This is a genomic window from Arthrobacter oryzae (assembly GCF_031454875.1).
Lineage (GTDB): Bacteria > Actinomycetota > Actinomycetes > Actinomycetales > Micrococcaceae > Arthrobacter > Arthrobacter oryzae_D.
In genome coordinates this window covers 225,755-283,425 of sequence record NZ_JAVDRQ010000007.1, presented here as the reverse complement: position 1 = coordinate 283,425, position 57,671 = coordinate 225,755, and the positions used below count along the sequence as shown (strand labels likewise).

At 63.3% G+C, this 57,671-nt stretch carries 48 protein-coding genes and 2 pseudogenes (2 of these 50 running past the window's edge); 30 read left to right on the top strand and 20 right to left on the bottom strand.

Features of this window, described 5'->3' with window-relative positions; translation table 11 throughout:
- The 5 genes in view from J2805_RS14875 to J2805_RS14855 are tightly spaced (at most 53 nt apart) and all read left to right on the top strand, a layout consistent with a single transcriptional unit that may run on beyond the window.
- On the top strand, positions 1 to 421 hold the final stretch of the coding sequence (locus tag J2805_RS14875) for a LacI family DNA-binding transcriptional regulator (RefSeq protein WP_309977511.1). 575 nt of this gene lie to the left of the window's left edge; 421 of the gene's 996 nt are visible here — the last part of the coding sequence; the start codon falls outside the window, past its left edge; it ends in the stop codon at positions 419 to 421.
- A gap of 42 nt (positions 422 to 463) precedes the next feature.
- Positions 464 to 1,840, top strand: a complete 1,377-nt coding sequence (locus J2805_RS14870) for an ABC transporter substrate-binding protein (RefSeq protein ID WP_309977509.1) — start codon at positions 464 to 466, stop codon at positions 1,838 to 1,840.
- A complete protein-coding gene (locus J2805_RS14865; protein WP_309977507.1) occupies positions 1,837 to 2,760 on the top strand; it encodes a carbohydrate ABC transporter permease in 924 nt (307 codons plus the stop codon). The genes J2805_RS14870 and J2805_RS14865 overlap by 4 nt, the downstream gene beginning before the upstream one ends.
- Before the next feature lie 42 nt (positions 2,761 to 2,802).
- Complete coding sequence (locus J2805_RS14860; protein WP_309977505.1) at positions 2,803 to 3,720, top strand: carbohydrate ABC transporter permease; 918 nt, start codon at positions 2,803 to 2,805, stop codon at positions 3,718 to 3,720.
- Between the two features lie 53 nt (positions 3,721 to 3,773).
- Positions 3,774 to 6,107, top strand: coding sequence for a beta-L-arabinofuranosidase domain-containing protein (locus J2805_RS14855; protein ID WP_309977504.1), 2,334 nt, complete (start codon positions 3,774 to 3,776; stop codon positions 6,105 to 6,107).
- 259 nt (positions 6,108 to 6,366) lie between these two features.
- Here J2805_RS14855 and J2805_RS14850 read toward each other — a convergent pair whose 3' ends face one another.
- On the bottom strand, positions 6,367 to 6,915 hold the full coding sequence (locus J2805_RS14850) for a TetR/AcrR family transcriptional regulator (protein WP_309977502.1): 549 nt from the start codon (positions 6,913 to 6,915) through the stop codon (positions 6,367 to 6,369).
- 113 nt (positions 6,916 to 7,028) lie between these two features.
- Between J2805_RS14850 and J2805_RS14845 the strand changes: the two genes are divergently transcribed.
- Positions 7,029 to 8,450, top strand: coding sequence for an MFS transporter (locus J2805_RS14845; protein ID WP_309977500.1), 1,422 nt, complete (start codon positions 7,029 to 7,031; stop codon positions 8,448 to 8,450).
- Between the two features lie 58 nt (positions 8,451 to 8,508).
- Positions 8,509 to 9,294, top strand: coding sequence for an alpha/beta fold hydrolase (locus tag J2805_RS14840; protein ID WP_309977498.1), 786 nt, complete (start codon positions 8,509 to 8,511; stop codon positions 9,292 to 9,294).
- A gap of 12 nt (positions 9,295 to 9,306) precedes the next feature.
- Here the strand turns inward: J2805_RS14840 and J2805_RS14835 are convergent, their stop codons facing one another.
- The gene (locus J2805_RS14835) at positions 9,307 to 9,918 is read right to left on the bottom strand and encodes a TetR/AcrR family transcriptional regulator (protein ID WP_309977496.1); all 612 of its coding nucleotides are present in this window, start codon (positions 9,916 to 9,918) and stop codon (positions 9,307 to 9,309) included.
- 32 nt (positions 9,919 to 9,950) lie between these two features.
- Here J2805_RS14835 and J2805_RS14830 point away from each other — a divergent pair, with 32 nt between their 5' ends.
- Positions 9,951 to 11,015 carry a DMT family transporter gene (locus J2805_RS14830; protein ID WP_309977493.1) on the top strand — a complete coding sequence of 355 codons (1,065 nt, stop codon included), beginning with the start codon at positions 9,951 to 9,953 and terminating at the stop codon, positions 11,013 to 11,015.
- A gap of 108 nt (positions 11,016 to 11,123) precedes the next feature.
- Positions 11,124 to 11,285, top strand: a complete 162-nt coding sequence (locus J2805_RS14825) for a hypothetical protein (protein ID WP_309977491.1) — start codon at positions 11,124 to 11,126, stop codon at positions 11,283 to 11,285.
- 19 nt (positions 11,286 to 11,304) lie between these two features.
- Here the strand turns inward: J2805_RS14825 and J2805_RS14820 are convergent, their stop codons facing one another.
- Positions 11,305 to 11,526 carry a hypothetical protein gene (locus J2805_RS14820; protein WP_309977489.1) on the bottom strand — a complete coding sequence of 74 codons (222 nt, stop codon included), beginning with the start codon at positions 11,524 to 11,526 and terminating at the stop codon, positions 11,305 to 11,307.
- A gap of 482 nt (positions 11,527 to 12,008) precedes the next feature.
- On the opposite strand from J2805_RS14820, the gene J2805_RS14815 reads away from it, so the two are divergent.
- Positions 12,009 to 12,167: a hypothetical protein gene (locus J2805_RS14815; RefSeq protein WP_309977488.1), complete on the top strand. Its 159-nt coding sequence runs from the start codon at positions 12,009 to 12,011 to the stop codon at positions 12,165 to 12,167.
- A gap of 37 nt (positions 12,168 to 12,204) precedes the next feature.
- Here the strand turns inward: J2805_RS14815 and J2805_RS14810 are convergent.
- Together J2805_RS14810 and J2805_RS14805 are read right to left on the bottom strand one after the other, a co-directional pair.
- A pseudogene (locus J2805_RS14810) lies at positions 12,205 to 12,480 on the bottom strand (lipase); the annotation flags it as partial.
- A gap of 39 nt (positions 12,481 to 12,519) precedes the next feature.
- On the bottom strand, positions 12,520 to 13,554 hold the full coding sequence (locus J2805_RS14805; protein WP_309977486.1) for a Gfo/Idh/MocA family protein: 1,035 nt from the start codon (positions 13,552 to 13,554) through the stop codon (positions 12,520 to 12,522).
- Positions 13,555 to 13,777: 223 nt separating this feature from the next.
- On the opposite strand from J2805_RS14805, the gene J2805_RS14800 reads away from it, so the two are divergent.
- Together J2805_RS14800 and J2805_RS14795 are read left to right on the top strand one after the other, a co-directional pair.
- On the top strand, positions 13,778 to 15,475 hold the full coding sequence (locus J2805_RS14800) for an amidohydrolase (protein WP_309977484.1): 1,698 nt from the start codon (positions 13,778 to 13,780) through the stop codon (positions 15,473 to 15,475).
- Between the two features lie 104 nt (positions 15,476 to 15,579).
- Complete coding sequence (locus J2805_RS14795) at positions 15,580 to 16,740, top strand: MFS transporter (RefSeq protein ID WP_309977482.1); 1,161 nt, start codon at positions 15,580 to 15,582, stop codon at positions 16,738 to 16,740.
- 107 nt (positions 16,741 to 16,847) lie between these two features.
- Here J2805_RS14795 and J2805_RS14790 read toward each other — a convergent pair whose 3' ends face one another.
- The gene (locus J2805_RS14790) at positions 16,848 to 17,858 is read right to left on the bottom strand and encodes a nucleoside hydrolase (RefSeq protein ID WP_309977481.1); all 1,011 of its coding nucleotides are present in this window, start codon (positions 17,856 to 17,858) and stop codon (positions 16,848 to 16,850) included.
- Between the two features lie 52 nt (positions 17,859 to 17,910).
- Complete coding sequence (locus tag J2805_RS14785) at positions 17,911 to 19,332, bottom strand: MFS transporter (protein WP_309977479.1); 1,422 nt, start codon at positions 19,330 to 19,332, stop codon at positions 17,911 to 17,913.
- A 141-nt stretch (positions 19,333 to 19,473) separates the two neighbouring features.
- Between J2805_RS14785 and J2805_RS14780 the strand changes: the two genes are divergently transcribed.
- From J2805_RS14780 to J2805_RS14770, 3 genes are all read left to right on the top strand, one after another.
- Positions 19,474 to 20,346, top strand: coding sequence for a ribokinase (locus J2805_RS14780; RefSeq protein WP_309977477.1), 873 nt, complete (start codon positions 19,474 to 19,476; stop codon positions 20,344 to 20,346).
- Positions 20,343 to 20,837: a GNAT family N-acetyltransferase gene (locus J2805_RS14775; protein ID WP_309977476.1), complete on the top strand. Its 495-nt coding sequence runs from the start codon at positions 20,343 to 20,345 to the stop codon at positions 20,835 to 20,837. The genes J2805_RS14780 and J2805_RS14775 overlap by 4 nt, the downstream gene beginning before the upstream one ends.
- A 107-nt stretch (positions 20,838 to 20,944) precedes the next feature.
- The gene (locus J2805_RS14770; protein ID WP_309977474.1) at positions 20,945 to 21,235 is read left to right on the top strand and encodes an NAD(P)-binding protein; all 291 of its coding nucleotides are present in this window, start codon (positions 20,945 to 20,947) and stop codon (positions 21,233 to 21,235) included.
- A 92-nt stretch (positions 21,236 to 21,327) separates the two neighbouring features.
- On the opposite strand, the gene J2805_RS14765 is transcribed toward J2805_RS14770, so the two are convergent.
- Both J2805_RS14765 and J2805_RS14760 read right to left on the bottom strand, forming a co-directional pair.
- Positions 21,328 to 21,531 (bottom strand): VOC family protein, encoded by a 204-nt coding sequence (locus tag J2805_RS14765; protein WP_309977472.1) that lies wholly within the window; start codon positions 21,529 to 21,531, stop codon positions 21,328 to 21,330.
- Between the two features lie 201 nt (positions 21,532 to 21,732).
- The gene (locus J2805_RS14760) at positions 21,733 to 23,019 is read right to left on the bottom strand and encodes a hypothetical protein (protein ID WP_309977470.1); all 1,287 of its coding nucleotides are present in this window, start codon (positions 23,017 to 23,019) and stop codon (positions 21,733 to 21,735) included.
- 226 nt (positions 23,020 to 23,245) lie between these two features.
- Between J2805_RS14760 and J2805_RS14755 the strand changes: the two genes are divergently transcribed.
- From J2805_RS14755 to J2805_RS14720, 8 genes are all read left to right on the top strand, one after another.
- Entirely contained in the window at positions 23,246 to 23,485 is a 240-nt protein-coding gene (locus tag J2805_RS14755; protein WP_309977468.1) for a hypothetical protein, read from the top strand.
- Between the two features lie 183 nt (positions 23,486 to 23,668).
- Positions 23,669 to 25,639: a type I restriction-modification system subunit M gene (locus J2805_RS14750; RefSeq protein ID WP_309977466.1), complete on the top strand. Its 1,971-nt coding sequence runs from the start codon at positions 23,669 to 23,671 to the stop codon at positions 25,637 to 25,639.
- On the top strand, positions 25,636 to 26,991 hold the full coding sequence (locus J2805_RS14745) for a restriction endonuclease subunit S (RefSeq protein ID WP_309977464.1): 1,356 nt from the start codon (positions 25,636 to 25,638) through the stop codon (positions 26,989 to 26,991). Before J2805_RS14750 ends, J2805_RS14745 begins: the two co-directional genes overlap by 4 nt.
- Positions 26,988 to 29,090, top strand: coding sequence for a GmrSD restriction endonuclease domain-containing protein (locus J2805_RS14740; RefSeq protein ID WP_309977462.1), 2,103 nt, complete (start codon positions 26,988 to 26,990; stop codon positions 29,088 to 29,090). Before J2805_RS14745 ends, J2805_RS14740 begins: the two co-directional genes overlap by 4 nt.
- Entirely contained in the window at positions 29,087 to 29,434 is a 348-nt protein-coding gene (locus tag J2805_RS14735) for a DUF4357 domain-containing protein (RefSeq protein ID WP_309977460.1), read from the top strand. The genes J2805_RS14740 and J2805_RS14735 overlap by 4 nt, the downstream gene beginning before the upstream one ends.
- A gap of 28 nt (positions 29,435 to 29,462) precedes the next feature.
- Positions 29,463 to 32,522, top strand: a complete 3,060-nt coding sequence (locus tag J2805_RS14730; RefSeq protein ID WP_309977459.1) for a type I restriction endonuclease subunit R — start codon at positions 29,463 to 29,465, stop codon at positions 32,520 to 32,522.
- 95 nt (positions 32,523 to 32,617) lie between these two features.
- The gene (locus J2805_RS14725) at positions 32,618 to 34,708 is read left to right on the top strand and encodes a KAP family P-loop NTPase fold protein (protein WP_309977457.1); all 2,091 of its coding nucleotides are present in this window, start codon (positions 32,618 to 32,620) and stop codon (positions 34,706 to 34,708) included.
- Between the two features lie 213 nt (positions 34,709 to 34,921).
- Positions 34,922 to 36,280 carry a pentapeptide repeat-containing protein gene (locus tag J2805_RS14720; RefSeq protein WP_309977456.1) on the top strand — a complete coding sequence of 453 codons (1,359 nt, stop codon included), beginning with the start codon at positions 34,922 to 34,924 and terminating at the stop codon, positions 36,278 to 36,280.
- A 74-nt stretch (positions 36,281 to 36,354) separates the two neighbouring features.
- Here the strand turns inward: J2805_RS14720 and J2805_RS14715 are convergent, their stop codons facing one another.
- Positions 36,355 to 39,510: a DEAD/DEAH box helicase gene (locus J2805_RS14715; protein ID WP_309977454.1), complete on the bottom strand. Its 3,156-nt coding sequence runs from the start codon at positions 39,508 to 39,510 to the stop codon at positions 36,355 to 36,357.
- 295 nt (positions 39,511 to 39,805) lie between these two features.
- On the opposite strand from J2805_RS14715, the gene J2805_RS14710 reads away from it, so the two are divergent.
- Positions 39,806 to 41,491: a hypothetical protein gene (locus J2805_RS14710; protein ID WP_309977452.1), complete on the top strand. Its 1,686-nt coding sequence runs from the start codon at positions 39,806 to 39,808 to the stop codon at positions 41,489 to 41,491.
- A 352-nt stretch (positions 41,492 to 41,843) separates the two neighbouring features.
- Here J2805_RS14710 and J2805_RS14705 read toward each other — a convergent pair whose 3' ends face one another.
- From J2805_RS14705 to J2805_RS14690, 4 genes are all read right to left on the bottom strand, one after another.
- Positions 41,844 to 42,182, bottom strand: coding sequence for a nitrilase-related carbon-nitrogen hydrolase (locus J2805_RS14705; RefSeq protein ID WP_309977450.1), 339 nt, complete (start codon positions 42,180 to 42,182; stop codon positions 41,844 to 41,846).
- Positions 42,182 to 42,625 carry a nitrilase-related carbon-nitrogen hydrolase gene (locus J2805_RS14700; protein ID WP_309977448.1) on the bottom strand — a complete coding sequence of 148 codons (444 nt, stop codon included), beginning with the start codon at positions 42,623 to 42,625 and terminating at the stop codon, positions 42,182 to 42,184. The genes J2805_RS14705 and J2805_RS14700 overlap by 1 nt, the downstream gene beginning before the upstream one ends.
- A gap of 137 nt (positions 42,626 to 42,762) precedes the next feature.
- The gene (locus tag J2805_RS14695; protein WP_309977446.1) at positions 42,763 to 44,043 is read right to left on the bottom strand and encodes an APC family permease; all 1,281 of its coding nucleotides are present in this window, start codon (positions 44,041 to 44,043) and stop codon (positions 42,763 to 42,765) included.
- Between the two features lie 10 nt (positions 44,044 to 44,053).
- Positions 44,054 to 44,932 (bottom strand): carbon-nitrogen hydrolase family protein, encoded by an 879-nt coding sequence (locus J2805_RS14690; protein ID WP_309977444.1) that lies wholly within the window; start codon positions 44,930 to 44,932, stop codon positions 44,054 to 44,056.
- A 94-nt stretch (positions 44,933 to 45,026) separates the two neighbouring features.
- Between J2805_RS14690 and J2805_RS14685 the strand changes: the two genes are divergently transcribed.
- Positions 45,027 to 45,794 carry a FadR/GntR family transcriptional regulator gene (locus tag J2805_RS14685; RefSeq protein ID WP_309977443.1) on the top strand — a complete coding sequence of 256 codons (768 nt, stop codon included), beginning with the start codon at positions 45,027 to 45,029 and terminating at the stop codon, positions 45,792 to 45,794.
- Positions 45,795 to 45,853: 59 nt separating this feature from the next.
- On the opposite strand, the gene J2805_RS14680 is transcribed toward J2805_RS14685, so the two are convergent.
- The 3 genes from J2805_RS14680 to hisC form a co-directional block, all read right to left on the bottom strand.
- Positions 45,854 to 47,641: a serine/threonine-protein kinase gene (locus tag J2805_RS14680; protein WP_309977441.1), complete on the bottom strand. Its 1,788-nt coding sequence runs from the start codon at positions 47,639 to 47,641 to the stop codon at positions 45,854 to 45,856.
- A gap of 256 nt (positions 47,642 to 47,897) precedes the next feature.
- Positions 47,898 to 49,310, bottom strand: coding sequence for an amino acid permease (locus tag J2805_RS14675; RefSeq protein WP_309977439.1), 1,413 nt, complete (start codon positions 49,308 to 49,310; stop codon positions 47,898 to 47,900).
- Between the two features lie 40 nt (positions 49,311 to 49,350).
- Positions 49,351 to 50,460, bottom strand: a complete 1,110-nt coding sequence (hisC, locus tag J2805_RS14670; protein WP_309977438.1) for a histidinol-phosphate transaminase — start codon at positions 50,458 to 50,460, stop codon at positions 49,351 to 49,353.
- A gap of 93 nt (positions 50,461 to 50,553) precedes the next feature.
- Here hisC and J2805_RS14665 point away from each other — a divergent pair, with 93 nt between their 5' ends.
- Positions 50,554 to 51,057 (top strand): Lrp/AsnC family transcriptional regulator, encoded by a 504-nt coding sequence (locus J2805_RS14665; protein WP_309977436.1) that lies wholly within the window; start codon positions 50,554 to 50,556, stop codon positions 51,055 to 51,057.
- A gap of 120 nt (positions 51,058 to 51,177) precedes the next feature.
- Positions 51,178 to 52,866: a thiamine pyrophosphate-binding protein gene (locus J2805_RS14660; protein ID WP_309977434.1), complete on the top strand. Its 1,689-nt coding sequence runs from the start codon at positions 51,178 to 51,180 to the stop codon at positions 52,864 to 52,866.
- A gap of 94 nt (positions 52,867 to 52,960) precedes the next feature.
- On the opposite strand, the gene J2805_RS14655 is transcribed toward J2805_RS14660, so the two are convergent.
- Together J2805_RS14655 and J2805_RS14650 are read right to left on the bottom strand one after the other, a co-directional pair.
- Entirely contained in the window at positions 52,961 to 53,248 is a 288-nt protein-coding gene (locus tag J2805_RS14655; protein ID WP_309977431.1) for a hypothetical protein, read from the bottom strand.
- A 199-nt stretch (positions 53,249 to 53,447) separates the two neighbouring features.
- Positions 53,448 to 53,552 (bottom strand): annotated as a pseudogene (locus tag J2805_RS14650) (diacylglycerol kinase); the annotation flags it as partial.
- A gap of 171 nt (positions 53,553 to 53,723) precedes the next feature.
- On the opposite strand from J2805_RS14650, the gene J2805_RS14645 reads away from it, so the two are divergent.
- The 3 genes from J2805_RS14645 to J2805_RS14635 all read left to right on the top strand — a co-directional run bounded on the left by J2805_RS14645 (position 53,724) and on the right by J2805_RS14635 (position 56,726).
- Entirely contained in the window at positions 53,724 to 54,749 is a 1,026-nt protein-coding gene (locus J2805_RS14645; RefSeq protein WP_309977430.1) for a DUF808 domain-containing protein, read from the top strand.
- Between the two features lie 265 nt (positions 54,750 to 55,014).
- The gene (locus J2805_RS14640; protein WP_309977428.1) at positions 55,015 to 55,377 is read left to right on the top strand and encodes a PadR family transcriptional regulator; all 363 of its coding nucleotides are present in this window, start codon (positions 55,015 to 55,017) and stop codon (positions 55,375 to 55,377) included.
- Positions 55,374 to 56,726 (top strand): permease prefix domain 1-containing protein, encoded by a 1,353-nt coding sequence (locus tag J2805_RS14635; protein WP_309977426.1) that lies wholly within the window; start codon positions 55,374 to 55,376, stop codon positions 56,724 to 56,726. Before J2805_RS14640 ends, J2805_RS14635 begins: the two co-directional genes overlap by 4 nt.
- Before the next feature lie 21 nt (positions 56,727 to 56,747).
- On the opposite strand, the gene J2805_RS14630 is transcribed toward J2805_RS14635, so the two are convergent.
- Positions 56,748 to 57,671: the 3' portion of a class I SAM-dependent methyltransferase gene (locus J2805_RS14630; RefSeq protein ID WP_309977586.1), read on the bottom strand. The gene runs 153 nt beyond the window's last position; only the last 924 of its 1,077 coding nucleotides appear in the window; the start codon falls outside the window, past its right edge; its stop codon occupies positions 56,748 to 56,750.

The window sequence follows — 57,671 nt, the reverse complement described above, 5'->3', positions numbered from 1 at the left end:
GGCCCGCATCCGCGCCGAGGCCGTACAGGAACATGCCGGAGCCTTCGGGCTCACCCTGGCGGGCGACCGTCCGCTCTACGGAAACTGGTCCGAGGCCTGGGGCAGGCAAGCCGCCCAGATGCTGCGCCAGCGGGTGGAACCTGCGGACATCGTTCTCTGCGGCAGTGACGAGATCGCCCGCGGTGTGGCTGACGGACTCCGCGAGGCAAACATTGTGGTGCCCCATGACGTCGCGATCATCGGCTTCGACAACTGGGCAGCAGCGGCCATGAACTGCAGGCCATCCCTGACAACCGTCGACATGAACCTTGAAGAACTGGGCCGCGCCGCAGGAGCACGTGTCCTTGAAGCCATCGGCGGAAACAGCAGGCCCGGCGTCGACGCACAGCCCTGCCAGCTCATCGTCCGCGATTCCACCTAACAACCATCCCGCTCCACCAACGTCAACGACCACGAGGGACCAATGATGCACTCCCCACCGGCCGGCCTTCGCCGCGCCCAAAATTCCCCCACCGGCGGCAGCCGGGACTTTAGCCGCCGCTCTGTACTGACGCTTGGAGCCGCAGCCGTGGCAGCGACGTTCGGCCTGTCAGGATGCTCGGCTGTCCTGCCGGAAACAGATGTGGCTGCAGCGAACTTCGGGAGAAACCCGTCCGGCTCCATCCGCTTCTGGTGCCGAGCCACGGCCTTCAAGCCCGCCCAGCTCATCGTGGACAAATACCACCGGGCCCAGCAGGCAGTGAGGATTGAGCTCACCGTCCTGCCGGAGGGCCAGATGACAACCAAGCTCGCCACCGCGATCCGGGGCGGTTCCGTGCCGGACGTCGTTGCCCCTGACTCCGTCACGACGCCCGTTTTCAGCACCCGGGACGCATTAACGGACCTCACCCCGCTGATCAACGAGCTCCCCTACGCGGAGTACCTGAACAAGCCGCTCCTTGACGTGGCCTCCTTCAACGGGAAAATCTACGGGCTCCCGGCGCTTTCCAACGTCTCGCAACTGTTCTGGAACAAAGAGCTCTACGAGAAGGCAGGGCTGAACCCGGATAAGGGCCCCAGCAACTACGCGGAATACCTGGAGCACGCCGCGGCGGTTCAGTCCATCAACGGGGTTTCCGGAGTGACCTTCACCGGCAACTCCGCGGGCATCCTTGGCTACGTGATCCAACCGCATTTCTGGGCCGACCAGAGCCCGTTCTACAAGGGGCCGCTGGGCCGCCAGCAGGCGGCGGTGCTGGGCAACGAGCCGCTCCGCAGGACGCTGGAGCTTTACCGCAGCTTCTACACTGAAGGGCTCGCCCAGCCAGGGGCCGAGGCGGACTCCGGTGCGGCGTGGGGGCAAGACTTCCTCAAAGGAACTGTGGGGCTTTTCCCGGGGTCCTACGACCTGGTGGTAGGGGGCGCCACACCGGATTTCCTGGACAAGCTTGGCGTCAGCGCCTTCCCTGGCCCCGACGGAAACGTTTCGCAATTTTCCGGCGGAGCGGTTTTGTCCATTCCCCGGGGCGCCTCGAATCCTGGGGCCGCCTGGGATTTCATCCGCTTCGTGGGCGAGCTTGAACAGCAGTCCGAACTGGCCGCATTGGGCTGGTATCCGGTGCGCAGCGACATCCTCAAAACAGGCTTCGCAGAGAAATTCCCCCTTATGGTCCCGGGCATGGAGCGCATGAACGAAGGCTTCGCCGCTCCCACCACGCTCTACACACAGCTCACCAACACCGTGCAGTCGCCCTGGCTTGCGATGTTCCGCGAAGCAGTCTTCAGCCAGGACGCCCTCGACGACGTTCTTCACCGGGCGCATGAAGAGACTGCCCGAGTTCTGAAGGTGAATCAGGCATGACAACCGCAACCCCGTTCCAGACCCAACCCCGAACCGGGACCAAGGCACCGCGGCGCGCATCGCGCCGCGATTCCTACACCGGCGTGCTGATGCTCGCCCCGGCCGTGCTCCTCGTAGCTGTTTTCGTCATCGTTCCGCTGGTGTTTGCCGTGGTCATCTCCCTGACCAACTGGCCGCTGGTGGGCGAAGTGGAGTTCAACGGGATCGAAAACTACATCACCGCCTTCGCCGACACCGTGTTCTGGGGATCCATCCTCTACACGCTGGGTTTCGCCGTCATCTCCACAGCCTTAGGAATCACCGTCGGTTACTTGCTCGCCATGCTTGTCCGCTCCAACCGCCGGGGCGCCGGGCTCATCCGCACTGCAGTGTTCCTGCCCTACGTCATCGGCATCACCTCCTTAAGCTTCGTGGCCATCCTGGAGTTCCGGCCGGACAGCGGCGCGCTCGACCAGCTGCTCCTTAACCTCGGCATCACCTCGGCGCCCACGGCCTGGCTCCTGGACGGTACGAGCGCCACCGTGCTGATAGTCCTCCTGGGCACCTACGTGGGCGCCGGCTTTACCATGATCATCCTGATGTCCGGCATGCAGAGCATCCCGGACGAACTCTACGAATCCGCCCAGATAGACGGCGCCGGACGGTGGAAGCAGGAATTCCTGGTCACTGTTCCGCTGCTCAAGCGGTACCTCGGGCTGCTGACCGTGATGGGCTTCATCGGCGCCATCCTCGCCTTCACCCAGTTCTTCATCATCACCGGCGGAGGCCCGGGAACAGGCACCCTCACCACCATGCTCTACGTCTACAACAAGGCCTTCGGCGACCTGCAGGTGGGTTACGCAACCGCCCTGTCGTTTGTCGTCGTCGTCATTGCAGCAGGCCTGACCCTCATTCAGTTCCGCGTCATGCGCGAAGACTGAGAAGCACAAACTCTTCGTCCGAGTCCGATCAAAGGAGATTTCGTGACAACTTCCACCCAGGCGCCGCCGGTTACTTCGCGGCCGCCCCGCACTCCCCCCAGCGCCCCACACGCCAAGAAAGCAACTGCATCGGCACGGCTCAGGACGGTACTGTACGCGGTGATCGGCACCGTCGTATCCATACTCTTCGTTGCCCCGGTGCTCTGGTCCGTCCTCCGTTCCCTTCAGCCCGGGGCCCAGATTGCAGGCCCGGCGGCCGGGCAATCGTTCACTGACCTGTCCCTCGAGAACTACGTCGGCCTGATTAACAACATCGGCGCCGGCTCCTACATCTGGAACAGCCTGACCATTGCGCTGGGCTCCGCGGTGCTGAGCGTCGTCATCACCACCCTTGCCGCCTACGCCCTGGTCAACTACCCGTTCCGAGGATCGAACGTGGCGTTCGCGCTCATCCTGCTGACCATGATGGTCCCCTTCCAGGCCATCCTGACGCCGCTCTTCCTCGAGATGAACGCCCTGGGCCTGACAGACTCCCTGGCCGGCATCATCGTCTTCCACCTCACCTTCAACCTCCCCTTCGGCGTCTTCCTGATGAGAAACTCCTTCGCCCAGATCCCGGCGGAGGTTGTGGAAGCGGCACGGATCGACGGCGCGGGTCCCCTCAGGATTCTGTTCTCCGTGCTGAGGCCCATGATTGTCCCCGGGGCCGTGACCGTATTCCTCTTCGCGTTCCTCGGCGCTTGGGGAGACTTCCTGGGCGCGCTGACTTTCCTGACCAGGCAGGAGCTCTTCACCCTGCCCGTCGCGGTGGAGAATGTCGCCTCCGGCGCGTTCGGAACGGTGAATTACGGTTACGTCATCGCAGGCGCCGTGTTGCTCATGCTCCCCTGCCTCATCCTCTACGCAGCCGTCCAGCGCTACTACGTGCGGGGCCTGGTCGCGGGGGCCGTCAAGGGCTAAGAACCACGCCGACCCGTTCCCCACAGACCCAAGCCAAGAAAGCCGCACTTCCCATGCACCCCACCACCGCCTTCGCGGAAACCACCGCGCCGCCGTCGTCCTTTCCCTTGAACAGCGTCCGGCTGCTGGCCGGCGACTTCAAGAACGCGCAGGACACCAGCATCCGTTATGTCCTGGCACTGGACGCTGACCGCCTCTGTGCGCCCTACCGCAGGGAAGCAGGACTTACGACGACGACGGCGGCGGCGTACGGCGGATGGGAATCCGACGGCATGGGAGGACACATCGGCGGGCACTACCTCTCGGCCTGTGCGCAGTTGTTTGCGGCAACGGGCGATGCCCGCTTGCTCGAGCGGCTGCAGTACGTCCTGGACGTGTTCGAAGAGTGCCAGAACGCGGCGGGCACCGGGTACCTGGGCGGGGTTCCCGGCGGCCGCCGCCTCGGCGAAGAACTCCGGGCAGGAGAAATTGATGCTGACGTGTTCACGCTCAACGGACGCTGGGTCCCGCTTTACAGCCTCCACAAGACCTTCGCCGGACTCCTGGATGCCTACACGTATGCCGGGGCGGAATCGGCCCTGCGAATGCTCACCCTCCTGGCGGACTGGTGGCTCACGGTTTCCGCCGGCCTGGACGATGACTCGTTCGAGGAAGTCCTGGTCACCGAGTTCGGCGGAATGAACGACACCCTCACATCCCTGGCCGAGCTGACCGGGCGGGATGACTACCTGCGCGAGGCCGGCCGTTTTTCGCACCGCGCCATCCTGGAACCCCTTGCTGCAGGCCTTGACCGGCTGGACGGGCTCCACGCCAACACGCAGATACCCAAGGTGGTGGGGTACGAACGGTACGCGCAGGCCACGGGCAGCGAGGAGCATTTCAAGGCGTCCGACTGCTTCTGGCACACCGTCACGGGTGAGCGCACGGTGTCGATCGGGGGCAACAGCGTCCGGGAGCATTTCCACCCGTCCCGCGATTTCACACCCATGATCCTTGATGTCCAAGGGCCGGAGACCTGCAACACCTACAACATGCTCAAGCTCGCCAAGCTGCGCTTCGAGCGGGCCGGCGACCCCGCAGCGGTGGCGTTCTACGAGCGCGCCACCTTCAACCACATCCTCTCCTCGCAGCACCCCGTCCGCGGCGGGTTGGTGTACTTCACTCCGATGCGTCCCTCCCATTACCGCGTGTACTCCACCGTCCATGAATCCATGTGGTGCTGTGTGGGCTCCGGTCTGGAAAACCACGCCCGCTATGGCGAACTGATCTACAGCCACAGCGGCGGCAACCTGGCAGTGAACCTTTACATCGCCTCGGAGCTCAACTGGGTCGAACGCGGAGTGAAGGTCCGGATGGAGACAGATTTCCCGTACTCGGACACCGTCCAGCTGACCGTCACAACTGTCAGCCCCACAGCCTTAACCCTGCAGCTCCGCCGCCCGGAATGGGCCACGGCCATGGAGATCAGTGTCCATGAAACGGACGCGACCGGCGGACGGCCGGAGTCGCTGGCAGTGGAGGGGGACGCCGGCTTCGTCCATCGCGTGTGGGAGGGAACCACCACTGTCTTCGTCCGTCTTCAGGCCGACATCCTGGCCGAGGCCCTGCCTGACGGTTCTCCCTGGGTTTCCTTCCTCTATGGACCCGTGGTCCTCGCCGCGCGGGAGGGAACCGCCGGTGTGGCAGCCCTGGAGGCGCCGGACGAGCGCATGGGCCATGTTGCCTCCGGCCCCCAGGATCCCTTGGCCGGCACACCGGTGGTAGTTTCAGCGGAGCCGGCAGCCGCCGTCGAACTGTCCAACCGGGCTGCCATCACGGCGGAACTGGCTGCCGTCCGGAACGGCGCACCCGTTCAGCTCAGGCTCGAGCCGTTTGCCGGGATCCACGACGAGCGCTACACCGTGTACTGGCCCACGGGTGCCTCCGCCGATGTGCGGACGGCGGAGCTTGCCGCCATTGATGCGGCAGCGGGCAACAGGGGCGATGTCATCGACGCCGTGGCCGCAGGTGAGCAGCAGCCGGAGTCCGACCACTTCTTCGCCGGCGTTGCCACCCGGGCCGGAGGTCAGGACGGAGTGCACTGGCGCAACGCGACGGGCTGGTTCTCCTATGTGCTCAAGGATTCCGGCGGGAGCGCCGGGTCCGTACGGGTAAGGATGCGGCCGGATACAGGTGGCGGACAGCTGATCAGCCTCAACGGCGTGCCGCTGACCGAGGCTTTGTTCTCCCACGTCGAGCAGGGCGCCGACGTTACCGAGTACGCCATTCCCGCAGAGGTAAGGACTGAAGCGTCCGCGGCGCTCGTGTTCGCCGTCCATGCCCTCCCCGGCACCACCACCGGCGACCTGCTCTCCGTCGAGTTGCTCGACGGCGCCCGCCTTGCCTGACGGGGTGTCTTGGTTTTCGGCCTCTTTCGCGATCCAGGACGGAGTGCCGGCGCGGCAGAGGCGGTAATAAGCAGCCGACGACGGCGCGGCGGCCGGCTCGTCCGCTGACCGCCCCGGCCGCTGTTGTTAGGCCAGCCGTGCTGGCTTCAGCCGCAAGATAGGCGAAGCGGCCATCCGACTGGCCCGTGGCTACCGGACGGCGTCGTATGCCTTGCCGCGGCATCGGTGATGCCGCCCACGGCGCAGCTCCCGTCCGCCGTCAGGGAGCGAGCAGCCCGTCAGCGACAATCGCAAGCATCGGCGCCATTGAGTCGGCGGGAAGCTCGCTGTTGTCCACCACTGCAGCCACGCCGCCGACGAGCCGGCTGATTTGGATTGCCTCGACCCCGGGGCGCAGGGCCGAGTCCAACCCGTCAATCAGGCGCTGATTCGCATTGATGTACGTGGTGCATTTTGCTGCAAACGGAGACCCTGGATCACCCAGCGCAGCGGTGATCCGCGCGGCTGCACCCTTGTGTTCCGTCAGCATCGCCGCATAGTCGGTCAGCCAGGTCAACAGCTGCTCCCGCGCGGGGGCATCGAGTGCCAGCGCGCTGTCAACGGCGGCGTTGACCTTCCCGGCCCAGGCCTCAAGGACTGCGTCATACAGCGACTCTTTGGTCGGGAAGTGCCGGTACAGCGTGCCGGGGCCCACCTCGGCCCCTTTCGCGATCTCGTCCATCGACACGGCGTCGAAGCCCTTGGCGCGGACCAGCGCACGTGCCACCTCCACGATCCGATCGCGGTTGCGTTGAGCGTCAGCGCGCACAGGAACACCTCTCAAATCATGGTTGCCAAACGGAGAGTGTCTCCGTATAGTTCTAAACGGAGCATCTCTCCTCTTAGTGTACGTCAGCCCCTCGGCTAGAACAGGACACCTCCATGACAACCACAACCGCCACACGCGGGCCCGCCGGGATCGCCCGGAGAAGCGGCAATCCGCGCGGCCGCGCCGGCAGCATTGGCCTCTGGCTGGTCATGCTCGCCCAACTCATGCTTGTCCTCGACGCGACGGTCGTGAACGTCGCACTCCCCCACATCGCCACCGACCTCGATTTCACCCCGGCCCAGCTCAGCTGGGTCCTGAACGGCTACGCCGTTGCCTTCGGCGGCCTCCTGCTGCTCGGCGGACGGATCGGAGACGTCTTCGGCCGTCGCCGCACGTTCCTGGTGGGCGTGGCAGTCTTCACGGTCTTCTCGCTGCTCGGCGGCCTAGCCACCTCACCCCTCCTCCTCGTCATCGCACGCGCACTCCAAGGCCTCGGTGCCGCGTTCGCCGCCCCGAGCGTGCTCGCGCTCATCACCACGAGCGCGCGGGACGACGGCGCGCGGAACCGGGCGCTTGCATTGTTCTCCGCCGTCGCCTCGATGGGCGGCGCGCTCGGGCTCATTCTTGGCGGCCTGCTCACCGACATCGCCAACTGGCGGTGGACCCTCTTCATCAACGTGCCGATCGGCGTCGTCGTACTCCTTGCCGTGCCGCGCCTCGTCGCCGAAACTCCCCGGAGACCCGGGCGCTTCGACATTCTCGGAGCGGTGACCGCAACGGGCGGCGCCGTCGCCATCGTGTGGGCCCTCCTACAAGCGGGCGACGACGGCTGGTCCAGTCGACGCACGATCGGCGGACTCGTGGTCGGCGCAGCGCTGCTCACCGTACTCGCCTTCACCGAGCGGAGAGTGGCCCACCCCCTGCTCCGCCCGCAACTGCTCCGCAGCCCGAGCCGGGTCGCGGCGCTGGCCGCGATGGCGGCCACCTATGGCGGGATGCTGGCGATGTTCTTCCTCATGGTCCAGTACCTCGAAAGCGATCTGCACCTCACGCCACTGCTGACGGGGCTGGCGTTCCTGCCGATGCCCCTGAGCATCTTCGCGATGTCACGGATCGTCCCGCGGCTGGTCGAGCGCTTCGGGGCCGTCCGCCTCGTCATCCTCGGCACCGCACTTCGCGTGGCCGCCTTCCTGCCGCTCACGCAACTGAGTCCGGACACGCCCTTCGCCATCGTCATGGTTGCCCTGCTCCTGACGGGAATCTCAGCCGGCATGACGTTCATGCCGCTCACGACGCTCGCGCTTCGCGACGTCGAACCCGAGCACGCAGGGTCCGCCTCCGGGCTGTTCCAGACAATGCAGCAACTTGGCGGTGCCGTTGGACTGGCCATCGTGGCTTCGACCTACGCGGCCTTCGCTGTCCCCGGAGACTTCCTGGCCGGCGGACGGGCCGGGTTCTGGTCGGCGACCATCCTCTCCGCCCTCGCGCTGGCAGCCGTCATCGGGCTGGTCATCAAACCTCGGAAGGCGGCATGAGGGCACCCGCTCGTAGCGGCCGGTAGCCGGTAGGCCACCTCGGGCGTATGGTTCGTTCATGGATCGGATTCGGGCCATCCTTCTCCCCGGGAGCGTGCTTCCCGCGCAGCAGGCGTACGAAGCTCTGATTGACGCCCTGGGCCGGGATGTAGAGGCCGTCGCCAAAGACTTGGAGCTCTACGCAGGCGATGAGCCGCCGCCTGGCTGGAGCCTGGACACAGAGATCGACGGCGTGCTCCGCGAAGCTGACGCCCGGGGATGGGAGAGGTTCCACCTTGTGGGCTATTCGGGCGGCGGCGCGGCTGCGCTGGCGTTCGCTGCCAGGCATCCGGACCGGCTGCTGAGCCTGACGCTGCTGGAGCCGGCCTGGGCCGGGAACTGGGACTGGAGCCCGGCGCACGCGGAGCTCTGGAAGAAGTACGAGCAGCTGGAAGCCCTTCCCCCGGAGCAGTTCATGCCCGCCTTCACGCGGCTGGGAGTTAAGCCCGACGTCGTGCTTCCATCACCGCCGCCAGGTCCCCCGCCGCCGTGGATGGCAAAGCGGCCCGCGGGTATCAGGGCGTTCCTGCGGAACTTCAAGAGCTATGACCTGGACAGGGCACGTTTGGCCACGTTTCCCCAGCCGGTGTTCTTTGCCCTCGGTGGCCTGAGCAACCCGGACGACTACGGCGAGATCGCCGGCCGGCTGGCAAGGGTCTTCTTCCCGGACTTCCATCTGGAGGTGTTCTCCAAGCGCCACCACTTCGACCCGCCACACCGGATCGAGCCGGAGCGCCTGGCCGAGTTGCTCCGGAAGCACTGGGAGCGGGCGGAAGGCAGGAGTGAGGCGTCAACTGGCTCCTGAGACGCCAAGTGACTAGCTGGTGGCGAGCAATCGCGCTGCTGCGTCTCGCCCCACCGCGAAGGGCTGCGGGAAGGTGCCCATTCCCATTGTCACGAGCCCGCCCTCGTACAGAAGCATAAACGAGTCCGCTGTCTGGGCAGGATCAGCAACGGACGCTTCCCTGCACAGTTGCTCGAGTAGGTCTCTCAACCATTTCTTTTGGCGGATAGCTTCCGCCGCGATGGGGCTCTCCGGGTCATCCATCTCGGCCCGCGCGTTGATCGCGCAACACCCTTTGTCGCTGTTGTCGATGGCCCACCGCCCGGAGATGTCGAAGACCGCGAGGATCCGCTCGGTGCCGCCTGCGGGTACCTGCGCGAGTCCATTTTCGAGGTACTCACGCCACCGGGCGTCCCGCCGTCGGAGGTAGGCCACCGCCAGCGCCTCTTTCGAACCGAACTGGTCGTACAGGGTTTTCTTGGTTACGCCGGCCGCCGCGGCGATCGTATCCACCCCCACCGCGTGGATTCCTTCCCGATAGAACAGCTCGGACGCGGCGCGCAGAACCCGTTCCGCTCCCTTCGTGTATTTGGGCAGCTCATTCGTATCTCGGGGCATCTCCTCACGGCGATCTTCGGTCATCATGCATCCACTATACCGTTCTGTATACTAATTAGATGAGTAAACAGAACGGTATACCTCAGCGCATTGTCCTGATCGGAGCTTCCGTCGCGTTTGTTCTCAGTTGGAGTTCCGGTTTTCTCGTAGCCAAGATCGGCACCGCCGGCGCCCCGGCGCTCACGATCGTCTTCTGGCGATTCCTCATTGTCGTGGTGATCCTGGCACTCGCCCTCGCCGGAACCGCCCTCCGAGTCAACATCACCCATCGCCGGCCGGACGGCATCGGTTCGAAGAACCGTCCGGGGAGACCTTCCCGCGGCTCAGTCCTTCCCCGCGCAGACCTGCCGGCCTGGCGCGACATCCGCCCCCATCTCGTCATCGGCTTCTTCGCCCAATTCGGCTACGTCGTGCCTATCTACCTGGCCATCGCCGCCGGCGTCTCGTCAGGGACCACCGCGCTCATCGATGCCATCCAGCCCCTTGTCATCGCCACCCTCGTCGGCCCGCTCCTCGGGCTGCGCGTGCGTGCCCTCCAATGGCTCGGCCTGGTGTTCGGCGCCAGTGGCGTCGCCCTGATCGTAGCTTCGGACGCATCCGCAGTCGCGTCTCCAGGCCCCGCCTATCTGCTCCCGCTCGTCGCCCTCGCGAGCCTCGTCACGGCCACATTCCTGGAGCGCCGCACCTCGGCACGCCTCGGCGTCTTTGCCACCCTGTCCACGCATGCCGCCGTCACTCTCGTGGCGGTTGCCCTGCTCGCGTCCTTCACCGGAACCCTAGCCCCACCGGCCACCCCTGACTTCTGGATCTCCACCCTGGTGATCGCGATCGTCCCCACCCTCATCGCCTACTCCCTGTACTGGTTCCTCCTCCGCCGGATCGGCATCACTACGCTCAATGCCCTCCTTTTCCTGGTCGCCCCGACCACAGCCGTAGCCGGGGCTTTCCTGTTCGCGGAACCGTTCACTCCCGCCACCCTCGCCGGCCTGATCCTCGGGTCCGCCGCCATCGCCCTGGTCCTGTGGCCCGAGCGTTCCTCGGCGCATTCCCCCTGCGCTTCTTCCGCCGATTCGGTCGACGGCGATGTCCAGACAGGCGAAGCGGCCCGTTCACCAGCCCGGTGAGGCGGTTCACGCGTCAACAGCGGCGCCAGGTATGGCTCGGGCGGATGGCGCCAGTGTGAGATGGAGGCGGGGTTCCGGCGACGTTATTGCCAGATCAGCCTGAGCCGGGTGGGGCCCAGCCGCGCCAAGCTGCTGGACCTGAGGGCCCCGGATCCGGTCCTCGTGCTGACGCAGTATGTCAGGCACGCGAACCGGCCCTTCTATCTGGCCAAGTGCCTGATCGCGGCACGCGCCGGGCACCTGTCAGTGATGCGGTCCATCCAGTCCTGATCCGCCCGGCCACGCCCGCTTAAGCGACCGCCGCACCCACGGCCGCTGCCGCCGTCGTACTTTCCGCACCGATAAACGACAGCAGCACCTCCACCAGGTGCGGCGCGAAGTCGCCGTCGAGCTCCAGCACCACGCGGCAGCGGGCGCCGGGCTGCTCCGGGTAGTCCATGTACCGTCCGCGGAGGTCGCAGTCGGTCTGTCCGCGGCCGGGTCCGTCGCCTGTGTCGACGGCGGCACGCACCGCCGGGGGCCACCGCGGCTTGACATGAAGGTCCGCACCGTGGTCCGAGAAGCCCTGATGCTGCTCGAGGAGGACGGCCTCATCCGAGCCCGCCGCGGCGTCGGACGGTTCGTCTCCGATACTCTCCCCCGCATCGGCATCGAACGCTCCGTCCCTTCGAGGAAGTCCTCGGCGGCCGCGGCCAACAAGGTCGAGATCAAGCGCGTCCAGGTGGAGCGGCAGCCGGCCTCCGAATTCGCCGGACCCGGGGTCGGTGTCGAACCCGGCAGCGAGGTCTGGCTCTGGGAGTCCGTCCTGATCCGACGGCGAGCCCGTCGCGCACCTGCAGGAAAAACATCTCCGCCCAGCCGGTCAGCTTCGGCGCCGGCGCCGCCCCGCCCCTGGACATCAACGACGACGGCGGCACCACCCTGCTTGCCGCGCTCAACAGAGCGGGCGGCCGGGTCCCGGGGCCTGGCGAGTGCCAGATCAGCCTCAGCCAGGTGGGGCGGAGTCGCGCCAAGCTGCTGGACCTGCGCGCCCCGGACCCGGTCCTCGTGCTGACGCGGTACGTGCGCCACGCGAACCGGCCCTTCTACCTGGCCAAGTGCCTCATCGCCAACCGTGCCGGGCACCTCTCGGTGCAGTCCCTCCAGTCCTAGCCGGCGAGGGCAAGGTGGCTTCTGCCGTCATCCACCGCTAAAGGCACCGGGGCTGGTAGGCCGGGTCAGCGGGACCGCTCTCCTTACCCAGTGCATGGGCCACGATCTGGTGCACCACGGGGTCGTTGGGGGTCTGGTCATGTTCGAAGACGTCGGCCGGGCACTTGTCCTGGACAGTGATGTTGGTAACCTGCCGCGCGGGGCCATCAAGGAACTGGCTGTTGTACGGAATGACCACTTCGTCATAGACGGTGGAGATGACCGTGTAAGAGGGTCCCGCAACGGTGTCGCCGATGGAGTTGAGCTTCTGCATGAGCCAGAGCAGCCTCACCCAGGTGGGGCCCAGCCGTGGTCAGCGAGCGCCTGCACCGGCGCTGGAATGTGGCGTCAGGTGAGACGCACCCGCATGTTTCCGCGCTGCCGCATCAAGGGCTTCCAGCACCCGCGCGTTGTTTGCAGCGTCGGTGAGATCATAGCGGAGCGGCGTGCCATTCAGCACGCTGTCGGCAAAGTGTTCGCCCATCCGCACGAAGTGGTTCTCACCCTTGATCCCGTGAAAGACGGTGTCCTGCCCAAAGTGGTGCTCCTCCAGGACCGAGTCCTCCTCCAGGAGCCCGAACGGATTGTCAAGGTAGAGCCGCCCCTCGGTGCCGGTGATTTCCAGAAAGTTGCGCCGCTCGAGGTTCACTCCGGTATCAAACAGCACCGTGGCACTGCTGGGAAAACGGAGCATGCCGGCGATGCTGGTGTCGATCTGGCCTCCGTCGTTGGCGTCGCGGTAGTTGCCGAAAGCCACGACGTCAGTTGGCTCCTGCGCCGTGACCATCCGGCTCACGTTGACGCAGTAGCACCCCGTGTCGAACAGCGCCCCGCCGCCGAGCCCGCTGTACCAGCGGATGTTGTCATCACCGCCCGCGTCGAAGGAGTGGCCGACGTGGACAAACGTCAGCGCGCCCACCACGTCGGCCGCGAGCAGCTCCTGCAGCTTCTCGAACCGCGGGTGAAAACGGTACATGAAGCCTTCCAGGACCCTGAGCCCGGTTTCCTCGGCCCTGCGCGCAATCTCCTCGCACTCGGCGGCGCTCATGGCCAGGGGCTTTTCGCATAGGACGTGTTTGCCGGCGTCCAGGGCTCTCAGGATCCACTCGAGGTGCAGTGCGTTGGGCAGCGGAATGTATACGGCGTCGATGTCCGGTGAAGCGAGCAGCGCCTCGTAGGAGCCGAACCCCTGCGGGATGCCGTGCTTGTCGGCGTACTCCCTGGCTTTGTCCTCGGTGCGGGATGCGATACCAACCACCTCACCGTTTTGGGTTGCCGGCAACGCCGGAATGGTCTTGCGGACGATGCGGGCAGTGCCCAGGACGCCCCAACGCAATTTCTCGCTCACTGAACTCTCCTTCTGCCCGATGTACCCCTAATCTAGGCGCCCTCAGCCCTTATCCCTAGCAGTGATGGTCCCCCCGCGGCCGACGTTCTAAATGTCGGGAACAGGACTGCAAAGACGGCTCCCAGTGCTGCCTGAATTTCCAAGACCAGTGCGCGGAAAGTCAACTCTTCGGAAGACTCCCACTCTATTGTTGTGATCCAACACACTTACAGGGACTGAGGTCATGGACAACAAAGCCGATCTACTTCTGATCAACGGTGTAATCGACACACTGCACCAGGAACATCCGCGCGTCACGTCACTCGCCGTCAAGGCCGGGAAAGTACATTCGCTCGGTTCGTCTGCTGAGGCTGCAGCTGGACCGGGCACAGACGTCATTGACCTCGAAGGCGCCTATGTAATGCCAGGACTGCTGGACGTCCACAACCACCACATGCTGGCAGGGCAAATGGACTTGTTCGAGCTCAACGAGGCGCCCAACAAATCGCTCGATGATCTCCTCAGCGCCGTCGAGGAGTACGCAAAGAGGCTGGCCCCGGACGAGTGGGTGATCGGCGGAAGCTGGGGTTCCGGTCTCCTCGCCGAACTCAACTCCATGGAAACGCTGGCCCGCTTTGATGCAGCGACCGGCGGACGGCCCGCCATCCTGAAAGACGACAGCAAGCACAACAGGTGGGTAAATTCCCGAGGCCTGGCACTGGCCGGAATCGACGAGCGCACGCCGGATCCGGAGGGCGGCCAGATCATGCGGGACGCTTCGGGGCGTGCCACTGGTGTCCTCATCGAGGCCGGCGGCGTCCTGGTTGAACAGAGGGTGGCGCGGCTGCAGCCCCGGTCCACGCAGGACCTTGCCCGGGCCGCAGCGCGCGGTACCGAAATTCTGCATTCCTACGGCGTCACGGGGTTCCAGGATGCGGCCTCGTCCCTCCAACTACTGCAGGCACTGAAAGAGCTCGACGACGCCGGTGAACTCTCTGCATGGGTGGTGACCTCCATGCAGGCCAATGACTTTATTTTCGGCACCACTCCCCTTGGAGAGGGCATCATCGCCCACCGTGAGGACACACGGTCCGAACACCACAGACCGGACTTCATCAAGATCTTCCTTGACGGAGTTCCGCCGGCGGGGACCGCAGCATTTATTGAACCGTACCTGTCCGGCGTCGGCTTTCCGGAGTGCCACTGCGGAGGCACCACCATGCCTCCAGCGGAACTTGAGCGCTGGCTTATGAGCACAGCCGAACGAGGTATTTCCGCAAAGATCCACTGCACAGGCGACGCGTCGGTCCGGCTGGTGCTGGACACCGTGGCCAAGGTCCGTTCGGCGGGACACATAAAAACGAAGTACCACATCGCCCACGGTCAGTTCGTCCAGGAACAGGACATCCCCCGGTTTGCAGAACTCGATGTCACCGCCGACATCTCCCCCTCGTTGTGGTTCCCCGGCGTCATCTCCGAGGCCATCGCCACCGTACTGCCAGCGGAAAGGGCGTCAAAAATGCAGCCCAACCGCTCACTGCTGGACGCCGGCGCCCGCATCGCCGGCGGCTCCGACTGGCCGGTCAGCGTGTCGCCCAACGCCTGGGAGGGGATTTACGGCCTGGTCACCCGGCAGGATCCAACGGGACAATTCCCGGGCGCACTCTGGCCCGAACAGGCCATTACCCTCCCGGAAGCCATCAGGGTCTACACCACGAACTCCGCCGAGGCGATGGGCCTGGATGATGTCACCGGCTCCCTGGCCCCGGGAAAATCAGCAGATTTCATCATCCTGACTGACAATCCGTACGAGATCGGCACCGAACAGATTCCGCACATCAAAACCCGACAGACCTGGTTCGCCGGCCGCAAGGTCTTCGATGCCGAGTCAACGGATCCCTCAGCAACCCCGGCCGAAGGACGCGCAGCGCAGCGCGCCTGACGGTTCCGCATTACCCCTGCTCCTTACCGCCCGCAGGGACCACTTCCCCAATTTCCCGCCGACGGCGGCCTTCGCCGCTTCGTCCTGCCCGAAAGACAGTGACCATGACCACTACCGCACAAGCCGCTCCGGCTACCACCTCCTCGGACAAGGGGACGTACGCCTATATCGCTGTATTCAGTGCTGTCCTGTACACCGTTTTGCTGATTGCCCCTGTCATCGCAGGCAAGCTGATTGAGCAGTTCGGTCTGACCCCGGTCCAGGTGGGGACGCTCTTCTCGCTGGAGCTTGGGGCTTTCAGCCTGGCGACGGTACCTGCCTATCTATGGCTCCGCCGCATGAACCTGAGAACGGCAAGCTACATCTTCACGGTCATCGTCATTGCAGGCAACGTGGTCTCGGGCTTTGTGGATGACTTTGGCCTGTTGATGATCGCCAGGGTGGTGACCAGCCTCGCGGCCGGCTCCATCACGGTGATCATCCTGACACTCAGCGGTAAAACCGCCAACCCCAGCCGGGCCTTCGGAATGTTCGTCGTTTTCCAACTCGCCATGGGAGCACTCATTCTTGCGGTCTTCCCATCACTGTTCGCGGGAGCGGGAGTTTCTGCCATCTACTGGACACTTGCCGGGCTCGCGGTGCTGTGCCTCCTGGCGGTCAACCGTATCGACGGCGAAGTGCTGCGGACCACGGCCCCCGTTGCTACTGAGGCATCGAAGCGGGTCCCGGTCCTCAAGGCAGCCGCGGGGATGGCCGCGGTGCTGCTCTTCTACATTGCGCTCAGCGGGGTGTGGTCATTCATCGCCCAGATCTCGGCAGGCTCCGGGATCGACCTTTCCGCCAGCAGCCTTGTTCTCTCCCTGGCCACTGTGGCCGGAATACTGTCGGCCCTCGTTGCAACTGCCCTTGGTGAGTCGCCGCACCGAAAGCTTTACCTGGCGGGAGGTTACGCAGGCATGGCGGCCAGCATCGCGTTGCTCTTCGGCTCACCGGCCCTGATCCAATTCGCCATCGCCGCCGTGATCTTCAAGTTCGCCTGGACCTTCATCCTGCCCTACCTGCTGTCCACGTTGTCCTCACTTTCCAACGGCGGCCACCTGATGAACACAACCAACCTGATGATCGGCACCGGCTTCTCTATTGGTCCGATTGTCAGCGGAGCATTGATTCAGTCGGGCGGGGGCTCATTCACGGGCATGCTGATCTTCGCCCTCGCCGGTGTGCTGGCGTCATGCGCCCTCGTCCTCATCGCACAGCGCCGTTAGCGACGGCCAAGCGTTGGCCCCACCCCCGGAGTTGTTGTCCGTCTATGCTGGCTTGAATCGATCGTAGGCCTGCATATCGGGAAAAAACTCCAAGGGTGGGGTGGACGTTAGGTGAGTGAGCCCGCCCCGGCGAGGCCCGCCGTCGCACGTTCAGAAGCAAACGCCAGCAGCGTCTTCACCAGGTGCGGCGCGAAGTCACCGTCGAGCGAGAGCACCACGCGGCACCTCGCCCCCGGCATCTCCGGGTACCCGGCATACAGCCCGCGAAGGTCGCAGATGGTCTGGCCGCGGCCCGGACCGTCGGTGGTGTCGACGTCGACCGTCACTAGCGGGGCCACCGCCGCGCTGACGCCGCCCACCGCGAGGGCCGCGGCGAGGGGGTCGTGCATCGCCGAGCAGGTCCGGCCGAACTGGCTCTCGTAGAAGCGGAAGTAATAGCCCAGCATGTCGCCGAGGGCCTGCGGGACCGGATGGCCCGCGGCGAGCAGTTCCTGCCGGTGGCTCTCCTCGAGCACGTTGGCCATGGTGACGTCCAGCGGCACCAGGGTCACGTCCCAGTCGGCGGCGAGCACCTCCGCCGCGGCTTCGGGGTCGTTGGCGATGTTGGCCTCGGCCACGGCGGTGATGTTCCCGGGCGCGAACGCGGCGCCGCCCATAATGGTGATGTCCTGCACCAGCCGGGGCAGCTCCGGGTCCAGGCGCAGCGCTTCGGCGATGTTGGTGAGCGGTCCGACGGCCAGGATCCGCAGCCGGCCGACGTGCTCGTGGGCGAGCCGGACCAGCAGCTCGGCAGCGGTTCCGGGCACCAGATCGGCGTCGGCGGCCACCAGCGAGACTTCGCCGATGCCGTTGGCGCCGTGCACGTGCGGCGCACCGCCGTGGAAGGTGCCTGCCTGGGGGTCGTGGGCGCCGAGTGCGACGGGGATGTGGTCGTGCCCGGCGAGCTGGAGCAGGTCCAGGGTGTTCCGGGCGCCGACGGCGGCACTGACATTGCCGCTCACGGTACCGATCCCCCGCACGTCAGCCTGCGGCGAGGCGAGCAGGTAGGCAAGGGCGAGGGCGTCGTCGATCCCGGTGTCGCAGTCGAGGTAGAACGGGTGGCTGATGGGCGTGGTCATGCTGAGTTTCTCGTTTCGTTGGTGCTGGACGTGCTGATGGACGTTGTTGGGGTTAGAGCTTTTCGCCCTTGGGTGCCGCGACGAAGAGGCTGACCAGGAAGGCCGCCGCGGTGATGGCAACCGAGATCCAGAGGGCGGTGGTGTAGCCGGCGGAGGTGGCCTGGGCGGCAAACGGCGCCACGAGCACGACGCCGAGGCTCGCCCCGATGCCGAAGGAGGCGCCGTTGATGCCGGGCAGGGCCGCGGGTGCTTCTTTGGGTGAGAGCAGGACGGAGAGTCCGTTGATGGCGGTGAGGAAGAAGCCGTTGTAGAAGATGCCGAGGGCGGCGACGGCGATCAGGACGGCCACCTGGTTGTCGGAGAAGGTGGCCGCGGCGATGGCGCAGGCAAGGCTGAGCCCGGTGCCGGCGCGGAGGGTCTTGATCCAGCCGCGGCGGTCGGCCAGCCAGCCGGCGAGGGGTGCGGCGAAGACGCCGATCAGCGCGGCGGGGGTCAGGAACAGCAGCGCCGAAAGGGAGGCACTGAGCCCGAAGCCGTGGTGCGTGTCCTGGCTGAGCAGCACCACGGTGAAGTTGATGATGGCGAAGATGCCGGCGAGGGTCAGGACGGTGGTGGCGATGACCGGCCAGACCTGGCGGGAGCGCAGGTGGTGGACGGCGATGAGCGGGTTGGTGCGCTTCTTCTCGATCATCCAGAAGGCGGCGAAGGATGCGACGGTGCCGGCCAGGAGGGCCAGGGTGCTGGGTGCGGTCCAGCCGGCGGCCGAGCCGCCGGAGACGAAGTAGGTGATGAAGACCAGGAACACGGACAGGGATCCGGCGCCCCACCAGTCCATGGCGCCGCGGACTCCCTGCGGCCGTCCCTTCGGGACGGTTTTGAGGATGCAGGCGGCGGCGATGGCCGTCAGCACGAGGACGACGACGAAGATGGACCGGAAGCCGAGGGTTTCGGCCATGAGGCCGCCAAAGTAGCCGTCCACGCCGCCGACCCCGCCGTTGATGGCGGCGATGATCCCCACGGAGGTGCCGAAGACGCGGGCCTGCAGGTTCTCGCTGAGGACGATGTAGGCGAGCGCGAAGACCGCGCTGGAGACTCCCTGGAGGAACCTGCCGGCGATGAGGATGGGCAGCGTGGGGGCGGCGATGCAGAGGATGGTTCCCACGCCCATGATCCCGAGGACCAGGAGCAGGGCGGTGCGGCGGCCGATGAAGTCGCTCCAGCGTCCGATGACGGGCCCGGCGATGGCGCCGGCGAGGAAGAACATGGACTGGACGGGGGCTGCACTGTCGGCGCTGAGGCCGAAGGAGGCCGCGATCTGCGGCAGCGCCGGGGTGACCATGCTGGCGTTGAGCTGGAAGGACAGCACGCCGAGCAGCAGCGTGGAGATCAGCAGGGCGGCACGGCGGCCGCCGATTTTTGTCTCCCCCTCCGCGGTATCCGGCGGCGAAGTGGCGACTGAAGTTGGGGTGTTCACATCAAACTCCTTTGTTCTGCAGGGGCGGTTCCTGCCCTTGGGATGTGAGTTGTTATACAACCATGTATGACGCACAAGTTCAACAGTGCCGTACACTATTTCCTAATCCAGCCGCCTTGGCTTCACCCGATAGGACTTTCAATGAGCACTCAGCTTCCTGCCGTCACCGTCGTCGGCAGCATCAACCTCGACATCATCGCCTCCGCGGACCGGCTTCCCGCCGCCGGCGAGACCATTGGTGGCGGCCGGCTGACCCAACAGCCGGGCGGCAAGGGAGCCAATCAGGCGGTGGCCGCTGCCCGTTTGGGCGTCGGCTCGAGGATGATCGGGGCCGTGGGTGATGACGCCTCCGGCCGCCTGATGCTGGAGTCCCTTTCCGGCGCGGGCGTGGACACCACTGATGTGGCGGTGCTCGACGGCGACGCGACGGGTACCGCGCTGATCGTGGTGGACGGCGACGGCGAGAATCAGATCGTGGTCTGCCCAGGGGCCAACGCTGCGTTTTCGCTGGAGGGTGTGGAGTTCGGGCCGGACGAGACGGTGCTGTGCCAGCTCGAAGTGGGCCTTCCCGTGGTGCTGGAGGCCGCACGGCGGTCCGCTGGGTTCTTCGTGCTGAACGCGGCACCGGCGATGGACCTGCCGGCTGAGCTGCTGGAGCGGTGCGACCTGGTGATCGTTAATGAGACGGAGTACGAGCTAATCCCGGCGCTGGCGGGCGCGAAGCTCGTGGCGGTGACGTTCGGGAAGGACGGATCGGCGATGTTCGAGCGCGGCCAGAAGGTGGCCGAGGCTCCCGCTGCGGCGGTGACAGTGGCGAACACCATCGGGGCGGGCGACGCATTTTGCTCTGCCCTGGTGCTGGGACTCGGGGCTGGGCTCGACTATTCCGCGGCGTTGACCGTGGCCAATGCCGTTGGGGCGGACGCGGTGGGCGATCCCTCGTCCCAGCCAGCGCTTGCCCAGCTGGAGGAGTATGTGGCCCGGGTGGCTGGCGTCGGGGTTGCACCGCGGTGAATTTGGTTTTCAGGCAGGCAACGCCCGCCGACTATTCCGAGGTCCGGAGAATCACCCGGGAGGCGTATCTCCATGCCGGGCATTTCACTGCCGACCACCCGTATATGAGCGTGCTGGACAATGTGGAACACCGGGCCGAGCATGCCGAGGTGTGGGTGGCCGAAGCCTCCGGCGCAGTGGTCGCGGCCGTGACGCTGACCTTCGCTGGCCAGCCGTACAGCGAGATCGCGGTGGAAAATGAGCTCGAGTTCCGGATGCTCGCGGTCGATCCGGCGGTACAGGGCGGCGGGGTTGGGCGAACGGTTGTCCGTCGAGTCGTTGAACACGCGCAGTCGCTGCCGGGCATCATTGCAATCAGCATTACGAGTGCGATGTTCATGGAACGGGCCCACGGTCTTTACGAATCCCTGGGCTTCGAGAGGGTCCCAGCCCGCGACTGGTACGTCCCCGGCGAGGATGTGCTGCTCTGGGTGTTCCGGCTGGAGATGTAGGGAAGGCTCGCGGGAATCGGCTGTGCGCAGCGGCGCTGCGGGCATATCCTGCCAACAAATCCACCCCTGTCATCGCTACGGGAAAGGAACCATGGAGACCGAGGCATTTGATCACGTCGCAGGCCTGCCACCGAAGTCGCCTGGGCCCCGGGCCTACAAGAAGTAGCCATGCACTCCCCCGAAGCAACCGCCCGAGATCAGGCTCCTCGGAGAGCCAAACCTTGGTAATCGGGGCCGAACAGGCGGGGCTGGTCGCCAGCTACTGGCTCGCCCGGCACGGTGTGGAGCACCAGGTGCTGGAGCGGCAGGATGCCCTGTGCGGGGAGTGGCAGGACCGGTGGGACTCGTTATACCTGGCTGGTGGGCGCCATCGAGGGTTTGTTTCGTCGTCACGGTGACTCCTGAAGCGAATTCCCCCATGGACTGCCTGCTAGTCATCACAGCACGAATCGGCGTCTTTGGTGAGACCCCGGTTCGATCCGGATGAGGATCAGCCTGCAGTTGCGCTGACGGCGATGAAGCCGCCCTGGGGGTCGCCGATCACGGCGCTGCGAAAACCCGGTGTGTCCATCGGCGCCATCAGGATGGTGCCGCCCAGCGCGACGGCGTGCCCGGCGCAGAGAACATTGTCCGGGCGAACGGTGCCTTCCAGCGCCCGCGCATCCCTGCCTCGTCCGCCGCACGGCCGGGGCATGTGTACCAACTCCACGGCCACGACTACCGCAACCCGCAGCAGCTGCCCGAAGGGCCGTGCTCGTAGTTGGCACCAGCCAGTCCGGCGTCCAGATCGCCGAGAACCCGCTGCGCCGGCCGTAAAGTTCATTTGTCCGTCTCCGCGTGCCCGCAGGCGCCCGGCCGGTACCGCGGCGAGGACACCGCAAGACGAACGACGTGGCTACCGAGTGATTGCCGCATCTCCGGTCTCAGATTCAATTTCCGTATCTGTAGTCTCTGCGGGTACCGCCCTGCGCTCCTCGATCCCTTGAGCTACATGCAAGATCGTGTCTTCGACAGCTGCGCCGATCGCTTTTGGAACTGAAGCCACTCCATCGACAACAGCAACGGCGGCACCCGTCACCGCCCCGGTTGCCTTCTGGCCCAGGCGCATTACCGATTCGTGCCACTGGGTGCGCTTGATGGTCGAGGCCTCCGGCATGCCGAAGTTCGAACTAAAGATCCGCAGCAACCGCTGAAGTTCTTCGGCGGCGGTGTAGAGCCTGGCCATCTCCAAGGGATTCGAAACGCGGGTAAACGTATCGACGTCCACTGCCGCCGATACGGCATCGGACAGATTTTGAAGTGCCGCGGTGGTGCTTGCCATTCGCCGCTCCCGCGACTTAGCGATATGCCGGGAGTGAGCCCTAGAATCCGATCCGTCATTCGCGCTGCGGACAGCCTCCAAGGAGTCCATTCGAACCATGTTTGTGAGAGCCACTGCTGCGATGACCAGCCAGTGCTTTAGTTCGCCTTTGGCCGCCGCCTCGGCGCTGCCCACCCGCTTGCCCAGGTTCTTGACGGCGAGACCGTCTGCAATGGTGTTGAGGTGGTTGAGGGCGACGGCGTGCGCCTGGGCGAGGGCTGCAGCCTGTCCCGACACTTGGTCCCAAAGGGCGTCGTTGAGCCGGCCGGTCTCCTCGAAGTACCCAAATGCCTTGTCCAGAACGTGGGTTGTCCCCTGCACGTTCCCGAGTGCCTCGTCACGGTTATCCCGGACGATCATGTCCAGTTTCGCGTCCACAGCCTGAACAAGGGTATCGAGCTCTTTGAGGGCCACGCGGATCGCCAAAGTTGCGGCCATGATCTGCACGTTCGCGGCCGCGGCAGGGTTGACTGGTGAGGAGCCCACCAGTTCGATGATGGTGTCGATCCGGCCATCTGACTGGCGTAGCACACCGGCGACGATCCCCACTTTTTCCTTGGTGGACCCGATGAGTTCCAGGTACCGAGCGTAAGACTCCGGAGTCATGTGGAAGGAGTTTCCCTCGGCATTTGCCGCCATAGCAGTCGCAGCCGCCCCAGCCAGGCCGGCAAGCAGATCGGCCAACCCTGACCCCAGGTTCGCTCTGGCCTCTTCTTTGACGTCAAGCTTTTGGAACAGCTCGGCAATTGCTGTCGGATCGCCTGCCACCAAGGCATCTCTGCCGTCGACGTATAGGGAGAGTTCACGGTCATTGTCGGTCATCCCAACATCTTCACACACGCTGGTCCTGGCAGGGCGGGCGCCACTTCGGAGTCCTCAGGATCGGTGCGGCCGAGCAGTGACACCCCGCCGCCATACAAGGCCAAAGAAAGTGCAGCGAGAGGGTCTGTGAGGAGTTGCAGGCATGAGTGTGCCATTCATCCAGTTAGTTCAGTTCCTCGAGCACACTCTCACACGGTGCTAATCTCGGGGACAAACCAAACGAAGTGTGGAGATAACGGCGGCAGGAAAAGCGGACAAAGTCGCAGCAGTGATTAGGGTTGGTGGGGCGACGGTGAAGCAGGCTGCTGCCAAAGCCTATGACCTGGCTAGTGATCCTCTTATTCAAGCGAAGGCCCGGAAGCTCGCCGAAAACGGCGCTAAATTCTACCGGGCGGCAAACAGCCCTGAGGCGAGGAGGGCCTACCGGCAGGCCGCAGACTTCTTTAGTAAAACACGCAAGAAGTAGGGCTATCCGGCCGACTCTCCGGTTCCCCGGGATCTGTGCGACCAACCAACCTCGCACCTCCCCCATACAATGCAAGGGCAAGTACGTGCGTGATCGATTGAACGCTGCACGGCAATGGGGACGATGCCAGCGGCAAGTCAAGAAGCCAGCACCCCGCTGCCCGCAGCAAGGAAAGTGGGAGCAGTGGCCGGTAACAACAACGCCAACCTGGTGTGGAGCATCGCGAATATTCTGCGGGGTACTTACAAACCGGCGCAGTACGGCTCGGTAATCCTGCCGTTCACCATCCTCCGCCGCCTCGATTGCGTCCTGGACGCCACCAAAGATACCGTCCTTCAGGAGGCAGAGGCCAAGAAGGACCTGAACATCCCGCTGGACACCTTTCTACAGAAGGCCTCGGGCCACAGCTTCTTCAACACCTCCAAGTTCAACTTCGCCAAGCTCCTCGATGACCCAACCAACATCAAGGCCAATATCCTCAACTACGTCCAGGGCTTCTCGGAGAACACCCGGGACATCTTCGAGCGCTTCGAGTTCTACAAGACGCTCGAGAAGCTGGACAGCTCGGACCTGCTCTACCACGTCACCAAAGACTTCGAGGCGATCGATCTTCACCCGGAGACCATCAGCAACATCGAGATGGGCCTCATGTTCGAGGAACTCATCCGCCGCTTCGCGGAAGCCTCCAACGAGACCGCCGGTGAGCACTTCACCCCGCGCGAAGTCATCCAGCTCATGGTCCAGCTCCTGCTGAACTACGACGACGACGTCCTCACCAAAGAGGGAATCGTCCGGTCCATCTACGACCCCACGGCCGGGACCGGCGGCATGCTCACCGTCGCTCAGGAGCACCTGCACGCGCTGAACCCGAGCGCCTCCCTCGTCGCGTACGGCCAGGAGATAAACGACGAGTCCTACGCCATCTGCAAATCCGACCTGCTGATCAAGGGCCAGGACATCTCCAAGATCTCTGTCGGCGACACCCTCGCCAACGATCAGAACATCGGCCAGCAGTTCGACTTCATGCTCTCCAACCCGCCGTTCGGCGTGGAATGGAAAAAGATCCAGCCGCAGATCCAGAAGGAACACGAACTCCACGGCTTCGGCGGCCGTTTCGGCCCGGGCCTCCCCCGCGTCAGCGACGGCTCACTGCTTTTCCTGCTCCACCTGGTCCGCAAGATGCGCCCGGCGCACGACGGCGGCTCCCGCATCGGCATCGTCCTGAATGGCTCGCCGCTGTTCGCCGGCGGCGCCGGCTCCGGCGAGTCCGAGATCCGCAAATACCTGATCGAGAACGACTTCGTGGAGGCCATCATCGCGCTGCCCACGGACATGTTCTACAACACCGGCATCGCCACTTACATTTGGATCCTCTCCAACAGCAAGAAGCAGAAGCACCCTGAGCGCGTTGGCAAGGTCCAGCTCATCAACGGCGTGGACTTCTTCCAGAAGATGCGCAAGAGCCTCGGTTCCAAGCGCAAGGAGCTCGGCCCGAAGGACATCGCGAGCATCGTCCAGCTGTACGGTGCTTTCGAGGACGACGGCGAGACCTCCAAGATCTTCAACAACCAGGATTTCGGCTACTCCACGATCACTGTCGAGCGTCCACAGAAACTCAACTTTGCCGTCACCCCGGAACGCATCGACGCCGTGCTGTCGCAGAAGCCGGTGGAAAAGCTGTCCGGCGACGACCGCCAGCTTCTCGAGAAGACGCTCACCCGGCTCGGTGAAAGCGAAACGAAACTCTGGAAAAACCGTGAGACATTCCTCAAGGCCCTCAAGCCGGCTCTCGCCAGCGCCGGTTTGAAGCTCAGCGCACCCGTCCTGAAGTCCGTTGTGGCTGGGCTCTCCGAGCGCGACGACACCGCCGACGTCTGCAAGGGCCTCAAGGGGACACCTGAAGCAGACACGGACCTGCGGGACACCGAGAACGTACCGCTGGGCGAGGACATCACGGCGTACTTCGAACGTGAGGTTCTCCCCCACCTCGCCGACGCCTGGATCGACGAAACCAAGACCAAGATCGGCTACGAGATCCCTTTCACCCGCCACTTCTACAAGTACGTCGCGCCGAGGTCCCTTGATGAGATCGATGCCGACCTGAACAAGCTCATCTCCGACATCACCGCGCTGCTGGCTGAGGTGGAGAAGTGACCGAGGCGCCATACGAGTCGTACAAGACCACAACGCTCCCATGGTTAGAAGCTCTGCCGGTCGACTGGTCTGAGTCTCGGCTCGGTTACGAGACGTGGGTACGGGCGAGACTGGGTTGGAAAGGACTCAAAGCAGACGAGTACGTTGACTCAGGCTTCGCCTTCCTATCCACACCAAATATCAAGCGTCGGGATATTGATTTTGAGCGAGTCAACTTCATCACCCGCGAACGGTACGACGAGTCTCCGGAAATCAAGCTGACGACTGATGACGTCCTCCTGGCAAAGGACGGTTCAACGCTGGGGACTGTAAACGTCGTTCGCGAGCTGCCGGTGCCAGCCACGGTTAATAGCTCGATCGCCGTTCTGACGCCCGGACCCCGCTGCCAGGGCCGGTATGTTCACTACCTCATTCAGAGCGAACTCATTCAGAGCAGAATCGAGATGCTGAAAGGTGGGATGGGCGTTCCCCATCTCTTCCAAGATGACATTCGAAGGATGCCAATCCCCTTCCCTCCATATGAGGTTCAGGCGAGGATTGTTGACTATCTCGACCGCGAAACTGCCAAGATCGACGAGCTGATCGGCAAGAAGGAGCGGCTCATCGAACTGCTCGCCGAGAAGCGCCAGGCCATCATCACCCACGCCGTCACTAAAGGCCTCGACCCCACCGCCCCCAACAAGCCGTCCGGCGTTCCCTGGCAGGGCTCCGTCCCCGAACACTGGTCTGTTCAGCCGCTGAAGAACATGATGCGGATGCAGACAGGGGTGACGCTCGGCAAGGATTTCGCTCAAGATGTTACGGAGACGTATGCCTACCTGCGGGTAGCTAACGTCCAGATTGGCTACGTTGACCTCACCGATGTCAAAGAAATCGACTTGCCACCACAAGTCGCAGCCTCTTCCATGCTGCAGCCGGGCGATGTGCTTATGACCGAGGGCGGCGATCGAGACAAGCTCGCCCGCGGGTGCATTTGGGATGGATCAATCAGCCCATGCGTCCACCAAAATCACATCTTCGCGGTTCGTACCCGTCCTCAGCTAAACAGTAAATTCTTGGTCCTGGTGTTGGACGCGGACCCCGCGCGAACATATTTCTATCTGACGGGGAAACAGTCAACTAACCTTGCGTCCACTAACTCGACCACCGTCAAGAACTTCAGGTTCGGTCTCCCCCCCATCACTGAACAGCACCGAATCGTAGAATATTTGAGCGTCAAGACCCGTCAAATCGACGACCTCGCGGACAAAGCCCGCGCAGTGGTATCCATTCTCAGAGAGCGTCGCTCCGCACTCATCTCCGCCGCTGTCACGGGCAAGATGAATGTCACAAGCGAAGGAGTTCCGGCATGAGCACGGTATTCAAGCCAGTTGGCTGGAAGGTGCAGGGACTTGTGGACTCGGTAGAATCCGGGGTCGTCCAACTGCCCGACCTGCAGCGGCCCTTCGTGTGGCCCAAGTCTAAGATCCGTGACCTGCTCGACTCCATGTACCGCGGGTACCCCGTCGGCGAGCTGATGTTCTGGAATGTCGCGCAGGAAGAATCGTCCCGTACGATCTCCGGTGCCACCGGACGGGTCGGCGCGCATCAGATCATTGACGGACAGCAGCGGCTCACAAGCCTGTACGCCGTTTTCAAGGGAGCGGCTGTCCGGGACGCGGACTACAACTCGAAAACCATGTCAATCGGCTTCAACCCGGTCACGGAAAAATTTGAAGTAACGAATACCGCCCTCGAGAAGTCCGCGGATTGGATCAGCAACGTATCGGAGTTCTTCGAGAACCCCTTCAAGATCCGGCGATCATTCAAGAAACGTTACGAGGAAGCCCGCGGCGAGCTGACCGAGGAGATAGAGGAGCTCATCGAAGAGCGGCTCGGTCGCCTCGATGGCCTGCGCAATTACGAGTTCACCGTCGTTGAGATCCAGCCGGACGCGGACAAGAAGGTAGTTGCTGACATCTTCGTCCGGATCAACTCCGAGGGAGTAAGCCTCAAAGCGTCAGACTTCATCCTGACGTGGCTCAGTGTTTTCTGGCCGGCAGGACGCGAGCGTCTTGAAAGCTTCGCTCGCGATTCGCGTCTCACACCTCAGCGAGCCAGCGAAATAGCGGGCCGGACCGTTTCCTGGACTCCGATAAACAATTACCTGGCGGTCGACGCTGGTCAGCTGGTGCGAGTCCTGGTCGCCGTTGGGCAGAACCGGGCAAAGCTCGGCGACGCGTACAACGCGCTGCAGGCCAAGGACCGCAGTACTGGCTTCGTCGTGCCTGAGCGGCAAGAGACTGAACTGGCGAAGTTGCAGGCCGCACTGCCCGTCGTGCTCAAGGATCTGCACTGGACCGAGTTCATCCGATGCCTTGCCGTGGCCGGCTTCAAATCGCGAAAAATGGTCACGTCCGACATGAACATCTTATCCAGCTACGCCCTCTGGATTCTGGGACGGACGCGCTTCGCCGTGGACGTCACTACCCTGCGGAACCTCATGGCCCGCTGGCTCTTCATGTCTCAGCTGTCCGGTCGCTACACCGGTAGCGCAGAAACCCAACTCCAGAAAGACCTGGACCGTTTGACGGCCATCGAGGGCAGTGATTCGACCAGCTTCGTCTCCACACTTGAGGCAGTCATTTCTGCCGAACTATCGGACGATTTCTGGACGCTCCGCATGCCGGACTCTCTCGTGACATCGTCATCCGCGCTGTCCCCCGCATACCAGACCTACCTCGCCGCACTAAATATTCTCGACGCGGACATGTTTATGCTCAGGAACAAAGTCCAACAGTGGATGGATCCGGCACTGCCGGCGACCAAGGGGACCGAGGGCCATCACCTCAACCCTCGCAAATACCTAGAAAACGTCGTCGGCGTCAAGGACCTCAAGAAGATCAACCAGGTTGCGAACTTCGCCCCGACCGACTGGAGCACCAATATCCTGATCTCCGACCGAGAGCCGGCCGAATACTGGCCGGCACTAGTGGCCGAACGCGGGTTCAGTGGCGATTCCCTTCGACAGCAGATGTTCTGGCACGCTCTCCCGGAGGACTGGGAAACGATGGGCTACGACGAATTCGTGCAAGAGCGCCGGATCCTCATGGCCCAGGTCACGAGAGCCGGCTACGAACGGCTCAAGTCGGGCCAGTCCGTCGCATATCCCGCCATTCAGGTGATCGCACAGCCTGCGGCCCATGTTGACTCCGATGTTGCTGACCTCGTCGAAGCGGGCATCCTTTCCCCCGGTGATTTCCTCAGCCCCGCCGACGACTCCATCAGAATGCGGGCTGAGGTCACTGAAGACGGAGTGGTCGTCGTTGATGGTCATGAGTTTGCCACGTTGGATGCCGCAGCCCATCATGCCGGCGCTGACAACGTCCCCGGAGCGGAGTTTTGGCAGGTGGAAAACAACGAGGGCGAGCCGGTAGCGATTCAGGGTCTCATGGATCGAGTTTCGCAATGAACGAAAATCCGCCTTTCGCAGGCACCACGTATTATCTCCGCCACCGGAGCTGCGATTTGTATGGGCAGCTCGTGGGTGAGCAGATGCTCGTCACCGCAGGCTCGTCGGCCCGTGCCGAGGCAAGGCCCGGCGCGCCTGAGACAATCCTGAGTCGCCGAAGCCAACTCATCTCGGACGGCGTCGCCGAGGTTCTTGGCGATCGATTTGTCCTGAAACAGGATTACATTTTCACTGGTCCTGGACAGGCAGTCGATTTGATGAACGGCGGTCATGTGCGAGAGCCACTAAAGCTGTGGCGTGACGCGGACGGAACATCACTGCACGATATTCGTACCAACGAGTAGGGGACTCATTTTGGCGCAACACAATGAAGTGACGTTTGAACAAGAGATCTGCCAAGCCCTCGCAGCTGAGGGCTGGATCTACGAGCCCGACCGGAAGGCTGGTGAACTGTACGACTCCACCCGCGCCCTCGTCCCGGAGGACGTCTTCGCGTGGCTGGCGGATACGCAGCCGCAAGAGCTGGCCAAGGTCATGAAGCCCACGGACTCCCCCGCCGAGCACGAGATCGCCAAGAGACTCCTGCTGGACCGTTTATGCAAGGTACTGGACAAGCCCGCGGCCAAGGAAGCCGGAATGCTCTCGGTCCTGCGCACGGGGTTCAAGGACGTCGCGGCCAAATTTGAGATGTGCCAGTTCAGGCCGGCCATGGGCCTGAACCCGGAGACTTTGGAGCGCTACGGCAAGGTCCGCCTCCGGGTGATCCGGCAGGTGCACTACTCCACGGTGGACACCATGAAGAGCATCGACCTGGTGCTGTTCGTGAACGGCCTCCCGGTCGCGACGATCGAGCTCAAGACTGACTTCACGCAGAACATCAATGACGCCGTCGATCAGTATCGCAAAGACCGGCTGCCCAGGAATGGCAAGAACAAGGACGAGCCTCTGCTGTCCTTCGGCCGACGCGCCCTGGTGCACTTCGCCGTCAGCAACGACGAAATACAGATGACCACCGAGCTCAAGGGCAAGGACACCTACTTCCTGCCCTTCAACCTCGGCAATGACGGCCACGCCGGCAACCCCGTCAATCCCAAGGGATCGGCCACCAGCTACCTCTGGGAACGGGTCCTGCAGCGCGACTCCTGGCTGAACATCATCGGCAAGTTCCTGCACCTGCAGATCAGCGACAAGACCAACCCCGTCACCGGCGAGCGGGAAGTCCGCAAGTCCCTGCTGTTCCCGCGCTACCACCAGTGGGACGTGGTCAACCAGCTTATCGAGACCGCCCGCACCGAAGGTCCGGGCCACCGTTACCTAGTCCAGCACTCCGCCGGGTCCGGCAAGACCAATTCCATCGCCTGGACCGCGCACCAGCTCAGCTCCCTGCATGGCGCCGACAATGAGAAGATCTTCGACTCCGTGATCGTGGTGACCGACCGGACTGTGCTGGATGCCCAGCTGCAGGACGCGATCTACCAGATCGAGCACAAGTCCGGCGTCGTTGTCCCCATCCGCGGCAACGCCGGCTCCAAGTCCGCCGAACTCACCGCGGCGCTGGTGGCCCGGACGCCGATCATTATCGTCACCATTCAGACCTTCCCGTTCGCGCTGAAGGCCATTGCCGAATCCCAGGCGCTGAAGGGCCGGAACTTCGCGATCATCGCGGACGAGGCGCACTCTTCACAGACCGGTTCCACCGCGAACAAGCTGAAGAAGGTGCTGTCCGCGGAGGAACTGGCGGACGTCAACGACGGCGGCGAGTTCGACGTCGAAAGCTATCTGGCGGCCGAGATGGCCGAGCGGGCCGATGCCAAGAACATCAGCTACTTCGCCTTCACCGCCACGCCCAAAGCTAAGACCCTTGAGCTGTTCGGCCGCAAGGGCCCGGACGGGCTGCCGCAACCGTTCCACCTGTACTCCATGCAGCAGGCCATCGAGGAGCGCTTCATCCTGGACGTGCTGCAGAACTACACCAGCTACAGGGTGGCCTACCGGCTCACCCACGAGGGCCGGGACTACGACTCGTACGATGCCCAGGTGGAGAAGTCCGAGGCGCTGAAGTCGCTGATGAATTGGGTGAAGCTGCACCCGTACAACATCAGCCAGAAGGTCCAGGTGATCGTGGAGCACTTCCGCGCCAACGTCGCCTGGCGCCTCGACGGCAAGGCCAAGGCCATGGTCGTGACCGGCTCTCGCAAAGAAGCGGTCCGCTACAAGCGCGCGATCGACAAGTACATCCACGACGCCGGCTACTCCGGCCTGGGCACCATGGTCGCCTTCTCCGGCGAAGTGAATGACGACGAGTCCGGCACCGAGGCATTCACCGAGCTCACTATGAATGCCGGGCTCAAGGGGCGCACGCTGCCCGAGGCGTTCTCAACCGACGAGTACAAGATCATGCTGGTGGCCAACAAGTTCCAGACCGGCTTTGACCAGCCGCTGCTCGTGGCGATGTACGTGGACAAAAAGCTCTCCGGCGTCTCCGCCGTGCAGACCCTGTCCCGGCTCAACCGCACAGCCGTGGGCAAGGACCAGACCTTTGTGCTGGACTTCGTCAACAATCCTGATGAGATCCTTGCCTCCTTCCAGCCATACTTCCGCGAGGCTGCGCTGGAAGGCGTGTCCGACCCGAACGTGGTGCACGACCTGCAGGCCAAGCTCGACGCCGCCCAGATCTACCTCGAATCCGAGGTAGACGGGCTGGTGAAGTCTTACGTACTGGAGGCCGGCAACAATGCGCTGTCCGGCTGGGTGGCCCCGGCGAAGTCTCGCTTCAACACCCGCTACAACGCTGCCGTGGCCGAAGGCGACAAGGCCGCCCAGGACGAGCTGGACCTGTTCCGGAAGGACCTGGGATCGTTTGTCCGCGCCTACGACTTCCTCTCCCAGATCGTCGACTTCGCCGACACGGATCTGGAGAAGCGTTCGATCTACTACAAGCACCTCCTACCTGTTCTCCGGGTGAACGACGCGAAGGTGGCGCTGGACCTCTCCGGCGTGGTGCTGGCTAAGTACGCGCTCAAGGACAAAGGACAGGCCCAGCTGCAGCTTTCGGGCGAAGGAGAGCCGTTGAAGCCCTTGACGCATCCGGGAACCGGCCAAGCCAAAGATCCCGTCCTGGCCACCTGGGAGGAGATCATCCAACAGGCCAACCTACCGTTCGAAGGTGAAGAGCTGGACGCTGTTGCTCATTTCGTCGAGGGCGTACGACGCGAGTTGGTTAAGAACGAGACCCTGCAGAAACAGGCTCAAAATAACTCCCGGAGCCACTTCGGCAGGAGCCCTCACTTGGAGAAAGCGGTCACCGATGCAGTGTCGAACTCGATGGACAGCCACTATAATCTCAGCCTTCAGGCGCTTGGAGACAAGGCGAAAATGAAGTCATTGTTGAAGATGCTCAGCGAGCTAGTGTACGAGGAGCTCCAGGCATGAGCGGTAGGCTGACACACTCCCCGATAAAGCCTTGGACTGATGCTCCGCTAAGGGATCCGAGGAAGGACCTCCTCGACAGAGAAACCTTCCTCGCCATGATCGTTGACCTGCTTAAGAGTCTGACTGACAGCAATGACAGCAGCGTTGTGGCACTGGCTGGCCCTTGGGGTTCAGGGAAGTCCACTCTTCTAAACTTCCTGCGGCCTAACCTTGCGCCTGACGTTAAGGTCGTAACGTTTAGCCCTTGGTCGGCGGAGGGCTCGCACGAAATACACCGGGAATTCTTCGCGGCGCTCCTCGAGGCTTTTCCGAAGGGCAGCCATCGTCGGGTGAGAAAGAACGTCAGGAAGCTCGTTCGACGTTCATCGACATTGCTGAGATCAGTACCATGGGGACTTGGCAATGGAGTTGCCGAGTTGGCCAAAGAGGTCCTGCCCGAAGAATCGTGGGACAAAGCCTTCGAGCGACTCTCCAAAGCCATTAACGAGGCGGGTTCCAAAATTGTAGTGATAGTCGACGACGTTGACAGGCTGCAACCTGAAGAAATCGTCACCTTGATGAAGATGATCCGCCTGACAGGAAGATTTCCTCGAACAAATTATCTTCTTTCCTATGATCATGACTCCCTTGTCGGGACTTTAGCGGCAGGGCTACGGAGCGGGACCAAGACGGCCGAGGCTTACCTTGAGAAGATCGTGCAGTATCCACTCTCACTTCCACCAGCGCAACAGACCCATCTGCAAAGAATTGTTTTCGACGAAGTCCGTGCAATCCTCGACGACACCGGCAGCATGTATGCCCCTTCCCCGTTACAGCGGTTTCAGACGTTCTATGCCGACCATATGTGGGACTTCCTCACGACGCCTCGGGCGTGCAGACGATACTGCGCTCAGGCTAGGACGTATCTGGCCCTCGCGGAGAATGAAGTGGACCACGCCGATTTTCTGGCGATTACGTTCTTGCGGCTTCATCACCCGGCAATTTATGCGGAGCTGCCTAAGTGGAGGAGCCGCTTAGTCGGAACCCAACATTCCGTGGCCGCCATACAGGATCGCCCCAAAGCCGAAGCAGAATGGGATGAGCTCATCAGCGAATGTGGATATACGGGGAAATCGGCGGTTCTTGATGTGCGTCGGGCGATTTCTGCAATTTTTCCGAAAATGGCAGGCGAACTCGGCAGTTCGGCGGACTCCTCCGGCAAGTACCGAATTTGCGACCCCGCTTATTTTGAACGGTTTTTCACGTTCTCATTACCTGCTGGCGACCTCTCTGACCAATTGATACACACGCAGATCGATGGCCTGGGCACCGGAAAAATCTCCCCCATGGGGCCGTTGTTTGATACGTTTGACCACCCAAATACTGATATACGGATGCTTGCCGTCCAGAAGGGGGACCTTCATTCCGACTGGAATAACGCAGAACCCAGCCTAAATCTAGTGAAGTTTGTCGCGGGATCGTTGGCGCGAGATCCTGTCCAGTATGACGTTCCGATCTCTCCCGGGCGGCTGAAAGCCGTATGGCTCGCGAGACTGCTCGACGCCAATATCGATGTGAGTCCGGAAGACGTCCCTGACATAATTGGACTGTTCGCAGCGCCAGCATCGCTAGGTACTGCACTGAAACGTGCCATGGCCGTCTACTATCCGCAGGGAAAGTACTCGCCTGCGGACGGCTCCGCTGAGCCCGTAGACGGCGAGGGCCACCAGCCACCACCTGAATTCTTGGCAGAGCTGACCGATGCATGGCAACATCGCGCGGCGGACTGGTTCGCCGAGGTTCTGACGAGTGAATCCTATTTCACTTCAGACCGCGAGTTTTTGGAAGTCTGGTCATACATGGAGTTCCTCGATGGACTGGGATTCATCCGCACTCAATTACACCAGGCAATCCAGTCCCAAAAGTTCAATCTAGTTACCGTAGCAGGGCATTTCGCGTACCGCGGGACGTGGCAAAATGAGCACTTCTACTTCGGCACCAGTGGCAAGGAGGTGAATAACCTGGATATTCACAAACTCGAAGAAATCGTGCCATTAGAAATACTCCGAGGCGAACCACTGTTAACCGAATTCGATGATCTTCCGTCGCCGAAATCGGGAATCGCACACCTCCGCCGCAGTCGGGCCATTGACGGTCTTCGAAAATACAGGGAGGGTCTAGACCAAACCCCACCGGATCATTCGTAATTCGTCTCATTCCCGGCTACTGCTGAAGAGAACCTCACCACGGGCCAAGTTCCACTGTACAAAGGTTAGATCGAAATGCCAACGGCGAACCTTTATTTAGCGCGGCCATGTGGAATTGCCCCAGTAGAAATATTAGGTGAATCGTGTCCCCCACTGCGCCTGGATGCACCGATAATAGAATCATGATAATTATTCGACACCGCCCTCCCTCCCATGCGTTCTAATCACATCCGGCCGCGTACGCTGTGGCTATCTATTGTCATCGCAATTGTCCTGGCGTCAGGAGTCATTTGGGGGGCTTATTTTATAGTTGTCCTCTTCTTCGATACACCGGACAGGCCGGACGAGGTCCGGGCAAGAACGACCGCACTCGTGACGGGGTTGCTGGGCGCAGTAGCGATTGCCCTGGCCATACTCAGAGAGCGTGTTGCGATCCGTTCGCACAATCATGTTCAACGGCTGGAGTTGCGAAGAATTCTGGAGCACGAGGAGCGGCTCCGTTTGGAACACCTCTCTGATCTGCGTGGCAGATACGTGAGCGCCGCCGAGCAATTGGGGCACCCGAGCGCCGCTGTACGCATTGCGGGCGCCAACGCGTTGGCGGCACTAGCCCTCGAGTGGGAGGACCCAGCTCAGCGTCAGGCCTGCGTCGACGTCTTGTGCGCCTACCTGAGGATGCCCCCTATGAAGGGCCTCCCAAGCGGATCCCCTCATGAGCCTCCAACCGCACATATCACTGATCCGTGGTCAGGTGAGACTGACCCGAACGATCGGCAAGTCCGGCTCACGATCCAGCGGCTCATTCGAACTCACTTGCTGACTGGATCGATTCGGCATTGGGGTGAAGTTTCGATCGACTTGAGCGGTGCGTGGCTCGAGGATTTCGATGCAAACCTAACGACGTTCGCGGGCGCGGCGGTCTTCGAAAAAGCGGTCTTTTCAGGCACGGCTGCTTTCCAAGAAGCGCAATTCACTGGGTGGCACACAACTTTTAGGGAGGCTACGTTTCTTGACGTAGGAGACTTCGATAGGGCCCACTTTTCGGGTCATATAGTGAGCTTCTCCGCTGTGATTGCAAAAGACCTTCTCCTTTTCCCGGGCGCACACTTCGCTGCTGAGCACGCGCTCTTCATCGGGGCAACACTTGAGGGAGGAGTAAGTTTTGCGCATGCTTCGTTCTTCACCTCAGGCCTCGTGCCCTTTATTAGGACGGTGTTCTCCGGACGCCAGGCCAACTTCAGGGATACGCGGTTTAAGGGAGGCGTCAGTTTCAGTGAAAGTCTATTCTCATCCGATGAGGTCATTTTTCGAGAAACCAAGTTTCGCCAAGCTTCCTTTGACGCTGTCTTTGCGTCAGGAGGTGTGCACTTCATAGACGCGTCCTTTGCCGGAAAGGTGGACTTTGAAGGGGCAATTTTCATGCAGGGCCCTGTACACAGGGACCTGCCGTTCTGGGGGGAAATACGATTCATCCGGACGGAGTTTGAGAGTGGATCACCAACGACTGGCGATGGCTCATTTTTTGGGTATCCTACGCCAGAAATACCGCAGCCCGATCCTGTAGTGGCCTAGTGCCGTATGACACTCAGTGCCGTCCGCTCCCTCTGCTCAGAGCCAGGCACAGCACGTCCAGGGGAGTGTCCTGACTACTGCGCGACAGCTGCCGCGGTAGCGAACACGTCAGCCGGCATCGGCCGGTGCAGCTTCCACGTGATCGCTATCGGCTTCGCTCCTGCGTGCTGCACATAGTCAACTTGACCTAGGCACATGTAGGGAACAGTCAGACCCGTCTCGTCTTCTGACGTATCCCGAGTGAAGATCAGGATCTTCGAATCGTGCGCAGCCTGGTCCAGGTACCGTTTCCCGGTCGGGCTTCCGGGCGACGTGGCGTTCTGAGACTCCCAGTGGAACAGCTCGGGGCTTATGGCGTAGTCCTTGTACATCGTCGTCGCCGAGTGCTTCTTGTCGTCCTTGTTGAGGGTGACAAAGAAGGCATCGGTGGATGTCGCCGGGCACCAGGCCACGCCCTCGCGGTGCTGCACGTTCTTGCCAAGCTCCAGCGATCCATATTGCAGGGCCGCCAGGACCTCTTCGCGCCGGTAGGTCGCGTGCGAAAGCAGTGGGACGTGCGGCAGCCCCGCTCCGAGCCCCTTGGCGGCGTGCTTGGACGCGGCCACCCCCATCTTCACGATCTGGCGGATCTCGCTGCAGACAAACTGGTAGCCGCGCAGATAGTCCAGTCCGGCGTCGTACGTCTGAAAACCGCCGCCGTCATCCCACAGCGTGTAGAACAGCATCCGGGCGAACGTCTGCTCACGCATTCCAAGCTCCGCGTAGCGGGGCGCATCGGGGCCGACCAGCATCGAGTACGCCTCGGCGCGTTCCGGGTCGTCCACGTGGATAAGCGCTGCCATACGGCCCAGGAGCTTCGTCTCATCGGCATCCGAGAGTTCCTGGATCCTTCCCCTGAGGACCGCTTCCAACGGTGAGAACCCCTCGATCAGCCCCGCCTGACGGAGGTAGCCGGTCCACGAGTCCCTCGTCGAACGGTAGATCGACTTCACGTCGTTGCCGGACTGCTCCAGATAGGCCTCCAGCTCGGTTTCCGCATACGAGGCGATGTCCCGGACCAGCTGTGACCGGTTGAACCGCAGCTGTGCCTTGATGTTGTTCAGCACCACCTGCTGCGCCACCCGGTCCAGTACGATCTGGGAGCCCGACGGCAAGTACGGGAACTCGTCCTCGACGGCTTTCTCCAGCTCCTTGCGCCCATAGCCGGTCAGCGCGCGGTAGCGCAGATCGAAGCGGAACTCTCTGCGCTGCTGGCCGATGAAGTCCATGACCGTCAGCACTGCCTTGCCCTCGGCACGGCGGAGCCCCCGGCCCAGCTGCTGGAGGAAGATCGTGGCGCTTTGTGTGGGCCGGAGCATCAGGATGGTGTCCACCTGCGGCAGGTCCAGGCCTTCGTTGAGGAGGTCGACGGCGAAGATGCAGTTGATCTCCCGCCGGCGGAGCCGCTCCAGCGCCGCTGCGCGGTCGGCGTCGTCGGTGCTGCCGTCAACAGCAACGGAGGCGATGCCGGCGCGGTTGAACACTTCGGCCATGTAGTGGGCGTGCTGGACCGAGACGCAGAAGCCGATGGCCCGCATCTGGTCGGTGCTCGTGACCTTGTCCCTAAGTTCACGGATCACCTTGGCGGCGCGGGCGTCGTTGCCGGTGTAGAGGTTGTTCAGCTGCGTTGTGTCGTAGTTGCCGCGCTTCCATTCCAGCTGGCTCAGGTCGACGTCGTCCGAGACGCCGAAGTAGTGGAACGGCACTAGCAGGTCGGCGTCCAGGGCGTCCCAAAGCCTCAGTTCGCTGGCTGTGCGACCGTCGAAGAACTGATTCGCGACGTCGACGCCGTCACCGCGTTCCGGCGTCGCAGTCAGCCCGAGGAGCTGCTGCGGCTGCAGGTGGTCCAGCAGGCGCCGGTACGTGGGCGCCATGGCATGGTGGAATTCATCGATGACCACCACGTCGAAGAAGTCCGGTGCCAGCTGTTCGATACCGAGCGATGACAGCGACTGGACCGAGGCGAAGATGTGCTTCCACTGGCTGGGTTTGTGCTCCCCCACGTAGAGCTCGCCGAAGGCGCCGTCCTGCATGACGTCCCTGTAAGTGCGCATCGCTTGCTTCAGGATTTCCTGGCGGTGGGCTACGAAGAGCAACTTCAGCTCCCGGCCTGCCGCCTCACACAGGCGCTTGTAGTCCAGGGCAGCAATGACGGTCTTGCCGGTGCCGGTGGCCGCGACCACGAGGTTGTGGTTGAAGCCTTTGAGACGCTCGGCTTCCAGGTCTTCAAGCATCTCCTCCTGGTGGAGGAACGGCTGGACTTCGAGCCCGGTGGCCGCGCCTGGGACTGCCGTGCGCCGGCCGCCGTTACGTTCCAGGGCGGCATCCAGCTTTTCGCCGTCGCGTTCCGGATCGTAGCTTTGGAAGGCGCGCTGCTCCCAGTAGCTGTCAAAGGTGACCTCGAACTTCTGCAGCAGTGTTGGGGTGCCGACTGAGCTGAGCCGGACGTTCCACTCGAGGCCGTCAAGGAGGGCAGCCTGGCTGAGGTTGGAGCTGCCTACGTAGGCGGTGTCAAAGCCAGAGTCCCGGCGGAACAACCAGGCCTTGGCGTGCAGGCGCGTGGCCTGGGTTTCGAAGTTGATCTTCACTTCGGCGCCGTAGCGGTTGACGAGCTCGTCGATTGCCCGGCGTTCCGTCGCGCCCATGTAGGTGGTGGTGATGACTCGGAGTCTGGCGCCGCGTTCCTTGAGCTCCTCGAGGGCCGGCTGCAGCAGGCGGAGGCCCGTCCAGCGGACAAAGGCGCAGAGCAGGTCGACGGTGTTTGCTGACTCGATCTCGGCCCGGAGCTCGGCGGCGAGGTTCGGATCGTCCTTGCTGTTGGTGAGGAGCGCGGAGTCGCTGAGCTTGGTAGTGGGCCGGCGAAGTTGTCTGCGTTTTAGGGTGTCCGGGCGGTGGAGGGAGTGGAGCTGGGTGGGCCCGGCTGCGATTCGGTCCGTGGTGTTTAGTTCTTGGAGGAGCCGGTTGGCTAGGGCGACTCTCTCGTTCGGTTTCGCTGAGGCGAGTGCTTGGCGGACGGCGTCCGCGACGTGCCGGGACAGGATGTCCGCGGCGTCGTTGTCATCTATCTCCGCGAAGATCGACTGGAGATCCGACTCATTGTTCAGGAAGCTTCCGAGTGCATCTGTGTTGAGTAGTTCGTACAAGCCCTCGGGCAGCCGCACTGGTGCCCCTCCCCCAACGAAATTAGTCACTGCGCCAGGCTACGGGGTGCGGGTGCCAATACCAACACCCTGCGTCTCGTTCAGAAGGCAAGCAGCTGTTGTAAATGTTTGAGCCCGAAAACCTTGACGTCCAGTTGAACGCATTTCAACCTTCGCCTGAGCCTGCGTCCGTCTTGCGAGTGTCGCGGGCAGCATCTTATGTGATTAGAGGATAATCTATTTCACAAATATCAAGGAGTATAAGATGCCCGTTAGTCGCACAAGAAAACCGCCGAAGAAGGCGAAGGCTACCCTGTACAGTCGCTCACAAGGACACACTGAAGGAATGTGGAAAAAATACCGGGACGCATTTGAAGCGCAGTCGACCAAGAGTATAAATGCTGCATCATCGCGCCTCCCCGCAGAGTTCCGAGGATATGGCCGCAAATATTCTGGACCCGCTGCCGCTGCGCTTCTCATAAATGGGCACCAAGAGCTTGAGAACCTGTTTTATGAATTATCTCAGGAATGCGATCCGTATGAATGGCTCTGGTATCTGCGGCGTACACCTGTTGATCTCGTGGCGGGCGGTCTCGAAACCACAGCGCCGTACGATCTGACCTTCGCCGAAACGGCCGCTTCATTATCCAAAAAAGAACCCACTACGTGGATAGAAAGCAATGGATTATTCTCATATCCCCTCTCGCGAGAGAGATTGACTAGGGTCGCCCAACTAGTTCAGACAGCGCAATTAATGTGCAAAATCCAGCGTCAGTTCAGAAGAGTTGGCAAGGGACAGTCTATTCAAATATCAACGGAATCTGCACTGCCTATCGTTATTCCTGATCCGATTCTGGGTAATGCGATCGACCTGTTCGATCAGCGCATGGGCTTGGACGATGATTTCGACGCCCGTTCCGGCGCAGTGATCCTCTCCGGAGGGGAATTTGAGAGTATCGCCCCTCGCTTTTTGCTGTCCTACCGAAAACCTCAAGGCTGGAGTAGGACGCCAGCCGCGCTCGACGCGACAGGACGGCGCCCCCTTCTTCCGGCTCGACTCACCACCGCGACTATTTCGCTCGGCGACACCGGTTCGATGTTCCGCTTACTGACGAACCTTTCACAGGACGAACGTTCCTGGATGACGGATGAAGCAATAGCCTGCTTTGCTGCCCTTATCGGCTTAACAAAGTTTGTCTTTGCAGGGCCAAACTTCGTTATGGCAACTGAAGCAACCGGGTACACCGTGCTGCCACGGGCAGATTTCATGGAAGTGTTGTCAGATGGACTCGAGCAACTCGTCTCTTTCTGGCCGGACTGCGGTGAAACGTACTCTGTGGAAGATACAGAACTTTTGTTCAAGGCCTTGGAGACATCTAACCTCACTCTTTTTCCGTGGAGCACCGGTAGAGCCATACATAGGATAGACAAAGATAAAATACTCGTCGACCTAATCGCGACGTGCCGACGCCTCCCTTCCTTGGTGACTATCCCATCAAGCCTTGGAGGAAATACAGTCAATCGCCGTGGGTTTCATTTTGAGGACTCCATTCAAGACGTTATAGACGCTACTGCCTGGAAACCGGACAACTCACTTCGACCGTTTAAGTCCAAAACCTTAAGACTTGCGGGGGCATCTATAACTGACATAGATGCAATCGGTTCACTCGATGGCATACTCTTGTTAGTTTCGGCTAAAAGCATCCCCTATACCGCCGAGTATGATGCCGGTATGCATAACAGCATTCGGAACGCAGCATCAACGGTGATATCTGCCGTCACGAAGTGGAATAGCGTTGTTGCTCAAATTGAAAATACGCCCTGCGGTGATAATTACGACTTTTCGCAGTTCGAACGGATTCTGGGAGTGGTCGTGACGCCAAGAATCATTTATGTAGTCGAATCTCTGGCGACAAAGACTATCGGGGAACGTGGAGGAAATGTTCTTTATGCTGCAAGTAGCTTGGGGGAGTTGAAACGGTTTCTCCAGTCGTTTCGCGTAATTAGCGACAATGCAAGCAAGTCAGAATAGTCGATGGCCGCGTGACTGACGAATTCTGGAGAATTTGGTAAGATGCCTAACTCAACATTCGGCGCCGCCATTGGCTCAGAACTGCCACGTGCTAAAGCGACTGGATGGGGCTTGGCCGATGGTTTAACAAATCCTAGAACAAGTCGGAGGTCCCTTAAATATCCTCGCCCTCCGTTCCGGCGGTTATTAGCCCGAACCGGATGGTTTCCCTGGTGGCAGTGCAGTCATAACCGTATGTACCGGACCACCCGCGGTTCGCAGAAGTAACTGGTACAAAAGAACTTGCCATGTCACAGGACACGCAGAAACTCCTGAAAGAGGTGCGCCTGGGTCGCAGTTCGCTGCTATGCGCCTACAGCCGCCGCTGCCGGAACATCGGGAACGCTGCCCGCACCCGGTCCACCGTCTCCAGTGAAACCTCCACCGCCAGCACCCCCGGCTCCAGCCCAAGGTCGGTCTCAACAACCCCCATGGGATCAACCAGGACGCTCCGCCCCACGGAAACCGGCGGTGCCTGGCACACTCCCCCCACGTACATGCTGTTCTCGATCGCTCGCGCCGCATTCAGCGCGAGCCACTGCTCCGTCTTATGCGTGCCCGGCACCCAGGACGAACACACCAGCAGGACCTGGGCACCGGCGTCGGCCAGTGACCTGGCCAGCTCCGGGAACCGCAGGTCGTAGCAGGTCATCAGGCCGAAGCTCGCTCCCCCGTGCTCGAACACACCACAGGGTCGGTGGACGGTCCAGGTTTGATGAACGTCGACTCCCCGAAGCCCTGCGCGTCGAAGAGGTGGATCTTCCGGTAGAAGGCCAGTTGCTCACCGTCCGGCCCGAAAGCCACCAGGGTGTTGTAGGCCTTGCCGGGTTCGTCCGAGCTTTCCACCACGCCCGCCACCAGCGCGATGCGGTGGCGGCGGGCGATGCTGGCGAGTTCCCGGCAGACCGGGCCGTCCAGCGGCTCGGCCACCTCGGGGAACGTCGCGTCCACCTTCTTCTTCTCATAGGTGGCGTACTCCGGGAAGGCGACCAGGGTGGCGCCGTCGAGCGCGGCCTCGGCGGCGAACCGGTCGATCACGGCGAGGTTGGCCTGGATGTCGGTGCCCGACTCCAGCTGCCCGAGCGCTATCCTCACGGCTGTTCCTTCCCTTCTGTCAGGAGCCCAGCTCAGGCGGCGGCGCAAATTCGGACGTCCGGCTCAGGCGGCCGCCTCGACTGTCGCCTTTTCCGTCGCCGTCATTTCCGGCGGTGCCGCCTTGAAGCCGCGCGTTATCAGGGCCAGGACCACGATGCCGAGCACCAGCCAGGACACTCCCAGCGTAATCGCGTTGCTGTCCAGCTGGGAGAGCAGGTAGGCCAGATGATCGCTCCGACTACCGGGACCACCACGTAGGACACCGGGTTCAGCTGGTGCCCGGCCCGGCGCTGGCGCACGTAGTGGAACACCACCGAGGCGTTGACCAGGGTGAAGGCGGTGAAGGCGCCGAAGTTGATGAACGAGGTGGAGGTGGCCACGTCCAGGAAGATCGCGATCAGGCCGATGATTCCGGTGACGATCAGGTTCACCACCGGGGTGTGGAACTTGGCGCTGAGCCGGCCGAAGACGGCCTTGGGCAGGACCGAGTCACGGCCCATCGCGTACAGCAGGCGGGAGGCGCTGGCCTGCGCGGCGAGGCCGGAGGCGAACTGCGCCACCACCAAGCCGGCGAGGAACACCGCGCCAAACAGCTGGCCCCCGATCTGCAGGGCGATGGAGCTGGCCGCGGAGGCCGAGTCCTCGAACACCCCGCCCGGGTGGACCAGCTGCGTCACGTAGGACACGGCCACGAAGATTCCGCCGCCGATCAGGGCGATGAGCATGATGGCGCGGGGCATGTTCTTGCGCGGGTTGATGGTCTCCTCGGTGAGGGTGGTGACGGCGTCGAAGCCGAGGAACGAGTACGCGGCGATGGCGGCACCGGCGGAGATGGTGGCGATGCTGGAGGTGTCGTTGAAGAACGGCTGGGTGCTGGCCAGGCCGCCGGCGCCGGAGGCGGACACCACGTTGCCGATGGACAGCGCCACGAAGAACACTATGACCAGCAGCTGGAACGCCATCAGCACGTAGTTGGCCTTGTCCGCCACCTTGATGCCCAGGATGTTCAGCAGCGTGGTGATGAGGATGAAGCCCACGATCCAGACCGCGATGGGGATGCCGGGAAACTGCGCAGTCAGGTACGAGCCGCCGATCAGCCAGATGACCATGGGCAGGAACAGGTAGTCCAGCAGGATGGCCCAGCCCACCAGGAACCCCACCCGGGGATCGATGGACCGGCGGACGTAGGTGTAGGCGGAACCGGCCACGGGGTACGCGATGGCCATCCGCCCGTAGCTGTGCGCCGTGAACAGCATGGCGACCATGGCCACCAGGTAGGCGGCCGGCGATGCCCCTCCGGTGGTCTCGGCGATGATGCCGAAGATCCCCAGGACGATCAGCGGGGTCAGGTACGCCAGGCCGAACAGGACCAGGGAGGGCAGTTTCAGCGTGCGGGTGAGCGTGGGTGAAGTTGTCACGGATGGTTCCTTAGGCGTTGAAGGACTGGGGAGCCCAGGTGGCCGGACTGATCCGGCCCTGGTAGACGGGCAGTTCGACGGCGTCTTCGCCGTCGCGGAACTGGGACCAGGGGCGGTTGAGGTTTTCGGTGCCGTGCGTCCGGACGTGCTCGACGGCGGCAAGGTCCAGTTCCGCCGTGAGCAGCACCGGGGCCTCGTCCAGGGCCTCGGCCAGGGTGTTGCCCTCCGGGTCCACGATGATGCTCAGGCCCTTGCCGGTGGGACCGGCGCAGTTGACGCTGACCACGAAGACCTGGTTCACGATGGCGTTGGCTTTGGCGAGGACCAGCTCCTGCCGGCGGTCCGGCGTCGTGGTTTTCACGACGTTGAGGATCACTTCGGCGCCCATCCAGGCGAGCTGGCGGGAGACTTCCGGGAACCACGCGTCGTAGCAGATGTTCAGGCCCACCCTGCCGACGCCGGCCAGGTCCACGGTGGTGAACCGGTCGCCGGGGTCGTAGGGCTCGAACGGGCGCCAGGGGAAGACCTTCCGGTAGTAGCCGGCGAGCTCCCCTTCCGGGGACAGGACCAGCTGGGTGTTGAACAGCTGTCCCTCCGGGCCGCGCTCGCACACGCTGCCCGGGACCAGCCAGATGTTGAGGTCTGCTGCGAGCTGTTTCAGCTCCTTTACGCGGGGGCCGTCCAGCGGCTCGGCTGAAGCTTGGAGCACTTCGGTGCGCTGCTGGTCATGCTCGGTGTCCGCGAACAGGTGCAGCTCGGGGAAGACCACCAGCCTGCTGTGCGGCTGGACGGCGAGGGCGGCTTTGACCTCGTCGGCAAAGGCCGAGACGGGTTCGCCGATGAGCCGAGGCCGGGCCTGAGCTGCGATGAGGGGAAGGATGCGTTGCATGGTTATCTCCACGTTGGGGATGTGATCTGAGTTATATTAGATCAGAATGATCTAATTATGGGAAGAGGGGACGATGGGCCGTAAAGTAGCGGATATGACCCGTCAGTTGGAGGACACCGCCGACTCATCACCCATCGGCGCCGGCAGGCTGGCCGGCATCGATCGCCGCAGCGCCATCGATGCCGTGCGGCTTCGGATCGGCATGGCAATTTCGCTGGGGCTGCTGAAACCCGGCGAGCGCCTGCCCGACCAGGAGGACGTTGCCTTGGGCCTGTCCGTCAGCCCGATCACGGCGCGCCGCGCGCTGGCAAGTCTGGCGGAGCAGGGTGTGGTGGTCCGCCGCCGGGGCCGGGCGGGCGGAACTTTCGTGGCGGACGAGCCGCCGCAGGACGTGCTGGCAGAACTCTCGGCGTCGCCGGCGGAGTCCCAGGCGGTGAACCGTTTGGTGGACCGGAGGCTGCTGTTCGAATGCGCTGTGACACACTACGCGACGCTCAACGCTAGCGCCGAACAGTTGGACGAGCTTGAGCGGCTGACCCGCGATATGGCCGAGTCCTCGGACTGGTCGGACTACCACCAGGCAGACGAGCAGTTCCACCAGCTGGTGGGCAACGCGTCAGGGCTGGGGACCGCCGTCGAGGCTTACCACGAGACGCTTGCCGAGCTCTACGAGTACTTCATCCCCTACCCCATCGAACTGCTGCACAAATCGAACTGCGACCACGTGGCTCTGGTGGCGGCCCTGCGTGCTGGCGATGTCCAGGAGGCGGTGGAAGTTTCCCGGAAGCACGTGGACGTGCTGCACCGGACGATGTTTATGGGGCTGACGCGGTCTGCTGCCAAAGCCCCCGAGGCTGGCTGAGGCAGTCCTCGGCTGTTTTCTCGTCGACGGCAGGGGGGCGGCGGCCGTTTCGTGGCCTCCTATATCTCGCGGAGGCCTAAGACTTTGGCCAGTGTGTTGGGGATGTCGAAGGTTGGTTCCCAGATGAGTGCGACGAGGTCGTCATACGCATCTTCCGGTCGCAGCAGATCGAGCACATCGCCCTCGAACACATGGTCCGGAGCGGCAACGGCGAGCGCCTGCTCACGGAACAGCTTGTACTCATCACGTGATCGGAAGTGGATCGAGTACCTTCCGTCGGATTGTTTCGCGTATGAAACATCCCATTTATTCTTGAATTCCTCGAGTATGGGGCCGATGCTCTCTGCCTCATCAGATTGGTCGAAGAGGTCGGCACCGAGGGTTTTTCGATAGGAGTTATTCAGATCAGTTTCCTCCCAGTGGACGCTCACCTGGCGTTCGAACGCGACTCGTTGAAGGTTCTGCGGAGACATTTCGAAGTGGTCGCTCTTGAGATACCATCTCACGCTGCTGGCAATCCAGATGATGGGGGCGTCCACGAGATTACTATGAAGCGATCCGTTTCCTGAGTAGGGCGTGATAGTCAGTTCCCGACGGGCCCTTTCTATGATTTCTTTGCAGTGGTAGTCCTTGCAGAACCGGAAGTAGTTAGCAGCCATATGTGGCAGCCCGGCCCATATGGAGTTACTCGCGAGCGGGTAGTGACGCTGTATGGCTTCGAATTCACTTTGGAGCTGCGCCTTGAGCGGGGAGATCACCAAATTAAGGTCGGACTCGCTCCAAGTGCTCTTAGCTTCGTACTCGAACTTGGCCTTGCACATCGAGTACAGCATTGATTGGACGCAGCCGTTGTACAGCTCATCAGTTACGCGATAGCTGATTTCGCAGTGGTAGCTCTGGTTGTAGCGCGATAGTTCCTCGTCGGTGGCTCGCTCGAAAATGTACTTGGCAGACAGGACATCCATGCCAGCCCGCTCAAGGATTCTGTTTGCCTCCTGGAAGTTTCCGCTGTTTGGCGCGTCGCTCTGTCGAAGTTCGTCCACGATTTCTTCGATCTGAGAGCCGACCTGCTTGCGGATCAGGTTAAGAGAGTCTCGTGCGGCTTGGACCGTGATGCGTTGCGTTTCGTCCTGAAGCATCATCCTCTCGACGAGTAAGTCGAGGTTGGAGAGAAACGGGTATATATCCCCTACCCGCTGATGCCGAGCACCGCGAGAGTTCTGCTTAGTAAAGACTTCCGTGATTATCAGTCCGAGCGCGAAAATGTCCGCAGGCTTCCCGACGCCTTTGGCGTTATTCTTCACCATCTGCTCCGGCGCCAGATAGTTGCGATTGACCAGCAGGTCTCCCTTCTGGGTCAGAGACGAGTTCTTGAAGTGTGCGATCCCAAAATCCGCCAGGACCAATCGTCCATTCGCACTGTCCACGAGGATGTTCTCGGGCTTGATATCCCGGTGCACAATGCCTTGATCATGCACATAGGCGAGACCATCACAAAGCTGAGAGAGGTAATCGAGAAGTACCAGATAATCCGATTCCTCCTCATCGATGACCTTGCGCAGGCTTTGCGGATACAAGTCCATCGTGTAGTAAAAGTAATCATCGTCCTCGAACTGCGCGTGAATTCTCACAACATGATCGTTCTTCGATGCCATACCGAACGCGATCTCCCGACGAAATCGCTTGTTGCGGTCTGACTGATCAGACCTCTCGATTTGCTTGAGGGCATACACCTTGTCATCCGCCGAGGAGAGCACCTTCCAGACCTTGGCTGCCCCTCCTTGTCCGTGCTTGGCCTTGACTGTGTATGAAACACCATCGATCTCTAAAACTTTCCCGATCGTCATAATGATCAGATTACTGAACTGGCGATTGGTGTTGCCGATACCACCACCACCGCTGGGCGATGGCTAGAGCATCACGGTGGACGGGGCCGCCGCAACCGTCACTTGGTGAGGCTGGTCTGCATTCCGGATTCCCGCCAGATCACCATTTCCGGTACACGTAACCCGTCAGCCAATGGCCAGCGAAGGGCGCGCCCGGTGATTGCCGGACGCGCCCTCCGTTCACGCAGACCCCGCGAAGCGGGATCAAAGCCCTAATTCAGTCGATGAGCACCGGCTCCTTGGCACCGTCCGAAGCCTCAACACGGCCCGCAACTTTCCCCTTCCGGTGGTGCACCCAGCACCCCACCGCCAGTAGCACCACGAGCGCGAAAGTGCTGAGGAGCTGAAGGCGGGAATCCTCGCCGATGAAGCCCACCGTGAAGATCGCCGCGAGGATGACCAGGCCAAACACCGTGAGCCACGGGAACCCGGGCATCCGCAGGGGAAGCTCCGGTCCCTCGCGGTCCGCGCGGAGGCGTAGCGCGAGCTGGGCCAGGAGCGCGGACGTCCACACCAGCAGGCAGGTCGAACCCACGATGTTGAGCAGGACGGGAAGGACCTTCTCCGGGAAGGCCAGCTCCAGCACCACCGTGACAATGCCGAAGGCGACGCTGGCCAGGACTGCGATAACCGGGACCCGGGCCTTGGACACGGAAGCGAGCAGACGCGGCGCCTCACCCCGCTCCGCGAGGGAGTACGCCATCCGGGAGGCACCATAGAGGTTGGCGTTGAGGGCCGAGAGCAGCGCTGCCACGGCCACCAGCGTGATGGCGGTGGCCGCGCCCGGCATGCCGGCGGCGTCCAAGACTGCGGCGAACGGGCTCTTCAGCCCCGCCGAACCAACGGGAACCACAGCCGCGATAACGAAGATCGCACCGATGTAGAAGACCAGGATGCGCCACAGCACCGTCCGGACTGCCTTCTTCACGCTGCGTGCAGGCTCGGCGGTCTCAGCTGCCGCCACGGAAACGATCTCGGTGCCGCCGAATGCGAAAGCCACCACGAAGAGTGCCGTGGCAATCCCGGCGAAACCGTCGGGTGCGAAGCCGGCACCCGTGAAGTTGGACAGGCCCGGCGACTGGACGCCCGGCAGCCAGCCGAAGAGCAGGGCCGCGCCCACCAGGAGGAACCCGACGATTGCCGCCACCTTAAGCAGGGCGAACCAGAACTCGAACTCGCCGAAGTTCTTCACACTGGTGAGGTTCACGGCGGTGAGCACCACGATGAACACGAAGGCCATCAGCCATACCGGGAGCGCGGGGAAAATAGTGGCCAGCAGGCCTGCCGCACCGAGCGCTTCGGCCGCGATAACCACCACGAGCTGCAGCCACCAGAGCCAGCCCACCGTGGCACCGGCCACCGGCCCGTAAGCCTTGGCGGTATAGACAGAGAACGCGCCGCTGTCCGGATTGGCGGCAGCCATCTCACCAAGGGCCCACATCACCAGGATGATGAGCGTGCCGGCCACGAGGTAGGAAATCAGCACCGCCGGGCCGGCAGCCTGGATGCCGGCGCCGGAGCCGATGAACAGGCCCGCGCCGATGGCGCTTCCCAGACCCATCATCGTGAGCTGGCGGGGTTTGAGTGCCGCGCCCAGTGCGCGGCCAGACTTCATTGTCTGTTGTTCCATGGGGAGTCCTCTGGTTGTAGGTGGAACGGGTTGGTAAAGGTCAGTCGGTTTGTTCGGCTGCGTGCGCTTCCAAAAGCCGGAGCACACGATCGTTGGAGGCTGCGTCGGCAACGGTGATCCGCACGCCGTCGCCCTGGTACGCCCGGACCATGATGCCCGCGCGGTCGAACGCGTCCACCAGCCTCGCCCGGAGGCGGTCATCGGCACGGATCCACAGGAAGTTGCCCTGGCTCGGCTGCAGCTTCCAGCCCTGGGCCTCCAGCTGCGCGGCCATCCGTGTGCGCTCCTGCCTGACGGCGGCCACCCGGGCTTCCATCTCTTCCCCGGCGTCCAGCGACGCAATGGCCGCCTTCTGGGCCAAGGCGCTCACCGAGAAAGGAAGGGCTGTCCGGCGCAGTCCCTCGGCGATGGCCGGCGCCGCCACGGCGTATCCCACGCGCAGGCCGGCGAGTCCGTACGCCTTCGAGAAGGTGCGCAGGATGCAGACGTTCGGGTACTGGCGGTACAGCGCCAGGGAATCGGGGCCGCTGCCCGCTTCGGCGTATTCCACATAGGCCTCGTCGATCACCACGAGGATGTCGGAGCGGACGGATTGCAGGAAGGCCTCGATGCGTTCGTGGCTGATCGGCACGCCGGTCGGGTTGTTGGGGGTGCAGAGCAGGATCACCTTGGTGCGGTCGGTGACGGCCGCGGCCATGGCGTCGAGGTCGTGGCCCTCATGGTCGTCCAGCGGAATGCGGACCGGCCGGGCGCCTGCCAGCTCAACCAGGATGGGGTAAGCCTCAAACGAGCGCCACGCGAAGATCACTTCATCCCCGGCATCGCAAAGTCCGGTGATGATCTGTTGGAGGACGCCCACGCTGCCGGGTCCCACCGCGACCTCTTCGGCCGTGACGCCGAGGTGGCTGGCAAGCCGTTCGCGGAGTTCGACGGCGGCACTGTCAGGGTAGCGGTTCATGGTACCGGCCGCTGCGGCCACCGCAGCGGCGGCAGCGGGCAGCGGTTCGTAGTGGCTTTCGTTGCTGGCGAGGGCGGCAATGTCCACGCCGGCGCTGCGCCGGCCCGGGACGTAGGGCGGAAGTCCGGCCACCGCGCCACGAAGGGCGGGAAGCGCGGCGTCCGGTGCGGTCAGGATCTGATCACGGGTCATGAGCACTGATCATGATTGTGATCCGGCCCACAATGCAAGATACCCTCAACCCATTGGGACTTCTGCTCAACTTCAACTGTCTGTGGTGAAAATATGACCATCCCGAACCCTCGCACCCTGGATTCCCTCGACGGCAGGATCATCCTGGCCCTCGACAAGGATCCGGAAGCCAGCGCCCTGGCACTCTCCCGGACGCTCGGCGTCGCACGGAATACCGTCCACGCCCGGCTGGCACGGCTCGAGCGCAGCGGCGCCCTCCGATCCTTCAGCCGGAGGCTGGACCCCGCCGCGCTGGGCTATGACCTGATGGCCTTCCTCTCACTGTCCATCAGCCAGACCCGGACCGGCGCGGTGGAGGACGGGCTCGCCGCGATCCCGGAGGTCATCGAGGTGCACGCCACCACCGGGGACGCGGACCTCATGGCCAAGGTGGTTGCCCGCAGTACTGCCGATCTCTACCGCATCACCAACGAGATCCTGGAAATCGAGGGGATCCAGCGGACCAGCACCGCCATCTCCGTACTGGAACTCATGCCGCCCCGCTACGACGGCCTCCTGAGCCGGCTCTCCGAGCAGGAAGCCCGACCTTCGCACTAAGCGCGGGTGATGCACACCACAAGTGGGCATATTTTCAGTTGCGACTAGATTCCCCTGCCAAAAATCCCAACCAAATTCCACGCTCTTGCCTATCTGTGAACCAGCACACAAGATTCCTGCATGACTACTCTTACCGTCTCAGGCCGCGTGGCGCAGGTCCTCAGCAGCTACCTCACCGACGTCTTCGGCGTCATGGGCAACGGAAACGTCTACTTCCTGGACGCTGCCGAGAAGCTGGGCCTCCGCTTCTCCGCCGTGCGGCATGAGGGCGCCGCCATCGCCGCGGCCGACGCCTACTACCGCGCGTCGGGACGCCTCGCGGCGGGCACCACCACCTACGGCCCCGGCTACACCAACGCGCTCACCGCCCTGGCCGAGGCGGTCCAGGCGCAGATCCCCGTGGTGCTGGTCACCGGGGATGCTCCGAGCAGCGGCGCGCGGCCCCAGGACGTGGACCAGGCGGCCATCGCCGCAGGCCTCGGCGCGGCCACCTTCACCGTCACCCGCGAGTCCGCGGGCGCCATCACGCGGCAGGCGGTGGAGTACGCGCTCACCAAGCGGACCGCCGTCGTGATTGCCATCCCCTACGACCTCGCAGCACTCGAGGCTGCGGACGAGGAACTTCCCGCGCCGCTGGCACCGCCGGTGAGTGACGACGTCGACGGCGGCCTTGGGCAGGTGGCCCGCCTGCTCGCCGGGGCTAAGCGGCCGCTGATCCTCGCCGGCCGCGGTGCGCATCTCGCCGGCGCCGGCCCGGAGCTCCGGGAGCTCGCCGACCGCCTCGGCGCGCTGACCGCCGGAACGGCCTTGGCGTTCAACCTCCTCGAAGGCGACGGACACCTTGGCGTCGCGGGCGGCTTCGGCACGGACACCGCGGCCGGGCTCATGGGTGAGGCCGACGTGGTCCTCGTGGCCGGGGCAAGCCTGAGCCCCTTCACCATGCGGTTCGGGCACCTGCTCGGCCCGGACAGCACCGTCATCCAGATCGACACCGCCCTGCAGCCGACGCACCCCCGGGTGGACACGTTCGTCAGCGCGGACGTGAAGTCTGCCGCGGGACGCATCCTGGGAATGCTGGATGGCCCGGCCTCGCCGGACGCCGATCTCACTGACGCCAGCCGCGCAGAAGCCTGGCGTGCCGAAGCCCGCAAACGCCTGGCCGAAGGACCGGCGCACCACCCAGGCTCTGCCGAGACGCCGGACGGACGGCTGGACCCGCGCTTCCTCGCCAGGGCACTGGATGACGTGCTGCCGGGGCGCCGCACGGTGGTCCAGGACGGAGGGCACTTCATCGGCTGGGCCCCCATGTACTGGCACATCCCCAGGCCGCAGGACCTGGTCATGGTGGGGACCGCCTTCCAGAGCATCGGGCTCGGCCTTGCCAGCGCCGTCGGGGCAGCGCGCGCCGTGGAGGACGGCCGCACCCTGGTGCTGGCCTCGGGCGACGGCGGTTTCCTGATGGGTCTGTCCGACCTCGAATCGCTGATCACTGCGGCGAGCAGCGCCGTCGTCGTCATTTACAACGATGCCGCCTACGGAGCGGAGATCCACCAGTACGGTTCCCAGGGCCTGACCGAAAAGCCCATGCTGATCCCCGAAGTGGACTTCAGCGGCGTCGCCCGCGCGCTCGGTGCCGAGTCGGCGATCATCCGCTCGCTGGCGGACCTTTCCGCTCTCCAGGACTGGATCGACGACGGCGCCAAGGGGACCTTCGTGGCCGACTGCCGGATCACGTCGAGCGTCCGGGCCCCGTGGATGAGCGAATGGATGCAGGCCAAGCAGGAGGCGAAGGCGGCCGTGGCGGGGTAGCTGCCAGACTGGCACGAAAAAGGAGGCCGACGACGACACCCAGTGTCGCCGTCGGCCTCCTTTTAAGGTGCTATCCCCCGCAGGGCCGTGGACCCTAGGCCGCCGCTGGAAGCGTTACGTAGCTGCCCTCGATGACGCCGGCGGCAACAACGGGAGTGCCGTCTACTGTGACATAGCTGCCGCGGGTAACGGGGGGCAGGTTTCGGGCGCCAGCGACGGTGACGTAGCTGCCCTCGACGCCGGCGGGGACGCGGCCAGCGGGGAGAGTCACGTAGCTGCCGCCGCGCACTGCGGTGTCAGCGACAGTGATCCCGGTGGCGTTCATGAAAGTGGTTCCGGTGGTGGATGAGGAGGCTTCGGGGCGTTTGGTCAGCAAAGTCATGGGTTCTCCGTGGGGTTTCGGGATGAGGGCTGTACAGGTTCTTGTGCCGCTCAAGCAGGAGGGCGGTTGCGCGTTGTGTCGCTTGCCCCGCTGGCCCGGGTGTCTTCACCGGTGCGGTACTCAAGGGCTACGGCGGCCTGTATTTAATTTTACGGCTTAATGTGAGCTACTCAAATTAAGGTGGGGAGGCTCACGTTTAGGCAACCGTGTTGCCGCCGCCATAGTGCCGACCGTTGCCCACCGCTACCTGAAGCAGGTTTTCCAATTCCATCGGCTCGTGGTCGCCCTCGGGGAACTCATGGCGGCCAGCAGGGCTCCGTGGCTGAGCGAGTGGATGCAAGCCTCGCAGGCCGCGAAGGCCGCCGTGGCGGCCAGCTAATGCCCGCCGTCGATATACTCCAAACATGCCAATCACACGCCTCGACCTAGGCCGCCAGATTCAGCCGTCCACCCTTGAGCAGCACGGGGACGATCTGTGAGCGGCGGTCTCGTCGCCCTGCTGGATGACGTCGCAGCCCTTGCCCGTATAGCAGCCGCCTCGGTGGACGACGTCGCTGCCGGAGCGGCCAAAGCGGGAGCCAAGGCCGCCGGCGTGGTGATCGACGACGCCGCCGTCACCCCGCAGTACGTGTCCGGCGCGGACCCGTCACGCGAACTGCCGATGATCAAAAAGATCTTCTGGGGATCGCTCCGGAACAAGCTGCTGATCATCCTGCCGGCCCTGCTGCTCGTCAGCGCCTTCGTCCCCTGGGCCATCCCGTTCATCCTCATGCTGGGCGGCACCTACCTTTGCTACGAGGGCGCCGAAAAGGTCTGGCACAAGCTCCGCGGCCACCACACCGCAGAGGAGGATGCGCCGGCGGTTGAACGCGGTCCGGAGGCTGAGGCCAAGGTCATCAAGGGCGCCATCACCACCGACTTCATCCTGTCCTGCGAGATCATGGTCATCTCGATGAACGAGGTGGCCCAGGATTCCTTGCTGTCACGGGCGATCATCCTGGTGGTCGTGGCCCTCGTGATTACGGTGGCCGTGTATGGTGCCGTGGGACTGATCGTCAAGATGGACGACATCGGGATGCACCTGGCCGCTAAAGATTCCGCAGGCTCCAAGCGCTTCGGCGAGCTGCTCGTCAAGGGGATGCCCGCCGTGCTGGCCGGGATAACCTTCATCGGAACGATCGCCATGCTGTGGGTTGGCGGCCACATCATGCTGCAGGGTGCCTATGACCTCGGCTGGCACGGTCCGTACGACCTGGTCCATGTCCTCGAGCACCCCTTCGAGGGGATCGCGGTGGTTGGCGGCTTCCTGGCCTGGCTCGTGAACACGTTGTGCTCGGCAGTCATCGGACTCGCCTGGGGCATCGTCGTCATGGCTATCGTGCACCCGCTGCTCAAAGCGCTGCCGTTCGGCAAGAAGAAGGGCGGGCACGAGGAGGGCGACATCCGCGCCGAACTTGCCGGCTACCGGCCGGCGAAACGTGACGCCGATCCCGCCCCTTAGCCCTCCTTTTTCGTCGAGCTGGCCGTGCGGGCGACCACCTTCATCCCTGCGAATCGCCGCGTTAATTCATGTTCCGTGCCAACGCCGATAGGACCCGCCGTGATGCGTCGTATCTCATCGACGCCGCTTTGCCATGCCTCGCGCTGACTCATAAAAGCCCCCCGCACGGGGCATACGAAGCGCCGACTCGGATATAACGACGCCGCCTGCCATACCTAGAACTGCTATGCTCCAATACCTCGCAGTTCTACGTATAGGAAGTGGCATGCGCATCGATAAGGACCTGGTGGCCGCTTCGGCAACCCCGCTGGTGCTGGGGATACTGTCGGAAGGCGATCTTTACGGCTACGCCATCCTCAAGCGCGTGGGCGAGCTGTCGGGCGGTGGCATGGAGTGGAAGGACGGCATGCTCTATCCGCTGCTTCACCGGCTGGAACGGCTCGGCTATGTGTCGTCGTCGTGGGCCATGTCCGAGGCCGGGCGCCGGCGCAAGCACTACGCGATCACGCCGGCGGGCCGGGATGCACTCGCCGACCGGCAGGAGCAGTGGGCAGTCGTCGCCGCGGCACTGCGCCAGGTGTGGCAGACGGCCCAACAGCCGCCCGCCCGAGCCGCGGGCTGGGCATGATGGAGCCGCACGCGGGACTGGAGGCCCAGATCGACCAGTGGCGCGGGTACATCAAGCATCGCCAGGCGATCTCCCCGGCAGACGTCGACGAGCTGGAGGACCACCTGCGCGAGCAGATTGCCGACCGCAAGGCGACCGGGCTCGACGACGAGGAGGCCTTCCTCGTTGCGATCAAGCGGCTGGGCAACCTGGACGCCGTCTCGCACGAATTTGCGCGCGAGCACTCCGACCGGCTGTGGAAGCAGCTCGTGCTCGTCCCTGAGCGATCCGGTGACGCCAGTGCACCGCCGTGGCGCGAGCTGGCGGTAGTCCTCGCGTTAGCCGTCGGGGCAGGCATTGCGGTCAAGGCCGGGCTGGCCTGGCTCGACGACGGCGCAGTACAGGCGCGCAACCTCGGCCTGCTGGTCTTCCCGTTCCTCGCTGGCTACCTCGGGTGGACCCGCCGGCTCACCCCGCGCGTGGCGGCAATGCTGTTCGTTCCCTTCGCCGTGCTGGCAACCGTGGTCAACGTCTACCCGTTCGTCCCCGGAGGTTCCACCGAACTGCTCGCCATCCTGCACGCCCCTGTGGTCCTGTGGCTGCTGGCCGGGGTGGCGTACGCCGGAGGAAGCTGGCGTTCGGACAGCCGGCGCATGGACTTCGCCCGGTTCACCGGTGAGCTCGCGATCTACTACACACTCCTTGCCCTGGGCGGGGCCGTCCTGGTGGGGCTCACGTTCGCGGCCATGCAGGTAGTCGGCGTCGACTTTGAACCGATCCTGGCGGAGTGGATCCTTCCGCTCGCCATGCCGGGGGCCCTTATCGTCGCCGCGTGGCTCGTCGAGGCCAAGCAGAACGTCGTCGAGAACATTGCCCCCGTTCTCACCCGCCTGTTCACGCCCCTGACGATCGTTATGCTGCTGACCCTCCTGGGCGTCTTCGCGGCGGCCGGCGGACTCGTTGACGTGAACCGGGACCTGCTGATCCTCATGGACGCGATCCTGGTGCTGGTCCTGTGCCTGTTGCTCTACTCCATTTCCGCCCGCGACCCGCTGGCAGCGCCCGGGCTTGCTGATGCACTGCAGTTGGTGCTCGTCGTCGCGGCCCTCGCGGTCGACGCGGTGACGCTCACCGCGATGCTGACCCGTATCGCCGAATTCGGTTCGAGCCCAAACAAGATCGCCGCCCTCGGCCTGAACCTCCTGCTGCTGGTGCACCTGGTCCGGGCAGCCTGGCTCGGCGTTGGATTCCTGCGCCGGCGCCGCCATTTCGCACAGCTTGAGCGTTGGCAGACGACGTACCTGCCGGTCTACGGCGTATGGGCCGCCATCGTGGTTCTGGTCTTCCCGCCAGTCTTCGGTTTCTCCTGATGCCACAGACCCCGCTGGCAACTACCGGCGAACAAGCCGCCACAGGGACGTGACCTCGGCTGCGCGCGCCTCGAACAGGGGATCGTCGCGGTCCGATGCCTTCGGATGCGTTGGCTTGGTGTCCAGCCGTTCCACCACTTTCAGCCCGGCCGCTGTGATGGCGGCCAGCAGATCCTCACGCGCCCGCAGGCCAAGGTGCTCGGCCAGGTCGGAGAGGACAAGCCAGCCCTCACCGCCCGGTTCCAGATGGTCGGTGAGTCCGTTCAGGAAGCGGAACAGCATCCTGCTCCCGGGGTCGTAGACGGCGCTGTCCAGGCTGGAATGCGGCGTGGCCGGAATCCAGGGCGGGTTGCACACGATGAGGGGTGCCCGCCCGGGCGGGAACATGTCGGCCAGGACGGCCTCAGCACGGTCCTGGACGCCGAGGTTCCGGAAATTCTCGGCGGCGCAGGCGATGGCACGCGGTTCATTGTCCGTCGCCACCACGCGGTGCACGCCACGGCGGGCGAGGACGGCGGCGAGCACCCCGGTGCCGGTTCCGACGTCGAACGCCAGCGTGTCAGAGGGAAGCGCAGCGGCGGCCACGAGGTCCACATACTCGCTCCGCGTGGGGAAGAACGTGCCATAGTGCGGGTGGATGCGGCCCTGCAGGGCATCGACGTGGACGCCGTTCCGCCGCCACTCGTGGGCGCCGATGGCCCCGACAAGCTCATGCAGGGACACAACGGAAGGTTCGCCGATTTCACCGTACGCTTCGGCGGCGGCCTGCCGGATGTCCGGTGCGCGGCGCAGCGGCACCGCCGGGCCCGGATCAAGAGGAATCAGCAGCAGGCCCAGAACGCGTGCCCTGTGCGAGCGGGACTGGCGGTGCCGGTAGAACTTCTCGGCCGGAGTTGTTGAGGTCTCTTTCTTTCCGGCGCCTATCCGCCGGTCCAGGGCGTTGAG

What these genes read in the sequence shown, in the direction of transcription:
- J2805_RS14735 (WP_309977460.1), top strand. Translation starts at nt 29,087, where the DNA reads ATGAACGAAAATCCGCCTTTCGCAGGCACCACGTATTATCTCCGCCAC.
- J2805_RS14655 (WP_309977431.1), bottom strand. Translation starts at nt 53,248, where the DNA reads ATGACTTTGCTGACCAAACGCCCCGAAGCCTCCTCATCCACCACCGGA.
- J2805_RS14705 (WP_309977450.1), bottom strand. Translation starts at nt 42,182, where the DNA reads ATGACCTGCTACGACCTGCGGTTCCCGGAGCTGGCCAGGTCACTGGCC.
- J2805_RS14870 (WP_309977509.1), top strand. Translation starts at nt 464, where the DNA reads ATGATGCACTCCCCACCGGCCGGCCTTCGCCGCGCCCAAAATTCCCCC.
- J2805_RS14660 (WP_309977434.1), top strand. Translation starts at nt 51,178, where the DNA reads ATGACTACTCTTACCGTCTCAGGCCGCGTGGCGCAGGTCCTCAGCAGC.
- J2805_RS14720 (WP_309977456.1), top strand. Translation starts at nt 34,922, where the DNA reads ATGCGTTCTAATCACATCCGGCCGCGTACGCTGTGGCTATCTATTGTC.
- J2805_RS14795 (WP_309977482.1), top strand. Translation starts at nt 15,580, where the DNA reads ATGACCACTACCGCACAAGCCGCTCCGGCTACCACCTCCTCGGACAAG.
- J2805_RS14725 (WP_309977457.1), top strand. Translation starts at nt 32,618, where the DNA reads ATGATCGTTGACCTGCTTAAGAGTCTGACTGACAGCAATGACAGCAGC.
- J2805_RS14845 (WP_309977500.1), top strand. Translation starts at nt 7,029, where the DNA reads ATGACAACCACAACCGCCACACGCGGGCCCGCCGGGATCGCCCGGAGA.
- J2805_RS14830 (WP_309977493.1), top strand. Translation starts at nt 9,951, where the DNA reads ATGAGTAAACAGAACGGTATACCTCAGCGCATTGTCCTGATCGGAGCT.
- J2805_RS14710 (WP_309977452.1), top strand. Translation starts at nt 39,806, where the DNA reads ATGTGGAAAAAATACCGGGACGCATTTGAAGCGCAGTCGACCAAGAGT.
- J2805_RS14740 (WP_309977462.1), top strand. Translation starts at nt 26,988, where the DNA reads ATGAGCACGGTATTCAAGCCAGTTGGCTGGAAGGTGCAGGGACTTGTG.
- J2805_RS14780 (WP_309977477.1), top strand. Translation starts at nt 19,474, where the DNA reads ATGAGCACTCAGCTTCCTGCCGTCACCGTCGTCGGCAGCATCAACCTC.
- J2805_RS14765 (WP_309977472.1), bottom strand. Translation starts at nt 21,531, where the DNA reads ATGCCCCGGCCGTGCGGCGGACGAGGCAGGGATGCGCGGGCGCTGGAA.
- J2805_RS14640 (WP_309977428.1), top strand. Translation starts at nt 55,015, where the DNA reads ATGCGCATCGATAAGGACCTGGTGGCCGCTTCGGCAACCCCGCTGGTG.
- J2805_RS14665 (WP_309977436.1), top strand. Translation starts at nt 50,554, where the DNA reads ATGACCATCCCGAACCCTCGCACCCTGGATTCCCTCGACGGCAGGATC.
- J2805_RS14865 (WP_309977507.1), top strand. Translation starts at nt 1,837, where the DNA reads ATGACAACCGCAACCCCGTTCCAGACCCAACCCCGAACCGGGACCAAG.
- J2805_RS14835 (WP_309977496.1), bottom strand. Translation starts at nt 9,918, where the DNA reads ATGATGACCGAAGATCGCCGTGAGGAGATGCCCCGAGATACGAATGAG.
- J2805_RS14690 (WP_309977444.1), bottom strand. Translation starts at nt 44,932, where the DNA reads ATGCAACGCATCCTTCCCCTCATCGCAGCTCAGGCCCGGCCTCGGCTC.
- J2805_RS14685 (WP_309977443.1), top strand. Translation starts at nt 45,027, where the DNA reads ATGACCCGTCAGTTGGAGGACACCGCCGACTCATCACCCATCGGCGCC.
- J2805_RS14675 (WP_309977439.1), bottom strand. Translation starts at nt 49,310, where the DNA reads ATGGAACAACAGACAATGAAGTCTGGCCGCGCACTGGGCGCGGCACTC.
- J2805_RS14635 (WP_309977426.1), top strand. Translation starts at nt 55,374, where the DNA reads ATGATGGAGCCGCACGCGGGACTGGAGGCCCAGATCGACCAGTGGCGC.
- J2805_RS14680 (WP_309977441.1), bottom strand. Translation starts at nt 47,641, where the DNA reads ATGACGATCGGGAAAGTTTTAGAGATCGATGGTGTTTCATACACAGTC.
- J2805_RS14800 (WP_309977484.1), top strand. Translation starts at nt 13,778, where the DNA reads ATGGACAACAAAGCCGATCTACTTCTGATCAACGGTGTAATCGACACA.
- J2805_RS14855 (WP_309977504.1), top strand. Translation starts at nt 3,774, where the DNA reads ATGCACCCCACCACCGCCTTCGCGGAAACCACCGCGCCGCCGTCGTCC.
- J2805_RS14840 (WP_309977498.1), top strand. Translation starts at nt 8,509, where the DNA reads ATGGATCGGATTCGGGCCATCCTTCTCCCCGGGAGCGTGCTTCCCGCG.
- J2805_RS14790 (WP_309977481.1), bottom strand. Translation starts at nt 17,858, where the DNA reads ATGACCACGCCCATCAGCCACCCGTTCTACCTCGACTGCGACACCGGG.
- J2805_RS14760 (WP_309977470.1), bottom strand. Translation starts at nt 23,019, where the DNA reads ATGACCGACAATGACCGTGAACTCTCCCTATACGTCGACGGCAGAGAT.
- hisC (WP_309977438.1), bottom strand. Translation starts at nt 50,460, where the DNA reads ATGACCCGTGATCAGATCCTGACCGCACCGGACGCCGCGCTTCCCGCC.